Source organism: Panacibacter ginsenosidivorans, assembly GCF_007971225.1.
In the GTDB taxonomy this organism is placed as follows: Bacteria; Bacteroidota; Bacteroidia; order Chitinophagales; family Chitinophagaceae; genus Panacibacter; species Panacibacter ginsenosidivorans.
Genome location: NZ_CP042435.1, coordinates 922,742 through 980,412, shown reverse-complemented (window position 1 = coordinate 980,412; position 57,671 = coordinate 922,742). Strand labels below are relative to the sequence as shown.

61 protein-coding genes (2 of these 61 running past the window's edge) are annotated in these 57,671 nt (G+C 37.1%); 14 read left to right on the top strand and 47 right to left on the bottom strand.

What is annotated here, in order from left to right; genetic code table 11:
* Window positions 1-413, top strand: partial view of a BamJ family beta-barrel-assembly machinery protein gene (gene bamJ / locus FRZ67_RS04135; protein ID WP_147188322.1) — the 3' portion only. 22 nt of this gene lie to the left of the window's left edge; only the last 413 of its 435 coding nucleotides appear in the window; its start codon lies off the left edge, out of view; its stop codon occupies window positions 411-413.
* A 64-nt stretch (window positions 414-477) separates the two neighbouring features.
* Here the strand turns inward: bamJ and FRZ67_RS04130 are convergent, their stop codons facing one another.
* The 12 genes from FRZ67_RS04130 to FRZ67_RS04075 form a co-directional block, all read right to left on the bottom strand.
* Window positions 478-1,002: a DUF8685 domain-containing protein gene (locus FRZ67_RS04130; RefSeq protein WP_147188321.1), complete on the bottom strand. Its 525-nt coding sequence runs from the start codon at window positions 1,000-1,002 to the stop codon at window positions 478-480.
* A gap of 130 nt (window positions 1,003-1,132) precedes the next feature.
* On the bottom strand, window positions 1,133-3,061 hold the full coding sequence (locus FRZ67_RS04125) for an ABC-F family ATP-binding cassette domain-containing protein (protein WP_147188320.1): 1,929 nt from the start codon (window positions 3,059-3,061) through the stop codon (window positions 1,133-1,135).
* A gap of 277 nt (window positions 3,062-3,338) precedes the next feature.
* Window positions 3,339-4,682 (bottom strand): sulfatase-like hydrolase/transferase, encoded by a 1,344-nt coding sequence (locus FRZ67_RS04120; protein ID WP_147188319.1) that lies wholly within the window; start codon window positions 4,680-4,682, stop codon window positions 3,339-3,341.
* Window positions 4,683-5,390: 708 nt separating this feature from the next.
* A complete protein-coding gene (locus FRZ67_RS04115) occupies window positions 5,391-6,221 on the bottom strand; it encodes an MBL fold metallo-hydrolase (RefSeq protein ID WP_147188318.1) in 831 nt (276 codons plus the stop codon).
* Window positions 6,222-6,553: 332 nt separating this feature from the next.
* Entirely contained in the window at window positions 6,554-6,994 is a 441-nt protein-coding gene (locus FRZ67_RS04110) for a hypothetical protein (RefSeq protein WP_147188317.1), read from the bottom strand.
* Window positions 6,995-7,078: 84 nt separating this feature from the next.
* Window positions 7,079-7,843 (bottom strand): DUF2490 domain-containing protein, encoded by a 765-nt coding sequence (locus FRZ67_RS04105; protein WP_158638294.1) that lies wholly within the window; start codon window positions 7,841-7,843, stop codon window positions 7,079-7,081.
* A gap of 270 nt (window positions 7,844-8,113) precedes the next feature.
* The gene (locus FRZ67_RS04100) at window positions 8,114-9,256 is read right to left on the bottom strand and encodes a trans-sulfuration enzyme family protein (protein WP_147188315.1); all 1,143 of its coding nucleotides are present in this window, start codon (window positions 9,254-9,256) and stop codon (window positions 8,114-8,116) included.
* Window positions 9,257-9,399: 143 nt separating this feature from the next.
* The gene (locus FRZ67_RS04095; protein WP_147188314.1) at window positions 9,400-9,609 is read right to left on the bottom strand and encodes a hypothetical protein; all 210 of its coding nucleotides are present in this window, start codon (window positions 9,607-9,609) and stop codon (window positions 9,400-9,402) included.
* 44 nt (window positions 9,610-9,653) lie between these two features.
* Complete coding sequence (locus tag FRZ67_RS04090; RefSeq protein ID WP_147188313.1) at window positions 9,654-10,193, bottom strand: SRPBCC family protein; 540 nt, start codon at window positions 10,191-10,193, stop codon at window positions 9,654-9,656.
* A gap of 91 nt (window positions 10,194-10,284) precedes the next feature.
* Entirely contained in the window at window positions 10,285-10,854 is a 570-nt protein-coding gene (locus tag FRZ67_RS04085; protein ID WP_147188312.1) for a dihydrofolate reductase family protein, read from the bottom strand.
* A gap of 19 nt (window positions 10,855-10,873) precedes the next feature.
* Window positions 10,874-11,296 (bottom strand): VOC family protein, encoded by a 423-nt coding sequence (locus FRZ67_RS04080; protein WP_147188311.1) that lies wholly within the window; start codon window positions 11,294-11,296, stop codon window positions 10,874-10,876.
* A gap of 111 nt (window positions 11,297-11,407) precedes the next feature.
* A complete protein-coding gene (locus FRZ67_RS04075; protein ID WP_147188310.1) occupies window positions 11,408-12,325 on the bottom strand; it encodes a DinB family protein in 918 nt (305 codons plus the stop codon).
* Between the two features lie 235 nt (window positions 12,326-12,560).
* Between FRZ67_RS04075 and FRZ67_RS04070 the strand changes: the two genes are divergently transcribed.
* Window positions 12,561-13,547: a GlxA family transcriptional regulator gene (locus FRZ67_RS04070; protein ID WP_147188309.1), complete on the top strand. Its 987-nt coding sequence runs from the start codon at window positions 12,561-12,563 to the stop codon at window positions 13,545-13,547.
* A gap of 430 nt (window positions 13,548-13,977) precedes the next feature.
* Here FRZ67_RS04070 and FRZ67_RS04065 read toward each other — a convergent pair whose 3' ends face one another.
* The 3 genes from FRZ67_RS04065 to FRZ67_RS04055 all read right to left on the bottom strand — a co-directional run bounded on the left by FRZ67_RS04065 (window position 13,978) and on the right by FRZ67_RS04055 (window position 16,920).
* Window positions 13,978-14,808, bottom strand: a complete 831-nt coding sequence (locus tag FRZ67_RS04065) for an alpha/beta fold hydrolase (protein ID WP_147188308.1) — start codon at window positions 14,806-14,808, stop codon at window positions 13,978-13,980.
* A 255-nt stretch (window positions 14,809-15,063) separates the two neighbouring features.
* Window positions 15,064-15,939 (bottom strand): isocitrate lyase/PEP mutase family protein, encoded by an 876-nt coding sequence (locus FRZ67_RS04060; RefSeq protein ID WP_147188307.1) that lies wholly within the window; start codon window positions 15,937-15,939, stop codon window positions 15,064-15,066.
* Window positions 15,940-16,200: 261 nt separating this feature from the next.
* On the bottom strand, window positions 16,201-16,920 hold the full coding sequence (locus FRZ67_RS04055; protein WP_147188306.1) for a hypothetical protein: 720 nt from the start codon (window positions 16,918-16,920) through the stop codon (window positions 16,201-16,203).
* Between the two features lie 261 nt (window positions 16,921-17,181).
* On the opposite strand from FRZ67_RS04055, the gene FRZ67_RS04050 reads away from it, so the two are divergent.
* A complete protein-coding gene (locus FRZ67_RS04050) occupies window positions 17,182-18,891 on the top strand; it encodes a glycoside hydrolase family 13 protein (RefSeq protein WP_147188305.1) in 1,710 nt (569 codons plus the stop codon).
* 98 nt (window positions 18,892-18,989) lie between these two features.
* On the opposite strand, the gene FRZ67_RS04045 is transcribed toward FRZ67_RS04050, so the two are convergent.
* From FRZ67_RS04045 to FRZ67_RS03975, 15 genes are all read right to left on the bottom strand, one after another.
* Window positions 18,990-19,865 (bottom strand): alpha/beta hydrolase, encoded by an 876-nt coding sequence (locus tag FRZ67_RS04045; RefSeq protein ID WP_147188304.1) that lies wholly within the window; start codon window positions 19,863-19,865, stop codon window positions 18,990-18,992.
* A gap of 10 nt (window positions 19,866-19,875) precedes the next feature.
* Entirely contained in the window at window positions 19,876-20,400 is a 525-nt protein-coding gene (locus FRZ67_RS04040) for a DinB family protein (protein ID WP_147188303.1), read from the bottom strand.
* 69 nt (window positions 20,401-20,469) lie between these two features.
* On the bottom strand, window positions 20,470-20,928 hold the full coding sequence (locus FRZ67_RS04035; protein WP_147188302.1) for a DoxX family protein: 459 nt from the start codon (window positions 20,926-20,928) through the stop codon (window positions 20,470-20,472).
* Window positions 20,929-21,053: 125 nt separating this feature from the next.
* Window positions 21,054-21,413 (bottom strand): cupin domain-containing protein, encoded by a 360-nt coding sequence (locus tag FRZ67_RS04030; protein WP_147188301.1) that lies wholly within the window; start codon window positions 21,411-21,413, stop codon window positions 21,054-21,056.
* A gap of 95 nt (window positions 21,414-21,508) precedes the next feature.
* The gene (locus FRZ67_RS04025; protein WP_147188300.1) at window positions 21,509-22,240 is read right to left on the bottom strand and encodes a helix-turn-helix domain-containing protein; all 732 of its coding nucleotides are present in this window, start codon (window positions 22,238-22,240) and stop codon (window positions 21,509-21,511) included.
* A 226-nt stretch (window positions 22,241-22,466) separates the two neighbouring features.
* Window positions 22,467-22,826, bottom strand: coding sequence for a DUF4406 domain-containing protein (locus FRZ67_RS04020; protein WP_147188299.1), 360 nt, complete (start codon window positions 22,824-22,826; stop codon window positions 22,467-22,469).
* A gap of 62 nt (window positions 22,827-22,888) precedes the next feature.
* Window positions 22,889-23,467, bottom strand: coding sequence for a Crp/Fnr family transcriptional regulator (locus tag FRZ67_RS04015; protein ID WP_147188298.1), 579 nt, complete (start codon window positions 23,465-23,467; stop codon window positions 22,889-22,891).
* 111 nt (window positions 23,468-23,578) lie between these two features.
* Window positions 23,579-24,148 carry a YciE/YciF ferroxidase family protein gene (locus FRZ67_RS04010; RefSeq protein WP_147188297.1) on the bottom strand — a complete coding sequence of 190 codons (570 nt, stop codon included), beginning with the start codon at window positions 24,146-24,148 and terminating at the stop codon, window positions 23,579-23,581.
* Window positions 24,149-24,280: 132 nt separating this feature from the next.
* Window positions 24,281-24,775, bottom strand: a complete 495-nt coding sequence (locus FRZ67_RS04005; RefSeq protein WP_147188296.1) for a low affinity iron permease family protein — start codon at window positions 24,773-24,775, stop codon at window positions 24,281-24,283.
* A gap of 251 nt (window positions 24,776-25,026) precedes the next feature.
* Window positions 25,027-25,332: a GNAT family N-acetyltransferase gene (locus tag FRZ67_RS04000; RefSeq protein WP_147188295.1), complete on the bottom strand. Its 306-nt coding sequence runs from the start codon at window positions 25,330-25,332 to the stop codon at window positions 25,027-25,029.
* 239 nt (window positions 25,333-25,571) lie between these two features.
* On the bottom strand, window positions 25,572-26,528 hold the full coding sequence (locus FRZ67_RS03995; protein WP_147188294.1) for an endonuclease/exonuclease/phosphatase family protein: 957 nt from the start codon (window positions 26,526-26,528) through the stop codon (window positions 25,572-25,574).
* A 108-nt stretch (window positions 26,529-26,636) separates the two neighbouring features.
* The gene (locus tag FRZ67_RS03990) at window positions 26,637-27,521 is read right to left on the bottom strand and encodes an FG-GAP repeat domain-containing protein (protein WP_147188293.1); all 885 of its coding nucleotides are present in this window, start codon (window positions 27,519-27,521) and stop codon (window positions 26,637-26,639) included.
* A 41-nt stretch (window positions 27,522-27,562) separates the two neighbouring features.
* Window positions 27,563-27,808, bottom strand: a complete 246-nt coding sequence (locus FRZ67_RS03985; RefSeq protein ID WP_147188292.1) for a hypothetical protein — start codon at window positions 27,806-27,808, stop codon at window positions 27,563-27,565.
* A gap of 348 nt (window positions 27,809-28,156) precedes the next feature.
* Window positions 28,157-28,603 carry a cold-shock protein gene (locus FRZ67_RS03980; RefSeq protein WP_147188291.1) on the bottom strand — a complete coding sequence of 149 codons (447 nt, stop codon included), beginning with the start codon at window positions 28,601-28,603 and terminating at the stop codon, window positions 28,157-28,159.
* Window positions 28,604-28,989: 386 nt separating this feature from the next.
* On the bottom strand, window positions 28,990-30,744 hold the full coding sequence (locus tag FRZ67_RS03975) for a DUF885 domain-containing protein (RefSeq protein WP_147188290.1): 1,755 nt from the start codon (window positions 30,742-30,744) through the stop codon (window positions 28,990-28,992).
* A 381-nt stretch (window positions 30,745-31,125) separates the two neighbouring features.
* Here FRZ67_RS03975 and FRZ67_RS03970 point away from each other — a divergent pair, with 381 nt between their 5' ends.
* Both FRZ67_RS03970 and FRZ67_RS03965 read left to right on the top strand, forming a co-directional pair.
* Window positions 31,126-31,419, top strand: coding sequence for a hypothetical protein (locus tag FRZ67_RS03970; protein WP_147188289.1), 294 nt, complete (start codon window positions 31,126-31,128; stop codon window positions 31,417-31,419).
* A gap of 218 nt (window positions 31,420-31,637) precedes the next feature.
* Window positions 31,638-33,239, top strand: coding sequence for a DUF748 domain-containing protein (locus FRZ67_RS03965; RefSeq protein WP_147188288.1), 1,602 nt, complete (start codon window positions 31,638-31,640; stop codon window positions 33,237-33,239).
* Between the two features lie 58 nt (window positions 33,240-33,297).
* Here the strand turns inward: FRZ67_RS03965 and FRZ67_RS03960 are convergent, their stop codons facing one another.
* Both FRZ67_RS03960 and FRZ67_RS03955 read right to left on the bottom strand, forming a co-directional pair.
* Window positions 33,298-33,972 (bottom strand): DUF2306 domain-containing protein, encoded by a 675-nt coding sequence (locus FRZ67_RS03960; protein WP_147188287.1) that lies wholly within the window; start codon window positions 33,970-33,972, stop codon window positions 33,298-33,300.
* Window positions 33,973-34,314: 342 nt separating this feature from the next.
* Entirely contained in the window at window positions 34,315-34,503 is a 189-nt protein-coding gene (locus FRZ67_RS03955) for a hypothetical protein (protein WP_147188286.1), read from the bottom strand.
* A 344-nt stretch (window positions 34,504-34,847) separates the two neighbouring features.
* On the opposite strand from FRZ67_RS03955, the gene FRZ67_RS03950 reads away from it, so the two are divergent.
* The 4 genes from FRZ67_RS03950 (at window position 34,848) to FRZ67_RS03935 (ending at window position 39,684) form a co-directional block, all read left to right on the top strand.
* Entirely contained in the window at window positions 34,848-35,405 is a 558-nt protein-coding gene (locus tag FRZ67_RS03950; protein ID WP_147188285.1) for a LemA family protein, read from the top strand.
* Window positions 35,406-35,417: 12 nt separating this feature from the next.
* On the top strand, window positions 35,418-37,133 hold the full coding sequence (locus FRZ67_RS23335) for a DUF2207 domain-containing protein (RefSeq protein WP_158638293.1): 1,716 nt from the start codon (window positions 35,418-35,420) through the stop codon (window positions 37,131-37,133).
* A gap of 174 nt (window positions 37,134-37,307) precedes the next feature.
* Complete coding sequence (locus FRZ67_RS03940; RefSeq protein WP_147188284.1) at window positions 37,308-38,600, top strand: hypothetical protein; 1,293 nt, start codon at window positions 37,308-37,310, stop codon at window positions 38,598-38,600.
* A 199-nt stretch (window positions 38,601-38,799) separates the two neighbouring features.
* Window positions 38,800-39,684: a sugar phosphate isomerase/epimerase family protein gene (locus tag FRZ67_RS03935; RefSeq protein WP_147188283.1), complete on the top strand. Its 885-nt coding sequence runs from the start codon at window positions 38,800-38,802 to the stop codon at window positions 39,682-39,684.
* Between the two features lie 36 nt (window positions 39,685-39,720).
* Here the strand turns inward: FRZ67_RS03935 and FRZ67_RS03930 are convergent, their stop codons facing one another.
* The 10 genes from FRZ67_RS03930 to rbp form a co-directional block, all read right to left on the bottom strand.
* Complete coding sequence (locus FRZ67_RS03930) at window positions 39,721-40,035, bottom strand: iron-sulfur cluster assembly protein (RefSeq protein ID WP_225975506.1); 315 nt, start codon at window positions 40,033-40,035, stop codon at window positions 39,721-39,723.
* 1 nt (window position 40,036) lies between these two features.
* The gene (locus FRZ67_RS03925) at window positions 40,037-40,465 is read right to left on the bottom strand and encodes a SufE family protein (RefSeq protein WP_147188282.1); all 429 of its coding nucleotides are present in this window, start codon (window positions 40,463-40,465) and stop codon (window positions 40,037-40,039) included.
* 158 nt (window positions 40,466-40,623) lie between these two features.
* Complete coding sequence (locus FRZ67_RS03920; protein WP_147188281.1) at window positions 40,624-41,871, bottom strand: aminotransferase class V-fold PLP-dependent enzyme; 1,248 nt, start codon at window positions 41,869-41,871, stop codon at window positions 40,624-40,626.
* Window positions 41,872-41,946: 75 nt separating this feature from the next.
* Window positions 41,947-43,266 (bottom strand): Fe-S cluster assembly protein SufD, encoded by a 1,320-nt coding sequence (gene sufD / locus FRZ67_RS03915; protein ID WP_147188280.1) that lies wholly within the window; start codon window positions 43,264-43,266, stop codon window positions 41,947-41,949.
* A gap of 54 nt (window positions 43,267-43,320) precedes the next feature.
* Window positions 43,321-44,085, bottom strand: a complete 765-nt coding sequence (gene sufC, locus FRZ67_RS03910; protein ID WP_147188279.1) for a Fe-S cluster assembly ATPase SufC — start codon at window positions 44,083-44,085, stop codon at window positions 43,321-43,323.
* Window positions 44,086-44,301: 216 nt separating this feature from the next.
* On the bottom strand, window positions 44,302-45,747 hold the full coding sequence (gene sufB / locus FRZ67_RS03905) for a Fe-S cluster assembly protein SufB (protein ID WP_147188278.1): 1,446 nt from the start codon (window positions 45,745-45,747) through the stop codon (window positions 44,302-44,304).
* Between the two features lie 27 nt (window positions 45,748-45,774).
* A complete protein-coding gene (locus FRZ67_RS03900; protein ID WP_147188277.1) occupies window positions 45,775-46,101 on the bottom strand; it encodes a HesB/IscA family protein in 327 nt (108 codons plus the stop codon).
* A 222-nt stretch (window positions 46,102-46,323) separates the two neighbouring features.
* Window positions 46,324-47,091: a fatty acid desaturase gene (locus FRZ67_RS03895; RefSeq protein ID WP_147188276.1), complete on the bottom strand. Its 768-nt coding sequence runs from the start codon at window positions 47,089-47,091 to the stop codon at window positions 46,324-46,326.
* Between the two features lie 69 nt (window positions 47,092-47,160).
* Complete coding sequence (locus FRZ67_RS03890; protein WP_225975504.1) at window positions 47,161-47,442, bottom strand: short-chain dehydrogenase; 282 nt, start codon at window positions 47,440-47,442, stop codon at window positions 47,161-47,163.
* Between the two features lie 90 nt (window positions 47,443-47,532).
* Window positions 47,533-47,808: an RNA-binding regulator gene (rbp, locus tag FRZ67_RS03885; RefSeq protein WP_147188275.1), complete on the bottom strand. Its 276-nt coding sequence runs from the start codon at window positions 47,806-47,808 to the stop codon at window positions 47,533-47,535.
* A gap of 283 nt (window positions 47,809-48,091) precedes the next feature.
* On the opposite strand from rbp, the gene FRZ67_RS03880 reads away from it, so the two are divergent.
* Window positions 48,092-48,385, top strand: a complete 294-nt coding sequence (locus FRZ67_RS03880) for a hypothetical protein (RefSeq protein ID WP_147188274.1) — start codon at window positions 48,092-48,094, stop codon at window positions 48,383-48,385.
* Between the two features lie 89 nt (window positions 48,386-48,474).
* Here the strand turns inward: FRZ67_RS03880 and FRZ67_RS03875 are convergent, their stop codons facing one another.
* Together FRZ67_RS03875 and FRZ67_RS03870 are read right to left on the bottom strand one after the other, a co-directional pair.
* Window positions 48,475-49,794 carry a DUF885 domain-containing protein gene (locus tag FRZ67_RS03875; protein WP_147188273.1) on the bottom strand — a complete coding sequence of 440 codons (1,320 nt, stop codon included), beginning with the start codon at window positions 49,792-49,794 and terminating at the stop codon, window positions 48,475-48,477.
* Window positions 49,795-49,992: 198 nt separating this feature from the next.
* Window positions 49,993-50,517: a YdeI/OmpD-associated family protein gene (locus FRZ67_RS03870; RefSeq protein ID WP_147188272.1), complete on the bottom strand. Its 525-nt coding sequence runs from the start codon at window positions 50,515-50,517 to the stop codon at window positions 49,993-49,995.
* Window positions 50,518-50,538: 21 nt separating this feature from the next.
* On the opposite strand from FRZ67_RS03870, the gene FRZ67_RS03865 reads away from it, so the two are divergent.
* Window positions 50,539-51,537 (top strand): glycoside hydrolase family 53 protein, encoded by a 999-nt coding sequence (locus FRZ67_RS03865; RefSeq protein ID WP_158638292.1) that lies wholly within the window; start codon window positions 50,539-50,541, stop codon window positions 51,535-51,537.
* Window positions 51,538-51,702: 165 nt separating this feature from the next.
* On the top strand, window positions 51,703-52,428 hold the full coding sequence (locus FRZ67_RS03860) for a peptidase associated/transthyretin-like domain-containing protein (protein ID WP_147188270.1): 726 nt from the start codon (window positions 51,703-51,705) through the stop codon (window positions 52,426-52,428).
* A 43-nt stretch (window positions 52,429-52,471) separates the two neighbouring features.
* Here the strand turns inward: FRZ67_RS03860 and FRZ67_RS03855 are convergent, their stop codons facing one another.
* Entirely contained in the window at window positions 52,472-53,218 is a 747-nt protein-coding gene (locus FRZ67_RS03855; RefSeq protein ID WP_147188269.1) for a 3-keto-disaccharide hydrolase, read from the bottom strand.
* Between the two features lie 231 nt (window positions 53,219-53,449).
* Between FRZ67_RS03855 and FRZ67_RS03850 the strand changes: the two genes are divergently transcribed.
* Window positions 53,450-53,746: a hypothetical protein gene (locus FRZ67_RS03850; protein WP_147188268.1), complete on the top strand. Its 297-nt coding sequence runs from the start codon at window positions 53,450-53,452 to the stop codon at window positions 53,744-53,746.
* 107 nt (window positions 53,747-53,853) lie between these two features.
* On the opposite strand, the gene FRZ67_RS03845 is transcribed toward FRZ67_RS03850, so the two are convergent.
* Window positions 53,854-54,789 (bottom strand): hydrogen peroxide-inducible genes activator, encoded by a 936-nt coding sequence (locus FRZ67_RS03845; RefSeq protein ID WP_147188267.1) that lies wholly within the window; start codon window positions 54,787-54,789, stop codon window positions 53,854-53,856.
* A 320-nt stretch (window positions 54,790-55,109) separates the two neighbouring features.
* Entirely contained in the window at window positions 55,110-56,888 is a 1,779-nt protein-coding gene (locus FRZ67_RS03840) for a sensor histidine kinase (RefSeq protein WP_147188266.1), read from the bottom strand.
* 407 nt (window positions 56,889-57,295) lie between these two features.
* On the opposite strand from FRZ67_RS03840, the gene FRZ67_RS03835 reads away from it, so the two are divergent.
* Window positions 57,296-57,671, top strand: the beginning of a protein-coding gene (locus tag FRZ67_RS03835) for an acetyl-CoA hydrolase/transferase family protein (RefSeq protein ID WP_147188265.1). It continues 911 nt past the right edge of the window; the window shows 376 of its 1,287 coding nt (coding positions 1-376); the start codon lies at window positions 57,296-57,298; its stop codon lies beyond the right edge, outside the window.

Sequence of the window (57,671 nt, the reverse complement as noted above, 5' to 3'; positions counted from 1 at the left end):
ATAAAGCAAAAGAAGAAAAGTTTGAAGCAACAAAAAAAGAAGGTGCAGATTTTCTTGCAGCAAATGCAAAGGAAGAAGCTGTTGTTTCATTACCAAGCGGCTTACAATATAAAGTATTAACGATGGGTACAGGCGCAAAACCAACTGCAACGCAGAATGTAACCTGTCATTACGAAGGTTCACTCATCAACGGAACCATATTTGATTCTTCTGTAAAGCGTGGGCAGCCTGCAACATTTCCTTTGAATCGTGTTATCAGCGGATGGACAGAAGGTTTGCAGTTAATGCCTGTAGGAAGTAAATTTCGTTTCTTTATTCCGCCGCATCTTGGTTATGGTGATAGGCAGGCAGGTGCACATATTCAGCCTTACAGCACTTTGATATTTGATGTAGAGTTATTAGGGATCAGTTAAAGTTAAATGGTTGATAAGTTGATTGGTTAACTTGTTCAACTTGTTTTCTTGAATCTTGTTTCTTCTAACTGCTTTTTTCTCCTTCAAAATGATCTGTCTTGTATTTAAACAAAACATTGAAGGTTGTTAGCGAACCATAAATGCGTGTGATATACTGCTGAAGATTTATTTTGTCTTCATTGCTTAGTTTATCATGCGCATTTATTCTTTGTTCCATTACACGCAAACGATCACGCAGCATAACAATTTTATTAAAGAAGATATCAATAGGTATTTCTTTTTCTTTTAAACCGGAATCTCCGGGCCTTAGGATCATTGTTCCATCTTTCCATTTATCACCAAGTGATACAACTTCACTAACATCACTCCATTCACGTAGTATTTTTATCAATGCATCTTCCGCTTCGCTAAAGCTTACATTATATTCCGGTTCTACACGTTCTATTAATTCAAGTGCATGATCTTTACTGACTGTTTTAATACCGCCTTCTATAAAGCAGATATCATACACACGTTTGTGTACCTGTATTACTACACCTTTACCATAAGAAACATGGTTCACTCTTGAACCAACACCGAGAATATCCATAATGAAAATTTAAAAATCAAAAGTAAAAATTCAAAAAGCTGCCAGTTATATTTTGATTGATTTGTTGCAGTACAAGAGTGCGACGCAACGAGAGCTTCATGCTTATTCAACAGCCGGGCTCAAAATTTTATTACATCATTTCGCTCAGCTCAAGCCAGCGCATCTCTTTGTCAGCAAGTAATGTACTGATCTCTCCAATGCGTTTACTCAATAAATTCAATTGCTCAAATGGTGCATTTGGATTACCCAGTTGTTCTTCCAGTTGCTGCTTCTCTGTTTCAAGATCGGCAATTTCTTTTTCCAATAATTCAAACTCACGTTTCTCTTTAAAACCAACTTTCTTTTTTACCGCAGTTGTAGTTTGTGGGCTGTTAGCTGTGGATTGTTGACTAATTGTTGCATCAGGCAAAGATTCACCTTTACTTTTTTTCTCTTCCAAAGCCTGCCATTTATCTGCTTTCTTTTCATTCTCTTTTAGCCATATCCTGTATTGCGTATAGTTGCCCGGAAAATCTCTTACTTCTGCGTTGCCTTCAAATACAAACAAATGATCTACGAGCCTGTCCATAAAATAACGATCATGCGATACAATCAATATGCAACCCTGGTAATCATTCAGAAAATTTTCGAGCACACCAAGTGTTGGCAGATCAAGATCATTGGTAGGTTCATCAAGAATTAAAAAATTAGGATTTGTAAATAGTATCGTAAGCAATTGTAACCTTTTTTTTTCGCCGCCACTTAAAGAAGATAAATAAGTATATTGCTTTTCCGGTGGAAATAAAAATAGCTCCAGGAACTGTGCTGCACTTAGGCTTCCGCCTTTTGCCAATGGGAAACTTTCCGCAAAAGTTTTTACATATTCAATCACACGCATGTTGTCTTTGATCACTAAACCCTGTTGCGAAAAATTACCAAAGACAACTGTATCACCAATATTTACCTTGCCACTATCTGCAGGTTCCAAACCTTGCAATATGTTTAAGAATGTTGATTTACCAACACCATTTTTTCCAATGATACCAATGCGTTCGCCCTTGCTGAATGTATAATCAAAACCTTTTAATATGGGAGTATCGCCATAACTTTTATAGATCTTTTTCATTTCAGCGATCTTACCACCAAGCCTCGTCATCTTTACCTGCAATTGCATTTGCGAATCAACGATCTTTTGTTTTGCTTTAGCTTCTACTTCATAAAAATTATCCTGCCTGCTTTTGCTTTTTGTAGTTCTTGCTTTTGGTTGCTTACGCATCCATTCTAACTCTTTGCGATATTCATTTCTTGCTTTATCAATACTTGCCTGTTCACTTTCCAAACGCGCAGCTTTCTTCTCCAAATAATTTTCATAATCGCCAACATACACATACATATTGCTTCTTTCAAGTTCCCAAATCTCTTCACATACTGCATCAAGAAAATAACGATCGTGTGTAACCATTAACAGTGTTACATTTTCCTGGTTCAGAAAATGCTCCAGCCACTCGATCATTTCTACGTCCAGATGATTGGTAGGTTCATCCATCATCAGCAGTGTATGCTTATGGTCAAAACCAATATCAATAAGTGTTTTAGCTAGTGCCACACGTTTACGCTGACCACCGCTCAGGTCACTTACATTTTGCTGCAGGTGATGAATATTCAGCTTACTTAATATCTCCTTTACTTTTGCTTCAAAAATCCACGCATTCATTTCATCCATCACACCCATTGCTTCTATCATCGCTTCACTATCGCCTTCTTCAGTCGCCAGTTCGTACTTGCGTATAGCGCCCATTACCGGGTGTGCAATATGAAAAATATTTTCAAGTATGGTTTTATCTTCTTCAAACTGTGGGTCCTGTTCAAACAATGCAACGGTTACATCTTTATGTATCCAAAGTTTGCCGTCGTCTGGCGTTTCTTTACCAGTAAGTATGCGTAGCAATGTGCTTTTACCCACACCATTGCGTGCCACCAGCGCAATCTTATCCCCTTCATTTATGTGAAATGAAATATTATCAAACAACGGCGTAATACCATAACTCTTCGTCAGTCCTTCAGCAGAAACATAATGCATAGCCGCAAAGATAGGAGAGTGGCGGTTTATCGTTTATAGTTTATCGTTTTATATAGAACAGGAAATTTTTGTTGTGGGTTTTGGTGTAATGGCATCGCCTGTTGTGTCACTCACTTGTACGTTCCGAAAATTTAGCGACAGTAAGCTATATGAGATAAGAATTGTACATTTCTGACTAATTGAGAAATGATAAAGTATTGAATATGGACATAGGTGGTATGAATAAAATAAAAAAATTGGCAACAGTGCCTATCAGTTTTGAAAACAAGAAATTTTACTAATTTTTCATTGAACTCAAAATCTCCAGAAAGTTTGCTTTTTTCGTACTCAGATAAGGTGAGAAGGTTACAATTGGATGCATTTCCGTTGTATCACTCAAGGTAAAGAACATCTGGTTTTTTTTGTTTGGATCATCAGAGCTATCATAAAGCTTATACTGTTTATCCTCTATCCAACGCGCCCAATAAGAAGGGGATGTTACAGGCTGGGGATGAAATTCAGTAAAGCTCCAGGTTCTTGCTGAATAATTTGTCAATCCCTTTATTTGTGGCCAGAAAGATATTCCATCAAAAACCTGCCCGGCAGGTAACGGTTTATTAACTATGTCTGATAATGTTGCCATAATATCACTGAAATCTATAATTGATGAATCGACTTTAACAATGCTATTATTTTTCTTATACACTATAAATGGTACATGTGTACCCCATGAATAATTTGTAGTATTTTTCCCTCCGGAAATCCGTTGATCTCTCCAGTTAGATATTATGCCTTGAGGAGTACCGTTATCAGTAGTGAAAATAACATATGTATTTTCACTTATTCCCAGAGAATCAAGATGCGTCAATAACATTCCTATTTCTTTATCAAGATACTTTACCATTGAGGGAATATTCTTATAATTACTTGTTCGCGGCCCAGGTAGGGGTATAAGGTAATCAGGATCATCCGGCGTTGGCTGAAATGGCTCATGAATTAAATTAGGTGTCCATAAACAAAAAAAATTCCTGGCAGCAATTGAAGTACTATCAATAAAATCAAATAGATATTCTCTTAGAATATCTTCCCCATACTCATTGTTGGTATACGTATGCATTTCTGCATTCGAATACAATGTTGGATTTTTATAGTGATAACCTCTTCCCAAACCACTGCCGGGATCAAACGGATCCCAAACTATGTAATTGTCAAATCCTGAGTTTCTGATGGATATATCTCCTCCACCCAACTGCCATTTACCGGAAATACAGGTAGCGTATCCTGCAGATTTCATAAGATTGCCGATAGTGTAACCATTTGCGTTTAACTTCCCCCAGTCAACATAGTTTCTAAAATTATAATTACCTGTTAAGAATTCAACCCTCGATGGATTACATAGCGGGGTGCTTCTTGCTTCGCAGAATTGTATACCATTATGAGCAATGAAGTCAATATTGGGTGTTTGATAGGTTTGCCCACCAGTATAAGTGGGAACTTCATAACCTATGTCATCAGCAAGAATTAAAATGATATTTGGCTTTGTATCAGGAGCTGCTGGTTCCTGAGTAATTTTTAATTCCCGTTTACATGAAAAAGCAGCAGTAATAAATAACCATAAAAATAATTTATTTGGTGTTTTCATTTATAAAGAGTTTAGTATTCTAAAAAAGCTACTTATGCTAAAACAAAGCTTTTACATATTAAAAATTCTGGCAGCTAACTTAAAGTGTTTTTCCGGAGGTAAATATTTAGATATAGAATATTCTATAGCTTTATTTTAGGTTAAAGTATCAGTAATTACCGTTGCAAGATAACCTGTTATTTTAGATTAAATGGCACACAATTGTTGAAATAAATTACAGGTTGTCCTGTATTACGCATTTGCAGGCATATTGGGTTTGGGACGTAAGTTCAGCTGGCAAGCATATCCGTCTCCAAAGAGTGGTCAATAATAAATATTGGCTGTAGATACTGTCCTTTCTGTTTTTTAACAAAGAGGTAACTGATCAGTTTGACGTAACTCTATGCTTACAGTTTGCTGCAGTTGTAATTGTTTTCAAACATCACTTAACTGCAGCTTTTCATAAAAGAACAGGCATGCATATGAATCAACTGTAATGTTTTTTGATAACCATAGTAGATTGGTTAGCTGAGATTAAAAGTGGTATGTAGCTTCAAACAAAAAATATACTTATGTTTTGCAAGAGTCGAAATTTTATATGCCGGGATGTATAAACTGATTTCAGGAGACCTCAATTATTTTAAATATGTGCATAAAGAACAGAACGTACAAGTGAGTGACACAACAAGCGATGAAAATTGTTCTGGAGCCGGCAAGAAAATAATAAAGTTATCCAACCAACACTTCCATTCCTTCTTTTGCAAATATGGAGTTTGGAAAGAGTTTTTGACATTCATATTCCATAGAATCAAGGAAGTCATCATTGTGATCAGGGTCGTGATGGGTAATGATAAGCTTCTTAACATTGGCCTTAATGGCTACGGCTACAGCATGCTCGTATGAGCTATGCCCCCAGCCTCTGAATTTTTTGTACTCTTCTGCAGTATATTGCCCATCGTGAATAAGCAGATCTGCTCCCCGTGCAAGGTTTACAATATTTTGGTCTATTACTCCATCCATATGTTCCGCATCAGTACATACAGCAAGCGTTACAGCCTCATCTTCTACCCGAAAACCATAAGAGCCGCCAGGCGATAGATGATGTTGGGGTGCCGCAGTAACAATAGCGCCATAAAGTTGTTCTTTGTTACCATATGCAATAAACTCAAACTGAGCACCCATTGTTTCCAGACCAATCGGGAAATATTCTTTTTGCATTTGCATAGAAAATATTTCCTTAAGATTAGTGATCTTTTCGCGCCTGCCCATGGCCAGTATGCCAATTCTTTGGTCTTTGTTATAAGCCGGTGCAAAGAAAGGTAAGCCTTGTATATGATCCCAATGAAAATGGGAAAAGAAGATGTTGATTATATTTTGGGTTATTCCATTATTAATTATTTCTTTTCCCAGATTACGAATGCCGGTACCTGCATCTATAATAGCAATCCTGTGGGCATTTTCGCGATAGATTCTTATGCAGGTTGTATTTCCACCGTAGCGTTCGAACTCTCTGCCGCAAACCGGCAAAGAACCCCGCACTCCATAAAATTTGACTTTCATCTACTCAAAGTTTTATTAAATGTGTGGAAAAACATTGGCCAAATACTGTAAAAAGTAAACCAATAATTTTATTGGTTCCGCAATCTTTAGTTTCTCAAGATAAGAAATATTATATGATTTTTTTTGTGGCAGCGTTTTTATATAAGGTTTGTATAACGCAGCCTATTATTTTAATTGGCGCATAAAGAGTAAGGAACTATAAAAGAAGCTGGGAAAGTTATTTTTTTAGGTACCGGCTTTTATTTTGCATGGCATCATCGTTGCGTCGCAATCACTTTGTCTTCAAATCAATGGGCATCTTTAGCCTTTTTAATTTGCTTAAATTACTTTCTTTATTTATCTGCTATATCCAGGGCCTTTACCATTATTTCAAGATCGTTTATTCCACGGATGCCGCTAAAACCTACTGATAATTTTATTCCATTTTTTAAAGTCAATGGCTGTCCGCCTTCCCATCCAATAAGGTCAGGCACCTCAATACCACATTCTTCAATTTCGTTGTTAAAAAATTTCTTTTCATACTCTCCGGTTCTAAGCCCTGTTATCCATACCTGGCTGGCTTTTGTCCATGCTACACGGTATGATTCACGTGCCCTTATTTTATTAGTTCCGTATAGTTTACCATATACATTTCCCTCTTCATCGATAATGCACGCAGCACAGCTTCCATGTGCAATACGCTCGTCTTCCTTATTCTGCATATAATGAGGAATGAGTTTCCCTGCTTCAATAAGTATATTTTGTATGAGCTGAATTAATTCTTGTGATGGCATAGCAATAGTTTTTGATAAATGCAATATACACGTCTTTTAAAAAAATAGTTGGTTTAAAAATGCAGGAATAAAAATCGGCACGCTCTATTTATATAGCCTGATTTTATGAAATACAGAGAGTCTGTATATATTAGCATTATAATATTGGTTTCCCGAACTTCTTTCCTGGAACGCATTCATATAGCCTAGTTCAACTGATACATTATTAACAGGCTGATAATTTAATGATACAAAAATGCGGTTCTGGTCAAACATATTGTTTATAATATGCCTGCCTGCATTTATAATAATTTCATCTCCTGCCTTTATACTAAACGAGCGGGTATTGTCTTTTGATTTAAACAAGTTATAATCAACATTAAACTGGTAACGAAAGCGGAAACTGAAATTATAGCCATCAGTTAATTTATCATTTTCAGTTTTTCTTACATACCGCTCTTCTATCCTGTACCTGTGGTTTAAAGCAATCTTATTGATCTTCTGTTTATAATTGAATTCCTCGAATGGCCTTAGTTCAGGAACTGATAGTGTGTTTGTAGAAGCAGGATCAAAACTCCTGGTAAGAAAATAAGCAAAACCCAAACCGGCATCCCAATGCTCACCTAATGTATGGTTTATTTTTGACCATACTAAAGCCTGTGCCTGGTGTCCGTTATCAAGATAGGTTCGTTCACTTAGCTGGGTAGTAATAAAAGACCTTGCTGATAATTCAAGCGTGTTCAGGTAATTATACCATGCCACGGGGCGTGTAGTTATTTTTTTTGCAGTTGTTTGAGCATTGGAGTTAAGATAGCCGGTTACAGTAAAAATTGCTGCCAGCGCTAATCTTGCTTTCAGATTGAATTTCACTTCAATTATTTCTTCAAATATAAGTTGGTCTTTATAAAACAGGAATTATTTGGTCGCCGGAATATTTGGGTAAAAGTGTTCAATATTATATGAAACAAGCTTTGATATTACAGGGCATCGCCTGTTGTGTCACTCACTTGTACGTTCTGAACTTTGATCACCAAATTAAAAAGTAAGCCCCGAAGTCTTGAATTTTATTCTTCAGTACAAGTGTGCGACGCAAGCGGAGCTTAATAGCAGTAATGCAGCCCGGCTAAAAAATAAATCCCACTATATTGTTTTTTCTATGGCTGTTTTAAGATCCTTGATAAGGTCGTCTGCATCTTCAATGCCAACAGACATTCTTAATAAGTTATCATTAATGCCAATGCCCATTCGTTCTTCCCTTGTTAAATAACGGTGAGAGGTAAAGACCGGCGAACAGATAAGACTTTCCACGCCACCAAGACTTAATGCAGGGCTTATCAACTGCAGGTTGCGTTGAAACCTGGTAACGCCATCGAGGTCTGTGTTTAATTCAAAAGAAACCATACCACCAAAACCTTTCATTTGCCTTGCCGCTACAGCATGTTGCGGATGTGTAGTTAAACCGGGATAATATACCTGCTTAATTGCTTTATGTTCTTTTAAATAGTTTGCGATGATGGCTGCATTTTCATTTTGTTTTTTTATGCGTAACGCTAAAGTTTTAAGGCTTCTTTCTGCCTGGTAACATTCATAAGGCGTTAATGAGCCACCATACATTTTTGCAGTGTTATAAATAATGTCTTTATGATCGTTGTTATTGGAAACAAGTGCACCATATGGAAGGTCATTGTGACCGCCAAGATATTTAGTGCCGCTATGTACAGAAATGTCAATACCATACATTAATGGTAACTGGTTGACAGGAGAGGCGAAAGTGTTATCAATAATGGTAATGATATTATTGGCTTTAGCAATAGCTGCAACTGCTTCAAGATCTACAATGCTTAGTAATGGATTGGATGGTGTTTCTATATAAATGATCCTGGTGTTTTGCTGCAGCAATAACTTAAAACTATCAGTGTTGTTATCAGCAAAACTGCACCGGATGCCTCTTTTAGGCAATTCTTCATTAGCAAATTTCAAGGTACCACCATAAAGATCTTTTGAGAAAATAATATGATCGTTATGTGAAAGAAAGGATAAGATGGCTGTGCTTATCGCAGCCATGCCTGAACTGAATACCATTCCCCATTTACCTTGCTCAAGCCTGCAGATAATTTCTCCAAGACGTTGCTGGTTACTGGTAGAATAGAAGCCGGGGTATTGTAATGATTTGTGGTCCAAATAATCATAAGCAACCGCAGGATGAATGCTTGCCGTAACGGCGCCATTATAATTTTCTTCTTCTCTTAGCGGATGAACGCAGATGGTTTCAAAATTTTCCATCTGCAAAATTAAGGGATCGCTGTAAAAGGAAATGTATTTACAATGATAGCATTTGATACATTGATATGATGAGTTATAGCAAAGCGTACAAGTGTGCGACGCAACGAAAGTTTAATGCTTATTTTGAAGGTTGGTTCATAAGATTATTCCAACACATTACACATAAAACCACGTTCTTTTAAAACAGTGACAACATTGCAGGAAACAAAATTTCTTCCTTCTATGCGTAATACCTTATCGCAATCATCAAGGTCGAAATTTATTTTATTCCCCGGAAATGCCTGCTGTAAAAGGCTTATGAGTTCATCAGCCTGTTCAGATGCCTGAACATTTGTTTTAAAAACTTCTACCATAGAAATACCATTCGGTTAGCAACTAAGTCTCAGTGAGAAACATGTTAATTCGATTCGCAAAGTGTTTTCAATTTTCCAAGCCCGGTATTGTATTTGTCGCCGATCATCTTATCCATATTCATAAACAATTGCATAGTATTCATTGGATAAGCATATTTACCATCAAGACTCCAGGTGACTTTTGTACTGCTTCCTGCATCTGAAAGATTTATGTATGAATCAGCTTCGCCATCGAAAGGCTTTATAAAATGTATATGTGTGTCAAAGCTGTTTGGCTTTTCAGTTTTTGATATTGTTTGCACACCCATGCCTACATCGCTATTACCTTCCCATTTATAAGCCGCACCAATCGTGCCATCCTGACCTTCATAAGTAATTTTTACATTGGGGTCTGCCTCAATCCATGGGCTCCATGAATGCAGACCATGCAGTGTACTTGTGTTGTCCCATACTTTTTCGCGTGGGGCATTGATCGTTATATCCCTTTCAACATGATATGTTTTTGGCAACACCAGGCCTGCTATCAATACAAATACAATAACTAGTAAAAGAATGACACCAATGATCTTAAGAATTTTTTTCATACCGGTTGTTTTGGTTATTTAATTTCTCCTGACAAGATGATGTTAAGGTAAGAAAATATTTCTTGTTATACTATCCATATATACAGGCTGGTTACTGCTTTAATCTGTAATGTAAACCAATAACACCGCAACCGAATTTTTTTGAAGTAATAAGTTCTAAAGCAGTCCTGCTTTGTATCTTAGCAAATAATGGAATTCCCTGTCCCAATAAAACGGGATTCACAAAAAGCCAATATTCATCAATCAGGTTATGCTCCATTAAAGTATGCGAAGCTGATGGGCTGCCAAAGATCATTATGTTCTTTCCGGGTCGTTGTTTTGTTTTATTTATTTCATCTGGAATATTATTGCCAATAAATGTTGTTTTATTAGCCTGTTTGTTTTGCATTGTTTTTGAGATCACGATCTTTTCAACACCATTATACCAGTTGGAATGTTCAATATCATGTTTTGTTGCATTATGTTTATCTGCTGCTGTTGGCCAATAGTTGTCCATCATTTCGTAAGTTACACGCCCGTATAATGCTGTATCTGCTTTGTCTGTAAATGTGCCAACAAGGTCAAACATCTCATCATCAAGCTTTATCCAATCCATTTCTCCATTTGGTCCTGCCACAAAGCCATCAAGCGTTGTGTGCAGGCAAATAATTATTTTTCTCATTTTCTTCTTAAAATTTTTTTTACTGGCGTTTTTGATAATTGATCATCCATTTTATACCAAACTTATCGGTAAGTGAGCCGTAGTAAGCTCCCCAAAACATATCCTGCAATTCCATTTCAATTTTACCGCCTGCAGATAAACCATTGAATAACCGTGTAGCTTCTTCTCTGCTATCAGGACCAATACAGATATAAAAATTATTGCCTGTTGTTAATGAGAAGCCCATTTGTTCAGGCGCATCAGTTCCCATCAAAATATTATCTTTTCCTATGGGTAAAGAAACATGCATGACCATGTTAGCTACACCGGGCGGTAGTTTATCTGCATCAGGTGTATCTTTAAAACGCTGCAGCATGGTAAACTCTCCACCAAATACTGACTTATAAAAATTAAATGCTTCTTCTGTATTACCTGCAAAATTCAGGTATGGATTAATGTTCATATAGTTTTGTTTTATAGTTAGAGAATTTATTTGCCGGCTTTTGTGCTTCCTGGCAGCGCCTGTTGTGTCACTCACTTCAACACCATTGTAGTAATCAGCTTATTTAGCGTTTCAATTTTGCAAATAATGTTTACTATTTAGTTCACTAAATATATTTTTCAATTGTCTTGTATGTCTTTGTGTATGAAAGAGTACAAAATACAGTAATTCAAGTTTTGTTATTTCACCAAAAGCCGGATGCCTAATGGCTTCAGAAAGATTGGCGCTTTTACTGGTTTGTCTCAATTGCTCAATGGATCTTTCCAGTTCTGAAAATACTTTAGCTTTTTCATATGGCCCTGCCGCTGGTAAAATAAATTCAGGTGATTTGAATTTAATTGTATAATCAAGAAAAGTATTTTTCAATTCCTGCACTCTTGCATCTGTATCTCTTGTTATTTTTTCTCCGTCAAGCTTCATGGCTTTTGCAATGCCATTGTTAGATTTAGTTATATGCACAATAACCTGTGCTGCTGACCAGCTTCCCTCGTGCGGAATTTCATTGATCTGTTCTTCATCAAATTCTTGGATCACTTTTAATAATGCATCAGTTGTGCTGATAAAATCTTCCAGGCTTTCAATAGAACGTTTTACTGCTACCATGCAAAGCATTTCTTTATCATTTTTATAGATCTCGATAGCAGGCGTTTGGTTGTCTGCTCTTTCATCTTTCATGATCTCGGTAAAAACATCCTTAATGCAATTTGTTTTGCTCATCCAGTCATACACAGGAACGGATAGATAATCTCCTTTTTCTACGGTGTATTTAGTGCATTCGTATTTTTCTGCTTCGCCTTCTTTTTTTTGTTCGGCTGCGGCAATATAGGTTATGTTGTTTTCTATGCACCAGCTAATACCATAATAAGACCGGTGATCATCCTTTGGCAATATTTTTATTAACGCATCAAACGCTTCTCCAATACCATCTGGAAAACTGTTTACTTCATTACCAAAGACAGTTATGTTGTGGGGTATATGATAAATTTCCATAATTATTTATTTAGTATTACAAACCTACTTTCAATAGCTGAATAGAAAAGGGTGCAAATGCGCCAATCTAAGGTGTTGATTGCGACAATGAGTTCTTTTATATTTGTGTAACAAAATGCGGTTGTTTATTGCTGAATAATGTACAAGCTGTACAAGGGTGCGACGCAACGATGTTTGATGGCAGCATTATTGCCTGGTTCATAAAAATATAATCTCTGTTTAAATTATACAACATATGAAACACGTTTCAATACTTATTCCACACGGACATACCAGCATGGTAAACATTGAAGGCACACACCAGATAATGAACGAGGTTAATTCCATACAGGCACGCATGGGTAAACCACCATTGTTCAAAGTGCAACTGGTGGGCATTGCAAAAGAGATAAGCCAGCGCAATGGTTTGTTTAGTATAAGTCCTGATGTGTTGATAGATGATGTGAAAAAAACTGATCTTATTATTGTGCCTGCGATTTATGGAAGCCTTGAAGACATCATGAAAAACAACGCAGCATTTGTTCCATGGCTATTGGAGCAATATAAAAAAGGTGCAGAAGTTGCGAGCCTTTGTATTGCTTCTTTTTTTCTTGCTGCCACAGGCTTGCTAAATGGTAAACAATGTTCTACGCATTGGGTGGCTGCAAATGATTTCAGAAATTTATTTCCCGACGTAAATCTTGTGGACGATAAGATAATGACAGAAGATGATGGCATATACACAAGCGGCGGTGCTTATTCTTTTTTAAATCTTATGTTGTACATCATAGAAAAATATGCGGGCCGCGATGTGGCAGTGATGATAGCCAAAACTTTTATGATAGATATTGACCGCAATAGCCAGTCGCCATTTATTATGTTCCAGGGACAAAAAACCCACGAAGATGAACCCATAAAAAAAGCGCAGGAATTTATTGAAAGTAATTATGATGAAAAGATTACGGTAGATCAGCTGGCTTCTATGCTGGCGCTTGGCAGAAGAAATATGGAGCGCCGGTTTAAGAAGGCCACTGCCAATACTGTTACTGAATATATTCAGCGTGTAAAAGTAGAAGCTGCAAAAAAGAATCTTGAAGTGGGCAGGAAAAATATCAATGAAGTAATGTATGAAGTTGGCTATTCTGATACAAAGGCTTTCAGAACAATCTTTAAACGTATTACCGGTCTGTCGCCTGTAGAATACCGAAGCAAGTATAATAAAGAAGCAGTGATGATGGCGTAAAGCTGAACGTTATTGATAGTCTTTACTTATTGCTTTGTGTGTAAGCAAAGACGTGGCAATATTATTATAGAAGAAAAATTTTTTTTGAGTCAGGCGATAGTTTTTTATGGCATCGCCTGTTGTGTCACTCACTTGTACGTTCTGAAATATGAGTTGATGCTGCATTATGTGTGGCCCGCATTTTAAATTCCGGCATTAATGTTATTAATGGGTAATGAATTTTCGCAGCAAAACTTGTCGCATATGCTTACAGCTAATAAAACAGGTATTGCCAATGTTTAGTAACTCCCAACTTCTTTATAAAGGCTGAAGCTGAAGGTTTAAAGCCAGATAGTAACCCCTCTGACCGGACTGATTCAAATAAAATTTCAAATGTTGATGTTTATTTCGTTACTCTAAACATTAGCAATACCATAGCAGTTGATATTTTTTAATCCGCAGGGCTTTTTATGAATGCTAAAATATCAGCATTGATTGTTGCAGCTTCTGTCGTTGGCATTCCATGCGGAAAGCCAGGATAAGTAATCAATTTTCCATTCTTTAAAAGTTGAGCAGCCTTTAACGCTGTAGTGCGGTATGGAACTATCTGATCGTCTTCACCATGCAGCACCAGTACAGGTACATCAACACTTTTAAGGTCTTGTGTAAAGTCTGTTTCTGAAAATACTTTTATACAATCATAATGAGCCTTTATTCCGCCCATCATTCCCTGGCGCCACCAATTATCCTGAATTCCTTTTTTGATATTTGCTCCTGTTCTGTTATATCCGAAAAATGGAAATGTAATGTCTTGATAAAATTGTTGCCTGTTAGTTGCAGTATTTAAACGGATATCATCAAACACCGCTAAAGGCACACCATCAGGGTTATTTTCATCTTTGATCATGTAAGGTGTTACGGCACTTATTAGTACCACTTTTGCTACGCGGCCTTTGCCATACTTTGCGGCATAACGGATGGCTTCTCCGCCACCGGTTGAGTGCCCGATGTGAATAGCATTTTTTAAATTTAAAAAAGTAGTTAGTTCTGCTACATCTGCTGCATAGGTATCCATATCATTACCTGTGGCGGTTTGGGTAGAACGTCCATGCCCCCTGCGGTCGTGAGCAATAACCCTAAACCCCTGATTTACGAAATACATCATTTGTGCATCCCAGTCATCGCTGGATAATGGCCAGCCATGATGGAAAAAAAGTGTTTGCCCTGTTCCCCAATCTTTGTAATAGATTTCGGTACCGTCTTTTACTGTGATCCTGCTCATGTTTTTAATTTTAAATTTGATAAAATTTATTTGAAAATTGAATGCCTCTATTTAAGGTGTAAACGTAGAAATCATACTATTTTCTCATGGTACTGCATCAAACCGGTTATAAAGTCACTTATGCCTGAGTTGCTATATTAATATGCAATGTGTTTGTAAAAAAAACGAAAACGGACATACTGCAAAACATCCTGAATGCTTGTGAATAAAAACGACAGATAATTATAAAATTTGGTTGTGTAACAATGACCTTTGTTAGCGGCTGTTATTCAATCCTATTGCCATTTTATAGGCCATTGCAGCGTCTGGAAGCGGTGTTAGATTATCTAATAAAATATTGTAAGTTCCTTTTTCTGATAGTTCGTCAGCAACTCTTTTAATTAAAGCTAAAGTAGCTTTCATCAAACCGGAACCCAGGCTTAAACGGGCAACACCTAAATCCTGCAGTTCACGTACAGATAGAGGTGATCCTGCCCCAATCGTAGGGTTTGCAAGAATGTTAATGGGGGCATTAATTTCTTTAACCAATGTTGAAATCGTCTCTTTATCCGACACAGGTTGTACAAATATGCAGTCGGCACCGGCTTCCCGGTATTTATTACCACGCTTTATTGATTCAGATAATTTCTCCTGCGGTGTACCTGGCAAAACATAAAATGAATCCGTTCTTGCATTAATTACTAAATGAAACCCCAGTGAATCTGATAATGCACGGATGGCTGATATTCTTTCACAAAATTCCATCTCGTCAATTAGTACCGGGTTTAAATCAATACTATCTTCAATGTTTATTCCAACAATTCCTGTTGCAATTATCTTTTGAACCGAATCAATTATCTCATTTAAATTATTTCCATATCCGGCTTCTATATCCACCGTTACCGGAACATGTACCGCATTTACTATCCGTGTAATAACTTCAATCATTTCCGGCAATTGTATTACCTGGCAGTCGGGATAACCTAAAGAGGCGGCTATTCCCATACTGGTTGTTGCGATTGCTCTATAGCCACATGCTTCTATTAATTTAGAACTTCCCGGGTCCCACGAGTTTAACAGAACCAGCATTTCTTTGTCCTGATGAAATTTCAGGAACAGTTCGGCTTTTTCTTTTTGAATATTTGAAACCATAATATGGCTGCTTATTGATGTTTAATATACTGTATCTGACTTCTCATTAAATAACCACCAAAGTTCATCGGCTTTCTGCTGTGCTGGAATTCTGTGTTCGGTCAGCTTGGAAAAGGAGCCGATTGGAAAAGCAAAGTACAAAATATATTCTACTGTTCATCTGCGTTCCGTCGCCGATTATGTAGCTGATAAGAGATTTGATTTGTTGATGATGTTTTTTACGTCAGTCAGCATAGCAGAAAACTGCTGTTGGCGGTAGTTTTAATCCACTTGCTCTAATCCAAATGTGTCAATCGGTGGAGCATAATTGTAACCAAATTCCTTTTGCCTTTCCAGTAGCGCCTTCTTACTTATTGGTGTCAACCCACTTTCTTTTATTAAGTCGGTAATCTTATCCAAGTCAGCAATAACAGCGTCGGTATTAGTAAAGGGGTAATAGTTCAAATGTCTAAGGAAAAATGCAGGAGCAAACCGTGATAAAATTTTTTTGCTTGTCCAGAAAGTTTCTTTGTACTTGCTGTTTAAGCTATTCAAAAGTTCTTCGTTTATAGTACCCTTTTCAAAGTTGTTGACCAGAGGTTCAAAATAGCCTACGATGACAATATCACCGAAACTGAAAAACCCTTTTGACAGCTTGTTCCAATCGTAATAAATTCTAAAAGCCGTTTGGTTTCTTTCTCCTATAAGCCCCGTGTAGTCCTTTTGTTCTTCCACTTCAAAACCTATAGCCAGCAGATGTTGAAAAAGTTTTGATGAAATAATTTTTCTATGTTTTTTCTTGCCTACTTGGTCAAGAACATAAACAATCGGTGTCACTAAGATTGTTATGCCTGCAGCATACACAAAGGCTTTATCTAATCCTTTTGTTCCAATAAGTCCTAACAGAAAAGTGATGATGAAGCAAACAAGACCTGCAATGAAATAAGGGTTACCGTCAATTCTGTAGGTTTTGTCACCTGTCTTTTTAATTTGAAGTAGCATCTTTAAAAATTACCGCCAGCATTTATATTGCTGAAATAAATCTATAAAAAATTTTTCGTTATCAATATAAATTTATTTCGCAAATGCAATTGTCCGCTTTCGGTTTTAAATATTCATAAACGTTTAATTCGCTTTATGCTGCTTAACGATCTTTTGTAAAAGAGCGCGACGCAACCGGTGCTTAATAGCAGTAATGCAGCCAGGCTCATAAAAAAATACGCAGCACAATAGTTATATTTGATTTGAATAAACTGCTGCTATATGAAACTGCTTCGATACCTGACTGTACTATTCTTTTTATTATTCTTCCTTGCATCAAATGCCCAAAGTGGCAATGACCCTAAATGGTGGAAAGAAGCGATCGTTTATCAAATTTATCCACGCAGTTTTAAAGACAGTGATGGTGATGGGGTAGGAGATTTGAAAGGAATTATTTCCAAACTTGATTATATTAAAAGTCTTGGTGTTGATGTGATATGGCTGAATCCTGTTTATCAATCGCCTAATGATGATAATGGTTATGATGTAAGTGATTACCGCAACATCATGAACGATTTTGGAACCATGGAAGATTTTGATGCGTTGCTGAAAGGCATGCATGACCGCGGCATTAAGCTGGTGATGGATCTTGTGGTAAACCATAGCAGTGATGAACATGAGTGGTTTAAACAAAGCCGCAGTTCAAGAGAGAGTCCTTATAGAAATTATTATCACTGGTGGAATGCGGAAAGAGGAAAGCCGGCGTATCGTTATAGTTTGTTTGATATAAATCATGATGCATGGAAATATGATTCTCTTACGAATGCATATTACCTGCATTATTTTAGCCGCAAGCAACCTGATCTAAACTGGGAGAATCCAAAGCTGCGGCAGGAAGTGTATGACATTATGAAATTCTGGGCTGATAAAGGTATTGATGGGTTCAGGCTTGATGCATTTGGCTTTGCGGCGAAGGATACCACTTTTCCTGCTTTTCCTGAAGGGTATGAAAGGAATTTTATGCAATACTATTCCATGCAGGGTAACCTGCACGGCTATATAAAAGAAATGTATAACCAGGTATTCAGCAACTATGATGTGATGAGTGTAGCAGAAGGTGCAGGTAATTCTTTTGAAGATGCACATAATCTTGTAGATGCAGATCGCAAAGAACTGAATATGGCTTATGCTTTTGAAGGTGTTGATATTGCAAAGCCGGATGGCTATAGTCTTTTACATTTTAAGGAAGTGTTCAGTCGCTGGGATAGTGCATTTGCCGCAAATGGATGGTTGTCTGTTTTTCTTGCCAATCACGACCAGGCAAGAATGGTAAGCAGGTTTGGAAATGATGCGCCGCAGTTCAGGGATGTTTCTTCCAAGATGCTTACAACGTTTATCATGACGATGCGTGGCACGCCTTATTATTATAATGGTGATGAACTGGGAATGACAAATGCAGGCTTTACTAAAATTGAAGATTACAGGGATATGCCTACGCTGAATGAATATCAACATCAAAAAGATATTGGTGGCGATATGCAAAAATTTATGAAAGAAATACAATTCAGTTGCAGGGATAATGGCCGCACACCTTTTCAATGGAACAGCAATAAGAATGCGGGTTTTACAACGGGCATGCCATGGATAAACGTAAATGCTAATTATAAAATTATCAATGAAGCAGCGGAAGAAAAAGATCCTAATTCTGTGCTTAATTATTTTCGTAAGGTTGTGCAGTTGCGCAAGACAAATAAAACACTGGTGTATGGCAAATACACTTTGCTTGATAAGGATAACCCAAACATATATGCATACACAAGAGAAATGAATGGCAATAAAATATTGGTGCTGCTTAATTTCTCAAAAGATGTTGCAACTGCTGAAACAGGCATTGATCTCTCTAAGGCAAAACTGTTGATCAGCAATTATGCAAAGCCTTCTATGAATGAAACATTGCAGTCTTATGAAGCAGTGATCTGGCAGGTACAATAATTTTTTTGTTGATGAACTCTTGTTCTTCGTGGCATCTTCGTTGTGTCACTCACTTGTACGGTCATCACTTTTATAAGCAAATGAATCTTTGTTATTTCTTATTTATTTAAAGGGTATAAAAGTCTTAGCGCATTAAATACGGCCTGGTGTGTAATTGTTGCGTGATCTTCCTGTGGCAGATAATCAAAATAAACGGTAACGCTTTTGCTTTGTGTTTTCTTAATTTTCTCCGCTAATAAATTTGCATCAACTTCCATAACATGTGGTGTAACGCCGGGTCCAAGGCCTTCTTTGCCTACACCAATATAAATGTCTGTTTTCTCTTTAAAAGTATTTTGAAGTATTTCAGATTGTATGTTTAGCAAAGAACCATTATCCCACCAAAGGCTGGGACTTATTATAATATACTTGTTGAATAGCCGTGGTTTTTTGAGCAGTATTTCTGTTGCCAACAAACCGCCTAAAGATTGACCAATAATTGTTTTTGAAGTATTTGTGTTGAATGTTTTGTCAATATATGGTTGCAATTCTTTTTCAATAAAATTGATAAACTTTTCTGATTGGCCGGTTGTAGGATATTTTTTAAAATCTTCTGTAATGGTTGTTGGGTAAGTAAAATCTCTTTTCCTGTCTACATTCGCAATGCCCACCACTATTGATTTTGGCACCCTGTTTATCCAGGGAAAGTTGTTAAACTGGTACAGGCCCGTGATATGAATAAAATCTTCATCTGCTGAACCATCAAGTAAATAAACTACAGGATATCTAGCGGTATCTGCCCGATCGTAACCTTCAGGAAGATATATATTCAAAATTCTTTTTTCAGATAATTCAGCAGATTGTATTTCGTGAATTTCTCCCAGAATAAACGGTTTTACTTTTTTCTGTTCTGCATTTTTATTTGTTTGGCCAAATAATATTGTTGTGCAAACAGTAAGTGCCAAAACTGTTGTTAGTCTTATTGCTTTATTCATGTATACACTATTAAGATTGCAGAATTTTTAAATAAGCTATCCATGGCCCCACATCCTGCTTATATTGTTTTGCCATCACTCTTGATATCTGCGCTATATGATTCAGATCATGCACAACCCATGTTGAAATCAACTGTGCCAGTGTAACTTCTCCAAATGCAGGATGAATGCCTTTTTGTTCCAGATATTTATTTGTAAGTTTTTTTGAACGAAGCAGTTCAATATTCTTTTGGCGCAATAGTATAAACTCATTCAAAAGTTCCTGCAATGGTTTTCCTTTGTTTTCTTCAAATTGTGCAAAGCGGTCAAACGATTCAAATGTCTTATCGGGTTTATCAGAAAGAATAATTTCTGCTCTTGGCATCCAGTCAGTCTTTTCTCCATAAATAAGATGACCTATAACATCGTACACGCTCCATGTTTCTTCTCCTTCGGTGTTCGAGGTCCAATCATCTGAAATGTTTTGCAACATCGTTTGAAGAACTAATGGTGTGCGTTCCAGGATTTCTATTGATTTCTCTAAAGAAAAATTCATTGAATGCTTTTGTGTGATTCAAAGTTAGAAAAATAGTATAAGCATAATTGTATTATCAATAAAATGATATCAGGTGATCGTGCGGGTATTAATGCCAATCCGTAATTTTCTTTTTACAAGCCACATATCTATACTCCAGCGACAGGAAGGAAATGTTGCTAATGCAAAACATGCGGCAGAATCTGTAAAAACACTATAATCAAGTGGTGATTTAACGCCATAAGAGTAAGCCATCGATAACGCAAAACTTAGTGTTAAGCAAGCTGCACCTAAGCTTGCTATTTTTAGTTTAAAACCTGTTATCAGCATCAAAGCAAATAAAATTTCTAAAACTGTTGAAGCAATAGCACACAAAGAAATCATTGAATATGGCATAAATGAGAGTACTTCTGCAGTGTAAGAAAGAAAGCCATTCCAGCCCGATGATTGTTTGCCCCATAAATTTAAACGGGAAGCCACAGCTGATAAAAAAGTAACCGCCATTGCTATGCGCAATAACAGTATACTTATATCCTGGTATTTTTTCATTGAATTTTGTTGATAATGATTGTAGTGAATAATAAATTTTGCTAACGCGCTGCAAGTGGAACAGAAAGTACAAGCGTGCGACGCAAGAAAAGTATAATGCTTATACTGCTGCCGGGCTCATTATTTTATTTTTCTAATATCTCTACTTCCTGTGGAACAATGAATAGAAGTTCACAACCTGTACTTGTTGTTACTGCATGTTTAAAACCTGGCGGCGTGTATAAGTAATCACCTGCATGTAGCAACGTGTCATTCACCAAACAAGTTCCCTGCATAACAAATATTTCTTCACCGCCTGGATGGTTGTGATATGGATATTTTGCACCTGCATCAAACTTTAAAAGAATACTTGGCGGTCTTTGCTGCTGCTCATCAAAACGCAGGATCTTTACATAGATACCTGACGTATTTACACCTTCTTCCCTTAAAGGGTTCCATTCCATATTGCCTGTACTGGCAATGTAATGCTGCATGTTTGTGTTCATAACGTTTGTTGTTTTATACTTTGATTATTGTATAACAAAGGTATTTTCAACATGCAGCTATAACCATAGACGATCTTTAGAAAAGCATGTAAGATTTATAAAGCGTAGTTGCTTTGATATGTTTTCGGGGCAATGCGTGTATGTTTTTTAAAGAAGTTGGAAAAATAAAACGGGTCATTAAAACCAAGTTTGTAAGCAACTTCTTTTACAGAAAGATTTTCATAAGTAAGCAGGCGCTTTGCTTCAGATGCAATAAGGCCGTAAATAATATTCTGCGCTGTTTTGCCTGCATGCAGTTTGGCCAATTCATTTAGTTTAAGTTCAGTGGTGCCAAGCATTTTTGCAAAGGTTGAAAGTGGGTAATTGTGCTCAAAATTTGATCTTACAGCTTCCAGAAATTTCAGGAACAGCGCATCTGGTTTCCATATCTCATCACCACGCGCAACCTTTGCCCTGTTAATAGTTACCAATATTAATTCTATACGTGAATGCACAGAAATAAGATATTGGTAAGGTTTATTTAAAAGTTCTTCAGTGATGTTTTGCAATTGAGTTTCCATTATATTTTTATCAACCGCAATAATTTCATTCATTGCAAAATGGCAAAACAAACCATTGTGAAAAATTAGCTCAATGTCTTTATCATCTTTGCAAAAAAAGTCTAATGTAAATTCAAGTACAACTCCTTTTGCTTTTGCCGTCTTGCTGATGGAGTGTATTTGTCCCGATGTTATAGTAATGACTTCTCCGGCATGTATGGTAAATTCTTTTTCATCAACACGCATGCTTATTTTTCCTGAGGTGCAATAAAGTAAAACGTACCTCATGATACGCCTGGCTTTATTTAATGCATCGGCATTTTCTATGGTGGTTATGGTTATCAACGGCGCTAATATAGTAAAGTCTTTTGTACCAAACGGCTTATAGTCCCGTGGATAATAGAATGCAATTTTTTATGTAACCGGCATCTGATGCAATGATTAGACCTTCGTTGCGTCGCACACTTGTACGTTTTCAATATATCTCAGCAGTAAAAAACACCTGTTGAATATTTTATGCTGTAACATTTGGTATATCTTCCAAATGGTAATATACGGTCAACCCTCTTTCTTTCGCAATTCTTACATCTTCATCTGCACCTTTTGAAGCACCTTCAAGACGCAGTACTGCATCGCATTTCAGGAGTAAACGATGCGCTACAGGGTACAAAATTTCTTCGTAAACTGCATCACCCGGCTTTTGGGAACCTGCAAGTTTTAATAAGGGTAAGGCCACCCATTCACCGATCATTGGAATGTGCCCCATACGAAACAATGGAAGTGCGGCAGCTTCTAACCTGTCAAGATTCTGTTGCATTAATTGGGGATCATCATTTGTGCCGCTGCGATAAGGGCCTGCAATAAGTATCAGCATATATTTTCTTTTTGCAAAGGAAGCAAATGAAATATTGTAAAGGCTTAATGTAGTTTAAGAAATCACTTTTTTTTATTTGCCCTCACCATGCTCAGAAATTCTGGTGTTATACCTAAATAAGAAGCTATTTGTTTTAGTGTAACCTGTTTTGCTACGTGCGGGTATTTCTCTAAAAAAATATTGTATCGTTCTTCCGCAGTAAGTGAAAGATTTTGAATGATCCTTAACTGCTCTCTTATATAAGCATTCTGCATGATGATACGAAAGAATCTTTCAAACCTGGGAACCTTCATGTATAGCTTATCGAGGTCACTTTTTTGTAATTGTAAGATGTTGCTGTTTTCAACTGCTTCTATCTGCAGCATGGCTGGTTTATGATTGATGAAGCAATACATATCTGTAATCCACCAATCTTCCACCGCAAACATGATAGTGGATTCTTTCCCATCTTTACAATTATAGTAAGCTCTTAATATTCCCGTATTAACAAAATTGATATGCCTGCACAGTTGCCCTTCTTTTAGAATAAGCTCTTTTTTAGTAACCTGCCGTTCTTTAAGCAATGAGGTGAAGTAATCTTTTTCTGCTTCATCCAGTGAAATATGTTTTGAAACATTCTGTAACAACAGCTCATACGGCATACGTTAATTTTAGATAAAGTTAAATAGTATGATGGTTTGCAATTGGTCTTAAAATAAAAAACCATTTATGCATGCATAGATGGTTTTTTTCTTAAGCAAAATTCACACTAATTATTGCTCCCTGTTTGCGGCATAGTTCACATTATTTTCTGCAATATCTGTAAGCAACTGGTCTGCTTCTTTTTCTTCACTCAAAGTCTGCTCCAGAATTTCTGCTACATCATTATGGCCCATTGTAAGTGCAAGCTGGTGAAGGCCACCATAAGTGGCGATTTCATAGTGCTCTACTTTTTGTGCCGCCAATATTAAACCTACATCTCTTGTTGAAGTGCCTTCTTCGGTATCTTCAATAATACTTTCTCCTTCCTTAACAATCCCTTCCATTGCGTCACACTTTTTTGCTACTGCTTTTTCTCCAAGCAATTCAAATGCCTGTTCCAATCGGCTTACATGCCCTTCAGTGGCTTTAAGATGATCTGCAAAAGCGTTGGCAAGTTCTTCAGAAGTTGCGGCCTTCTGCATTTTAGGGATTGCTTTTGTAAGGTGTTTTTCAGCCCAGTAAATGTCTTTTAATTCATCAAGAAAAAACTGATGAAGTACAGGGCTCATTTCAGGTGTTGTCTTCGCTGTGTTGCCTGTTGATTTTTTTGCAGGCGTTTTTTTTGAAGTGCTCTTTTCCATGGTTAAACGTTTTTTTATATTGGGGCAATTTCATGCCATAGAATTATGTACTGAAATTAAAATGGCATAGCGGGTATCTGGTAAAGTATTGAGGAACTAATTACTCACAGCAGTAAAAACTACCCACTATTTTCAGGTTTTATTTTTATCAACTTTATCTTTTATATCTTCTTCTACCGCCACTTTAATTTCATGCATATTCCCGGCTTCTTCAATGGAATGTGAAACCTGTAAAGATTCTTCATTCTTTGTTTTTTCTTTAAGATTGCAATAGTAATCGTGAATTGTTTTAAGTTCATCTTCAGTCATATTTTCCACATCAACAAGCCGGTTACTGGCAAATTCATGTGCTGCGATAAGTTCGTTTAGTTTTAGCTGTACAGCCATAGATTCTTTGTTCTGTGATTTTTGTATCAGAAAAACCATCAGGAAAGTGATGATGGTGGTGCCTGTGTTAATAACCAGTTGCCAGTTTTCAGAATAATGAAATACAGGGCCAAGCATTGCCCACAATACTATAAGTCCAAACGCAATGCAGATAGCTGCTGTGCTGCCGGTTGCTTTTGTTACTTCAGCTGAAAGTTTCTCGATAAAACTATGTTTCGTTATTTTATTTTTATCAGCCATATTTTATGATTAATTATATATGTTGAATTATGAATTGTCCCGTTTGTAATCATTCAATTCTTGTACCAGTAATGTTAAAACAGGTTGATATATTACCCGCATTAAATATGAAGATGGGATGGGAGCAAATAATCAGGCGTTTAAGCTGCATAACGAAAGGAACGTACAAGAGTGCGACGCAACAAAGAGCTATAGTAGTAATGCAGCCGGGTTCGTAATATTTATATAGTTGAATGACTGTTCAACCTGGTTTAGAATGTTTTATTATTTCGCCTTTTTATTTTAGTGAAATTAATTAACCTTCGTTTTGTAAAGCCTGATAGTTCATAGATCTTTATAGCTCTTTCATTTGTTGCTGCAACATGTAGAAAAGGGGTAATGCCTGCGGATAAATTTTTATTGGCTACATGCGCAACGAGTTGTTGTGCATACTTGCGGCCAGTATATTCTGGATGTGTAACAACTGCACTAACTTCTGTTAAGCCATGCATACGCATACGTTCTCCCGTTATAGAAACCAGTTGACCATTCTGGTAAATGGGTTTCTGATAATGCATGCCAGACGGGGTTATCCGGTTTGTAATAATTGTCGAACATTTATTACTTGTTTAAAAGGCAAAATAAATTTATTGTTGATGCAATCAGTGTGGCGTGAAGAAATTTTACCAGCTTTAGTTTTTCATAGCATCGCCGCTTGTGTCACTCACTTGTACTGTTTGAATAATACCGAGCATTTACTTTTTACAATATAAAAAACTCAGTACTATTAAAATTGGTTTGTATAGTGCTTTCAATATTACTGCATATCAAGTTCAATCCACATGGGCCGGTGATCAGAAATGTAATACTTAATATATCCCTTGAAAGAAGTTTTTCGTGTAGCATAAATATCTGCAAACACTGCATTATCAAAAGGGAAAATGCCATCGCTTTTAATTCGCGTTTTAGTGCCTGGAAGAAAAGCTATCTGATCGTACTGCTGATCGTTACTGATGTTTGAGTATACCAATGAAGTATGAGCAGGCAATTGCAGGCCACGTTTTACCAGTGCTTTATAAATAATATCATCCTTATCAATTTTTGGAAGATTAAAATCGCCCATTGCAAAAACATCTTTTATACCGTTATAGGTGTATTTACTTTTCGCCCTAAGATCTGCCCATCGTGCAACCGCATATGCTTCAAGACATCTGCGCCCCAGTTTCTTAGGCGTTTCATCACCATAATACAGGTGAACGGTCATCAATGTAAACTGAAAATTCCCGGCAGCAAAACTTACCATGAAAGGGCTTCTGTCAAAGCCAGCAAAAGTGGCTGGCACGCCTGTTATTTTAATATCTCCGTAATCGCTTGGTGGTATAGCATACTCAGCTACTTCTTCCAATACTTTTACTTTATTGCTGTCATAAATAAAAGCAAGACGCTCATTATTTCCTGCCGCATCAGAAAAGATGAATTTATATTTCCTGCCTGCAAAAGCAACTATTTTTTTAAAATGTTCATAATTCTCTTTTGTTTCCTGCACAGCAATTATATCAAACCAGGATATGATTTCAGCAATTATCTGTAAGTGTGCATCTTCTCTGTCCTGTTCTCCCAGGTTTGCAATATTCCACGTGGCTATACGAAGTGTTTTACTTGTGGCTGCCGGAATTTTTAGCGCAGCATCAGATTTCATGTAAGTGCGCAAAGCACTTATTTCTTTAGATACATTTACGGTGTAAGCAAATGAAGGTTTGGGAAATGATGGCATGGCTTTGAGTTGTGTAGTTGATAATAAAATTCGTACCGATATTTTTCGTTACAGTCAAACTACAAAAAATATTGTTAGCCTGCAAGTGTAAAAAAACATTACTTATTATTATTTTATCTGTTCAAAAAAGAACACACCTTTTTTGTTGGAAACAACGATATCAATTAGCTGATCATTATTAATGTCCTTAACTACGAAACTATTTCCTATGCCAGAATTATCATCAATCTCATGAGGTATCCATTGTGGATTTTTGCCTGGCTTAAATTCAAACCAATATAAAACGCCTGGCTCAAAAGCGCCGGGATCGCCATTATTATGTGCACGATAACGTTTGCCTGTTACAAGATCAGGCTGCCCATCTGCGTTCATATCAACCATGGCAAGCGAATGAGACTGGGAAAACAGTATACTTATCTCATGCGTTTCCCATGTTACATTTCCCCGGGCATCTATCTTTTGTTCATGCCACCAAACACCGTAGTTGTGTGTAGAAGAACTGATGATATCATTATCTCCATCTTCGTCCACATCTAGTACAAACATATTAGCGCAATCTTCACCAAGATCAGCAGGATGAAATCTCCAGTCTGCATCTGTAACATTTAAAGGAGATTCCCACCAGCCGCTTTTAATGATCACATCATTCCTTCCATCTTTATTTACATCACCCCAACCAAGACCATGTGTGTACCGGTTGGTTGCTATAAACTTGTCATGACTTATTACAAAACGCTGCCACACCGTATCTTTTTTTTCAACAGGCGATTTTAGCCATATCACTTCTTTCGCCAATGTATCATTACAAATAATATCATTTCTGCCATCTTTATCAACATCAACAAATGCAGGGTTCTCAATACCTGCATATGGCAGTATCATGTGCCTTTGCCATAGCCCTTTTTTATTTTTGTTATTTTCATACCAGACACAAACACCACCGGGCACATCGAATCTTATCAGGTCAGCCCATCCATCATTATTTACGTCCATGCAGAAATTTAAAAAAGTTGTACTGTATTCAGGCACAGGGTTCAGCGTGTCGGCATGTAAGACGTGAGGGGTCCAATGAGGTGCTTCATACCAATAATTTCCGGCAAGTATGTCAGTTTTCCCATCATTATTTCACCGGTTGCTGCACCTTCAGAAACAAATATTTTACTGATGCTATGTTTCTTAAAACTTACCGGACCCGATTTTCTGATGGTATCCTGAGCATTGGCTGCATACATAATATGGAATAAAAGAATGATGCAGCTTAAAGAAAAAAATTTATTCATGCGCAAGCTTTTATCTGTGATAATAATGCTAAATAATTTTCCTGAACGCCGATACTCAATGTACAAATTGTTTCAGCAAATACTGCAGGTAACTTTATAACAATGCGAAAGGTTTTTCTATTCCCGGCTTCAGCCCGCTATTTAGCATCGTTGTGTCACTCACTTGTACGTTCATAACAATAATGAACTGCTAACGAAATTATATGATATTTTGGGTGGGCCGGAAAAGCTGTTTGTATAATATGCTTTAGCTGCAGTATTATAAAACAAAACAGCGTTCCTTGCAGGTAACGCTGTGTGGGCGGAAATCTCTTTTATATTTACTCGGTTTTTTAAATGTCTCCGGGTCTATTTCACCAGTTTTATATTTATTGCATTGGCACCTTTGGGGCCCATCTCTACTTCAAACGTTACTTTATTATTTTCTCTGATTTCTTCCGTCAAAGAATTGATGTGTACAAAAACGCTTTCATTCGAATCAGCGTCTTTTATAAAGCCATATCCCTTTGCATCGTTAAAAAAAGTAACTGTTCCTTTTCTTATGAGATCCTCAGGGTTAACTGGCTGGTGTTTCGGTACACCAATCTCAATGTCCTCGGCTTTTACCGTTATTTTTTTGCGTGGATCCGGTGGTTGGGAAGTAAGATTGCCATTTTCATCCAGGTAGGCAATCATGCTTTCAAGGTTGTTGCCATCCCTTGAATTATCTTTTCTTTCCTGTTTCTTTTCCGCTTTTTCTTTTTTCTGTTGTTGTTTTTTCTTTATTCTTTCTTTCTTGTTCCATGTTTCTGCCATAGTGTATTACTGTTTTGTTTGAAATAATATTTGTTCAATTAAAGGAAAGTAGTGGTGGAGAGACGTTTATCTGAGGAAAAGTTGCTACTGTTTTCGGCAGATTCCGGTAAAGGTACGGAAATTTTCTGCCATTGCGGCGAAAACCCTGAATCCTGTAGCGCGTATATAACATAGAAAGCCACATAGCGGCAAAGACTAATCGGTAAGATTGTGAAAATTTGAAATGCAGGCCTATAGTTCTGAAAAGCCTGAATATCTGTATCGGTATCTAATAGTTCAGCGAAGAATAAAATGTAAAAGAGTGCGACGCAAGGAACGATGCCATCCATACTAAAGCTGGCATCAAAATAAATTCCTTCTTACTGATGGTAATTTTAAAGATGCATTTACAAAATTTCGTTCCACTTGCTTTTGTCCTTTAATAATATTTCTCTTAACATGATAACCGGGGGCATACCATTATCCATCATTGCATCATGGAATTTTTGTAACGAAAAATTGCTGCCTTCCTGTTGTTGATAATCCTTTCTTAGTTTTTGTATTTCTAACTTTCCTACTGTATAAAATAAATAACCGGGATCAAAGCTGCCACGTAATGATTCCTGGTAAGATGGCTTTTCGCCCTGGTACCAGTTGTCCATAAAAAATTTTGTACCCTCTTCAATTGTTGCGCCCTGACAATGTATTTTAACAGAGTTACATAAACGGCAGATGCGCAACAATGCATCGCCGCTCATCGCAAGCCGATGCTTTGCGGCAGTAACACTGTCTGTGCCGCCAAAGCCTTCATCCACCATCATCTTTTCACAGTAATGAGCCCAGCCCTCTACGTATGCATAACTGCCAAATATCTTTTCGATTTTTGTTGCATTGGAAGCGTTCAAATGCAGGCCCTGCATATAATGCCCGGGATAAGCTTCATGAATGGTTACATTATCTGTAGTGTAATAATCAAACTGGTGCAACCAATCTTCTTTTTGTTTTGCATTCCATGATGCATTAACAGGTGTAACGTAATAATAAGATTCAGTTGCTTTCTTTTCAAAAGGCCCTGCAACATCCATTGAAGCAGTACTTGTTGCTCTTGCATATTGCGGCGTTTCTTTTACACCAACACGTACTTCGGAAGGTATGCTGCATATTTTATGATCTATTAAAAATTGCCTGATACTTTCCAGGTGTTCTTTAACTACAGGTATAAGACTGTCTGCTGTTGGATGATCGTTCTGTAGGTCGTGATAAACATCCACAGGCTTTTTATTGGGATTAATGATCTTTGCAGCGGCATTAAATTCAGCCTGTTCTTTTTTTAACTCCTGCATACCAATTGCCAAAATTTGTTCAGGCTCCATAGTAATACCTTCACTATACAGCAACATTTTTTTATAATTCTCTTTGCCAATGGCGTAATGATTCGTTGCCTTTGGTAGTTTTTCTTTGGTAAGCCATTGCACAAAATTATCATAAGCTTTTATGGCAGTATCATTTACTTTTTTAAATACAGCTATCAGCGTATCATTCTTCACATCTTTCAATGCAGTAAGCAGATCGCCTTTTAAAAAACCTGCATTACCTTCTGCAATTTGTATGGCTGTTTCAATGAATGGTTTTGGTAATGAATCTTCCAGGTTGGTTTTGGCAGCGGCAAATAATGCAGGTATTACTCTCTCCGTTGAAATAATATATTTCAGACGCTCTTCCAGCGGTGCAAAGTCACGCTTAACGTAAGTATTCACATCAATTGCACCTGCATATGTCATTGGATTGTGCGTGTATATATGTTCATCTTCTATATTCAATATCTCGCTCTTAATGGCGTTACGGAGAATACGGAAGTCCATAAAATTCTGATTGCTTAAGCCTGTGGTATCAATGGAATTAAGCTGCGAATCAAAACCTTTGAGTCGGCTCAATTCCGCATCCAGTGCGGCTTTGCTGTAATCAGGCACTTTGCCATCGTAACCTTCATGAAATCCAAGCGAAACTGCATAAAGTGGTCTTGCAGCAAAGTAGCCGTCCAGGTAATCATTTGCAAGTTTTTGAAAGGCAGCATCTGTATCAGCTTTTGCACCTGGTTGTGTATTGCTGTTACATCCAATAATCGCTGCAAATAAAATAACTGCACTTATAAATTGTTTCATCAGTTAAAATTTTTGGAAGTGTTGAAGATAAGCGTTTTTCAATACAGCAAAGATCCTGTTTGATGAGTGTCGGTAAGGTATTACACAACTGGCATTTTGTACCTATCTGTATTGCTGATATCATCTTCTGTTGCGTCGCACACTTGTTGGTTCATAACAATAATGAACAAATCGAAATGAATATACCCTGGCCAATTGCCATTAATCAGTGATATTATTTTCACATCCTGTATTTTATCCTGCGCTGCCTGTCATCTATTTTCCCTTGGAAAAGAAATATTAATTCAAATGATTCATTTGCCAATTTACAGGCTTTCAGCCTTGTTTGATTGTTTAGCTCTAACCTCAGCATTTCATACTATTCATTATAAAAAAATAGCAATGAAAAAAAATAATTTACGAAAGCTTATTTGTTTGCCCCTGTTGTTGCTGTTCTCAGGGTGCCTTGGAAGGGAAATGTCGAAACAAAATAAATTTAAAAAAGAAAATAATCTCCATCAGTCAAAAGGATTGCAATTAACCCAAACACGTCTCGGTCTTGATGGCCTTATAAATCACCGCAATGCAACAGTTGAAATTATTGATAAAAAGGATAAGGATAGTCAGTGCTCATTGTTCATTTGCATTCTTGTGTACAAGGGTGCGACGCAACAGGCGATGCCACAAGTACAATAGATGGGCTCAAAATTATAGTATCGCACTTGCTGTATTTTTAAAAAGAATGTTTAACAAACTATGACTTAAGTATTCCTGTATTGGGCAATATTTTCTTCACCAGGTGGGGATGATAGGGTTTTTAACTTTTAAGTCGCTGACCTGCATGGCTTAAATCTTCGGCATTTCAATTGCAACCTGTTACCAGGACGAAATGGTAACAGGTCATATACTTCCTCATGCACACTAAAAAGAAAAAAATATGGATTAGATGGATGATCAGTTTAACTGCTCTATTGCTTTTGCTGGTAGTTGGTAATATGATTTTAAAAAGCATACTAAAAAAAAGACTGTATGATTTAACGAAACAATTTCAGCCGGTGGCAAATGCGGGTTATAGTGATGTGCATATAAGTTTACTTTCCGGCTCTATAGATATAGATAGTCTTTCTATCAAATACCATCCTGATACAGCACATAAAAAACATACACATGATTTGTATTTCCCGGTATTGCATATTGGCGGTATAAATTACTTTAAACTTATTTCGGGTAAAAACTTCAGTGCATCTTTATTACAGCTAAAAAATGGCCGTATAAAATTAGACCCTTACCTCTATGATAAAAAGGATTCAGTTAGTTCCCGGATATTTTCTGCAATTAAACTGCCTTTCGAAAATCTGTTCTTTGACAAAGTAGAATTATTAAATACAACAGTACAAGAACTAAACGATGATAAGCAGGAAGATTTATTGAACGGAGAGATAATTTTAGAGGATCTGTACGTTGCCCATCTGGGTGCTGATTTTTCAGCAGACAGTATTCATTTTTCAAATGTTCAATGTGCGCTGACTGATGTAAATTATGCATTGCCCGGCTATCATACTGTTCATATAAAAAAGATAGCTTTAAACAGTAAAGATTCTACGCTGCTGATTGATTCGGTAAACCTTATACCAGACCTTGGTAAATTTCAACTCGGGCAAAAGCTGCATCACCAGGCAGATCATATACGTGCCACAGTTTCATCTGTAAAAGTTGACGGACTTGATGTAATGAAACTACGTAAGAAAAAATTTATCGCTGCAAATTTAAACATTAACCAAAGCGTTGTTTATGTTTTCCGCGACAGGCGTCTGCCACGGCTAATGAAACAGCAGCCAACATCTGCTGATTACCTGAAAATGATTCCTGCAGATGTTTACATCAGTCATTTTAAACTTACAGATGCCACAGTAACTTCAGAAGAATTTCCAAAGAAGGGTAATCAAACCGGGTTTATAAAAATTGCCCATATCAGTATCAGTATGCAGCCATTTTTTAACAGGCAGGATAAAAATAACAAGTCTGTTCTTACTGCAAGTGTAAAAGGCAGTATCATGAATGCGGGAAATATACATGCCAGTATCGATCTTGATTTGCCAACAGGCAATGAAGATATAAAAGGCGCTATTGAAGATTTACATCTTACCGCGCTTAACCCATCCGCAGAGAACCTGGGACAATTTCATATTGAAAGTGGGGTGCTTGATCATTTATCGTTCAACTTTTCTGCTAACAGCAAAAAAGCAAAGGGAGAAATTATCGGCGCATATCATGACCTTGTAATAGATAAATTGAAAAATAACGGTAAGGAAAATAAGACCGCATGGTTACCCACTTTTGCGTTGCACAATTTTATTATTCCAAAAACTAAAGATGCCTCAACGCCTGTAAAAAAAAGAACAGGTAAAATAGATTATGACCGCGACCCAACAAGGCTGGTAACCTTCTTTTATATAAAAGCTTTACTGGACGGTATTCGAGATAGCTTCAGTCTTGGCTTTCTGCTGCCGGAATAAAAGCGCAGGAAGTTTTAGCCCTGTGTCATTCGCACAGGTTGCGTTTTGGCTGAGAACATTAGACTGCTTTTACAACATTCTGCTGTTGTTTTTTTGAAAGAGCCGCATAACCTCTGCGTATTTTTATTGCCTGCAAAACTACTTCTGTAATAAGCAATGGAAATGCCCAGCATGCCCATGACATTACATCGCTGGTAGCATTTGGGTCGATATGAAAATCGTCGATCAGTGTATTATTAAACAGCCTGAAACTGGCAAATGCGGTAGTAACAACAAAACTTCTTACCATCCATTCGCGGTGTTGCGCAAAGTTTCTGTGCCGTATGCTCCAGTAAGCCATACCTGATGTAAGCAGCCAGGCGATGGCAAGCCCCATAAGGCCTGTTCCAAAGTTTATTCCCTTTTCTGTAATGATCACTTTATCGATAGACAGATACAACGAAGCAGATGCGGCAATTAGAATACTGATAAGATAGATCTTTCCAATTGTATGATGTGTTTTTACATATTTTTTTCTAATGGCAGGTATAAACTGCAACGGGCCCAGTAACAGGGCTATCATTCCAAACACAACATGCGCAAGAAGGAAAGGAGCATACGAGGGCCAGAAACCACCGTCGCTATAATGTGTTTTGTCGTAACTGAAATAATTAAAAACATTGTTGTAGATAAAATAAAATGAAACGGACAAAACAATTGCCCATCCAAGATAGCCGATAATTTTCGTGGTCATATTATAGGGGTTTTAGAAACGTACGGAACGGGGAAATTGCCGGGGTTAAACCAGAGCCTTTCTGTTGATTGCTGAAATAAATTTAATAATAAAAAGCAATTATCGAAAGAATAAAATTTATGGGGCGGGCTGTATGTTCTTCGTGGCATCACCTGTTGTGTCACTCACTTGTACGTTTATATCTTTATGCCGCAAAGCAAATATTAACCTGAGGTTTCCGCAGTATCACTCGTATAGGTTTGTGCTTTGGCCGAGGACGCTGCGGTATCGTTGATATGAATTTTAAATATTACTCTTAATCCAAAGCGTTCCTTACAGGGAATGTTGTGGAGACGGAAACCATTATATTTCAAGTTTCTCTAAAACTAAAAGCAATTCTAAAAACTTATTCCACGAAGCCTGCCATTCTTTTTTTGCTTCACTTATTTTCTCATGCTGTTCTTCGCTTAGCTCAGTTTTTGATTGCAGCATTTCGTCTACCTTTTCTAATTTGGCTTTATTCAGTTCTTCTAATTTTTCTTTATTTTCCATAACGGTTTAATTGAAGTGATAAAATAGGTGCAACAATCGCAGTACAAATTTATTGCATTGAATGATGATAGCAGCATTTGATATTACTCATAACTCAAAGCGCTCCTTGCAGGTAACATTGTGGGAATGAAAGAAGTAAACTGTTCCATCGCTTCTCATTATTGTACTAAGGTTTATTCATCTAAAACATTAACCGAATGTACAAGTGTGCGACGCAACAGCCGACGCCATAAAATACTTCAGCTTGTCCCATAAAAATTCTTCTTCTTATTAAAATCATTACATTGCAATAACGAACGCTTAACGATTTTGCAACCAATTCTTTTACCAATAAATATTTTACTATGGCACTCTGGATCATTCTCGGCATAATTGTTTTATTGCTCTTATGGTTTGTGGGCATGTACAATGGTTTTGTAAAAGCAAGGATCAAGATCGACAATAGCTGGAGCGATATTAATGTGTTCCTGAAAAAACGTTTTGATCTTATTCCCAACCTGGTGAACACCGTAAAAGGTTATGCGGCACACGAAAGCCAGACACTTGAAAAAGTAGTGCAGGCGCGTAATGCAGCAGTAGCAGTACCTGCAGGAGATGTACAGGCTGCTGCACAGGCCAACCAAAACCTTAGTGGTGCTTTGCGTGGTTTACTGGCTATCGCAGAAAATTATCCTGACCTGAAAGCAAACCAGAATTTTCTTGAACTGCAAACAGCATTGCAAAATATAGAAGGCGATCTTGGTAATGCACGCCGGTACTACAATGCAACCGTAAGAGATTATAATACATCTATTCAACAATTTCCGGGTGTGATATTGGCAAACATGACCGGTTTTAAGCCAAGAGAATTCTTTGAACTGGAAGACAAACAGGAAGCAAAAAATGTAGAAGTAAAATTTTAAAAGAGCATTTGCGTGAAAAAAATAGTTGTATCCCTTTTTATTTTATTTGCCCTCGCCAACATTGCAACAGCACAGGAATACTTTACCATCAGGCAATATGATGTTACAGTACATGTAAATAAGGATGCATCGCTTGATGTGGATGAAACTATCAATGTTCATTTCACAGAAGCGAGGCATGGCATTATCCGCGCCATCCCTTTCAGATATAAATTACAATCGTTGCCTGAGGGTGCAGAAAAAGCAGACAGGCAACTGGAGTCTGGCCGCTACTCACATACGATCATAGAGAATGTAAAAGTTGATGGATGGGATTATGAAGTAAGTACAGATGGTGATTATAAATCTATCAAGATCGGTTCTGCAGATAAGGTGGTTGATGGCGATCAGCAGTATGTAATTCATTACCGCATGCTGAATGCTATAAACTTTTTTAAAGATCATGCGGAATTATATTTCAACATCATTGGCGACAAATGGGAAACAACAATAGACTCTGTAAACTTCACCGTATCGTTATATGATACGCTACCCGGCACGCCGGATTATTTTGTGGCAACAGGTGCAACAGGTTCGCAGCGGAATAATACGGTATCAAACTGGACAGATAATAAAATATTAACGGGACATACCACTACGGTACTTGTTTATCATGAAGGATTAACAGTTGGCATTGGATTACCCAAAGATTTTCTAACAGAACAGGATTACAGCTTGCTTGGCATTGCGTGGATGATACTGCCCCTGGGTGTTTTCATTGGTATGTTTTTGATCTGGAAGAAATGGGGTAAAGATGAAAAGCCAACAGTGCAAACAGAGTTTTATCCGCCTGAAAATGTAAGCCCAAGTATTTCAGGTTATGTAATTGATGATACACTGAACAGGAGAGACCTTACAGCATTGGTACCCTACTGGGGTGCAGGCGGGTATTTAAAAATAGAAGAAACAGAAAAAAGTTCATTGCTTGGTTTAATAAAAGATAAAGAATACACTTTTATAAAACTGAAAGAATTACCTGCAACTGCAAAAGATTTTGAACAAACATTATTCAATGGAATTTTTGCGTCAGGCGATAATGTAAAACTAAGTTCATTAAAAAATGTGTTGTACAAATCAATGAACACAGCAAAAAGCCAGGTAGAAGCTGAAATAAAAAGAGATGAGTATTATGTAAAAGGTTCTGCAACAACGGGCTGTTTATTTATGGTGTTTAGCCTTGCATTTATAGTATATGGTGGTGCTGTATTGTTCGGCGCATTGGAAGGTTATGCATGGACAGGTGTTGCATTTTTATCAAGCGGTATTATTATAATGTTTTTCGGCATATTCATGCGAAAGAAAACGAGAAAAGGTACAGATCTGTATCAAAAACTACTCGGCTTTAAAGAATTTTTGAAAGCTGTGGAGAAAGATCGGTTGAAAGAATTTCTAAAGCAGGATGAGCATTATTTTGACAAGATATTACCTTATGCCATTGTGTTTGGTATTGCAGATACATGGAAAGATAAACTGGAAGGTCTTGATATTCCACCGCCAAACTGGTATGTGGGTAATTATACAACATTCAACACAGTCATGTTCATGAGTAGTTTAAATAATTCTATGAACCAAATGTCAAGTACATTTTATAGCTCACCCGGCAGCAGCGGCAGCAGTGGTGGCAGTTTCAGCGGGGGAGGAGGATTTAGTGGCGGCGGATTTGGTGGCGGTGGAGGAAGCAGTTGGTGATTGTTATGTACACAGCTTTTGAATTACTATAAGGCTTTCGTTGCGTCGCACACTTGTGCAGTAAATTCTTTATGCAGCGAAATTCATATATGCAATTCTTCTAACCACCCAACTATAAAGTATAAACAATATTATTGATGCAACCGTAACTTCATTTTCTTCATATCAAATGCTATGTATAAAATAATTTTTCCTGTTCTAATGTTATGGCTTATTTCCTGCGGGGAAAAGTCTTCAGTAAATGATGCTGCAAAACTAAATGCACTGGCTGAACAATATGTACGGCTTGGTTTAACTATCGGTCAGTATGATGCGGATTTTGTAGATGCCTATTATGGCCCGGATTCTTTAAAGCCAACAGCAGCGCCGGATGCCGCTTTTCCTAAAGATAGTTTGCTTGCCGCTGTTGATACATTGCGTAATGCTTTAAACAGTTTTTCAAATAATGATACACTCTCCAAACGTGCTGCATGGATACAGGCGCAGTTAAAAGCATTTGAAAGAAGGATAAAAATATTTGCAGGTGAGGCTTCAACTTTCGATGAAGAATCGAAAGACCTGTATGGTGTGTCTGCGCCTTTATATGATTCGTTGCATTACAAACAGATCGTTGCAAGGCTGGATAGTCTGCTGAGGGGCAAAGGAAGTATCAATGACAGGTTTCAGCAACTGGCCAATCATTTTATTATTCCGAAAGATAAGCTGGATACAGTTTTCAAAACAGCTATAGCTGAATGCAGGAAACGTACCATGCAACATTATACATTGCCGGCTGAAGAAAATTTTTCTTTGGAATATGTAAACAATAAACCATGGGGTGGCTACAACTGGTACAAAGGGAATTACAGGAGTGTGATACAAATCAATACAGACCTTCAGATCTTTATTGATCGTGCAATTGATGTAGGTAGTCATGAAAGTTACCCGGGGCATCATGTATATAATATGTTATTGGAGAAAAATTTATACAGGGATAAAGGCTGGGTAGAGATATCATTGTATCCATTGTTTAGCCCGCAGTCTTTGATTGCAGAAGGTAGCGCTAATTATGGTATAGCGGTTGCATTTCCAGGCGATGAGAAAGTGACGTTTGCAAAAAATGTTTTGTTGCCACTGGCAGGCCTTGATACAACAGGCATTGATCTTTATTTTAAGGCACTGGAGTTAAAAGATGAATTGAACTATGCACGGAATGAAGTTGGCAGAGGTTTATTGAATAACTCTATGACTGAAGCGCAAGCTATTCAATGGTTGGAAGATTATTGTTTGATGAATGATGAGACTGCAAAGAAATCGATTGATTTTATCCGTAAGAACAGGAGTTATATTATCAACTACAATTACGGAAAAGATCTTGTAGGGCAATATATTACTGCTAAAGGTGGCGATGCTTCTGCTGAAAAGAAATGGGAAGTATTTGGTGAACTTCTGAGTAATGAAGTGATGACAACAGACCTGGTTAAATAATAAACTTACTTGTCTTGTTGTTCTGTGACGAATAAGGTACAACATGTGCAAGAGTGCGACGCAAGAGCCGATGCCATAAGATATTGGTGCCGGGCTAAAAAATAAATTATCCCTGTTGATTGCAATGAAAGTAAATGTTAGTACTTTGATCTGTGTTAGCTTTTGCCAGTAAAAGTTCTTTAACGATTAAACTTAGCATATGACAACGAGACGTTCCTTTCTGAAGACAACAGGTGTTGCATCAGCCAGTCTTCTTATACGACCTTCCTTTTTTGAATATAAGACTTCTTACATCGGACTACAATTATATACGGTAAGGGATGCAATGGAGAAAGATCCGGCAGGAACACTTGCTAAAGTTGCACAAATTGGTTACAATTCAATAGAAGCAGCCACATACACAGGATCGCAGTTGTTTTATGGTATGGATGCCAAAACTTTTGCTGATACGCTTAAGCAAAATAACCTGATAATTCCCAGCGCGCATTACAGATTGGGTGAGGAGAAAGCAAATGGCGCAGATACAAAAGGTACCATGCTGCATGAGTGGGACAAAGCCGTAGATGATGCTGCAGCTGTTGGAATAAAGCACATGGTGTGCGCCTGGTTATCTGAACAGGAGCGTGGCAACATTGATCATTACAAACAATTGGCTGCTACGTTAAATAAATCTGCCGAAGTCTGCAAAAAAGCCGGTATTCAATTATGCTACCATAATCATGATTTTGAATTTGCTGCGCAGGATGGTCAACTGCCATACGATATAATATTGAATAATACAGACAAGGATCTTGTAAAAATGGAAATAGATCTTTACTGGATAACAAAAGCAAAACATGATCCTATTGAAATGTTTAAACAACATCCGGGAAGGTTTCCTTTATGGCATGTAAAAGATATGGACAAAACACCCGAGCAGGCATTTACAGAAGTAGGAAACGGAACAATTGATTTCAAAAAAATATTTGAAAATGCCAAGACTGCGGGATTGAAATACTTTTTTGTAGAGCAGGATAAATGCCCGGGATCTCCTTTTGATAGTATTACTACCAGCTATAATTACATAAAGAAAAATCTTGTGTAGCGGAAAAGTTTATTCGTCACTAATGTTCTGAAAAAATTATAAGAAGCCAAGCTCCAGTTTGGCTTCTTCTGTCATCATATCCCTGTTCCATGGCGGATCGAATGTGAGCATTACATTTACATCACTCACGCCTTCTACGTTACGCACTTTACTATCTACATCCATTATAATTTCACCGGCCACAGGGCAGCCAGGTGCGGTTAATGTCATTTTGATATTTACATAACCCGTATCACTTATATCAATTGAGTACACCAAACCAAGATCATAAATATTGGCCGGTAATTCAGGATCATAAACTGTTTGCAACGCTTCTATGATCTTTATTTCCATGTTTATTTTATCAATCATATCAATTTGCGTTTTCTTTGGTTTGCAATGCAAGCGCATACATTTTCATTTGCTTTATCATTGAAAGCAAACCGTTTGAACGTGTAACAGAAAGATGTTCTTTCAAACCAATCTGGTCAACAAAATAAAGATCAGCATTTACAATTTCATTTGGTGTGTGATTCGATAATACACGAACTACCATGCTCACCAAACCTTTTGTAATAATAGCATCACTGTCTGCAGTGAAAACAATATTGCCATCTTTGTAATCCGCATGCAGCCACACTCTTGACTGGCAACCCTTGATTAAATTATCATCTGTTTTATATTGTTCATCAATCAGTGGCAACTCTTTTCCCATTTGAATAATATTCTCGTACTTCTCCATCCAATCGCCAAACAATGAAAACTCTTCTATTAGCTCGTCTTGTATTTCGTTAATCGTCATATTGTGGTTTGTAAATTTTGTACTTGGCTGAAGTACTACTATTAAGCTTTGTTGTGTCACTCACTTCAAGGGTTTGTTCCATTTTGAACTATAAGTACAAGAGTGCGACGCAACAGCCGATGATATAAGAAACTAATGTTGGGTAAAAAAATATTTTCTTAACTCAACATCTTTACTGCTCTTTTAACGCCCTCAACCAACACATCAATTTCTTCTTTTGTATTATAAAAAGCAAAGGAAGCTCTTACTGTGCCGGGAATACAAAATATATCCATTAAAGGTTGCGTGCAATGATGCCCTGTGCGAACAGCGATGCCAAGCTTATCAAGTATCACGCCCACATCATAAGGATGAATATTTGCAATATTGAATGAAACAACGCTTGCTTTATTATCGGCTGTGCCAATAAATTTTATACCATCAATGGCTGATAATTTTTCAGTTGCATATTCAACCAGTTCATGTTCGTACTGTTGAATATTTTCAAGACCAATTTCATTTATATAATCAACTGCAGTGCCTAAACAAATAGATGCTTCAATATTTGGAGTGCCTGCTTCGAATTTAAAAGGAAGATCGTTGTAGGTTGTTTTCTCAAACGTTACAGTCTTGATCATCTCACCACCTCCCTGGTAAGGCGGCATTGCATTCAACCATTTTTCTTTGCCATATAAAATACCAATGCCTGTTGGTCCATACATTTTATGACCAGAGAATGCAAGGAAGTCAACATCCAGTTCCTGCACATCAAGCGGAATATGTTGCACAGCCTGCGCTGCATCTAACATAACGGGAATATTATATTGATGCGCTGCTTCTATAATTTCTCTTACAGGATTTACAGTGCCCAACGAATTAGAAACATAGTTAACAGAAACAAGCTTTACTTTTTCACTTAGCATTTCTTTGAATGCTTCCATTATTAGTTCTCCCTTTTCATTGATTGGGATTACTTTTAATGTGGCATTCTTTTCTTCGCAAAGAATTTGCCAGGGAACAATATTGGAATGATGTTCGAGAGAAGAGATAATAATTATATCACCTTCTTTTACAAACTGCTTTCCAAAACTATGTGCAACAAGGTTAATGCTTTCAGTAGTGCCTCTTGTATAAATTACTTCGTAATCATGAGCAGCATTGATAAAATCAGCGATCTTCTTTCTCGACGCTTCAAATGCATCAGTTGCTTTTTGGCTTAATGTGTGTACACCACGGTGTACGTTGCTATTGAGATCTGTGTAATAATGTTCAATGGCTTTTATAACGCTCCATGGCTTTTGGGAGGTGGCTGCGTTATCAAAATATACAAGTGGTTTGCCATTTACAGTTGAAGATAAAATAGGAAAATCTTTTCTTATTCTTTGTATATCCAATGCTTCTTGCACTAATGTTGTTGCTTCTTTCATAAAACTGTTTTTGTCACCAGTTTTATGTTGTGTGTTACCGGCAACTGGTAACCGGCAACTCAACTCGCCACTTTGCTATTTTAATCCTTCTTCTATCAAATGATTGATATGCGCCTGAACGGCAGGCAAAGGAATTTTTTCGGTTACATCATAGGCAAATGCATGTATCAATAGAGCTTTTGCTTTCTCATCACCAATACCTCTTGCTTTTAAATAAAACAATGCATCTTCATTGAACTGACCGATTGTAGAACCATGACTGCATTTAACATCGTCAGCATAAATTTCCAGCTGTGGTTTTGAATCGACCACTGCTTTTTTGCTGAGCATTAAATTATTGTTCTTCTGAAAGGCATTTGTCTTTTGCGCATCTTCTCTTACAAATATCTTACCGTTAAAAACCGCGGTGGCTTCATCTTTCATTACGCCTTTGTATAATTCATTGCTTAAGCAATGTGGCTTTTGATGATCGACGATGGTATGATTATCTACTAATTGCTGGCCGCCTGCAAGATATATACCATACAGATGGCTTTCTATGTTTTCACCGTTCAGTACAATGTTTAAATTGTTGCGCAGCAAACTTGTTCCGGGAAAGGATGCTTTGTAATTATTATATAAACTGGATGCCTGCTGAACAACTTCTGTATGATGTACATATTTTGTTTGCTCATTGCCTGTTTGAATATAATAATGTTGTACCTGGGCTTGTTTATCAACAACGATCTCTGATACATTATTTACAAAAACATTTCCTTTTTTATTGGCACTTACAAAACTTTCCACAATACTTATTTCGGCCTGTAAGCCTATCACAAATAAATGTCTCGGCTGTAGAAATAAATTATTATCGGCAGATATCAAATGAATAATGTGTATTGGTTTGTCTGCAACTGTTTTATTCTTTACCTCAATGAATAAGCCATTACTAAACAAAGCCGTGTTTAACGCGGTAAAATGATTTTTTTCCATTGCAATATGCTTTCCAAAATGCGCCTGGAAAGCAGGCCTGTTCATTGCAGCGGCAAGGGCAGAAATATAAATGCCTTCTGTAGGAATAGTGTCAGAAAGTTCCGGGTGATATTGTCCGTTTACCAATACGACCTTGTAACAATCCAGCATTGGAATGTTTGCCTTAATAATAGCTTTTTCATCAATTGCCAGTACATCATCTTCAGGTTCTGTTATGAATTCATCTTTCAAAAAAGGAGTGAGGTTAACGTATTTCCAGTCCTCTACTTTTGTGTTGGGAAAACCAAGCTGTTTAAAATACGCAAAACCTGTATGCCTTAAGCCCTGCAAGGATGCAGATTCAGAAGAAGCGGATAAAATAGAACGTAATTCAAAATCAGCGATAAACTGATCGTATAAAGAAGTAGTGATTTGTTTGATCATGATGTTGTGAATGGTGAACGGTCAATGGTGAATACACAGAAAACAATATTTCACCTATGCCAATTCAGTTTCTTTGGATGTTTCTTTCAACCAGTCGTAACCTTTTTCCTCCAGTTCCAATGCTAATTCTTTGCCACCTGTTTTTACAATCTGACCATTGTATAAAACATGCACATAATCCGGAACAATATATTCCAGTAAACGCTGGTAATGCGTAATGATCAGGAATGCATTTTTATCTGAACGCAGTTTATTTACACCTTTAGAAACGATCCTTAAAGCATCAATATCCAGGCCTGAATCTGTTTCATCAAGAATAGCAAGCTTGGGTTCAAGCATAGCCAGTTGAAATATCTCATTTCTTTTTTTCTCACCGCCTGAAAACCCTTCATTTAAAGAACGGTTGGCAAGTGCAGCGTCAAACTCAACAAGTTTTTGTTTCTCTTTTACAGTCTTCAAAAACTCCTTTGCTTCCAAAGGAGGCAGACCCCGGTACGTTCTTATCTCGCTCATTGCCGTTCTAAGGAAATTAATATTTGAAACACCGGGAATTTCTACGGGGTATTGAAATGCTAAAAACACACCTTCCCTTGCACGATCTTCAGGAGAAAGTTCTAAAAGATTTTTTCCCTCAAACCAGGCTTCACCGCCTGTTACTTCATAATTTTCATTGCCTGCCAAAACAGAAGCCAATGTACTTTTACCAGAACCATTAGGCCCCATTATGGCATGCACTTCGCCTGCTTTTATTTCCAGGTTTAAACCTTTTAAAATTTCTTTGCCTTCTACAGATGCCCTTAGATTTTTAATACTTAACATGTCGTTCCTTTAAAAATTTATTTGCTGGTTATATGTTCTTATATGTCACAAACTTTAGCTCTTTTGTCATCGCCTGTTGTGTCACTCACTTCAAGGCCTTGTTCAATGTTGAACTGAAAGTACAAGAGTGCGACGCAACAAAAGCTTAATATTTATTCTAAAGCCAAGTACATAAAAACTCTCTTACGTTTTGACTTTTGATTTTTTACTTTTTAATTAACCCACACTTCCTTCAAGCGATATTGCCAATAGTTTTTGCGCTTCCACAGCAAACTCCATCGGTAATTGATTCAGTACTTCTTTTGCATAGCCGTTCACGATCAATGCAACTGCTTTCTCCGTATCAATACCACGCTGGTTAAGATAGAATATCTGGTCTTCACCAATCTTTGAAGTGGTAGCTTCATGTTCAACAATTGACGAACTGTTTTTCGATTCGATGTATGGAAATGTATGCGCACCGCAGCGATCACCGATCAATAAAGAATCGCATTGCGTAAAGTTTCGTGCATTTGTTGCACCGCTGCCCACCTGCACCAAACCTCTGTAACTATTTTGGCCATTGCCTGCAGAAATACCTTTAGAAATAATCCTGCTACGAGTGTTCTTGCCAATATGGTACATTTTTGTTCCAGTATCTGCTATCTGCTTATTTTTTGTCAGCGCCACTGAGTAAAATTCGCCAACAGAATTATCACCGCGTAAAATACAGCTTGGATATTTCCAGGTAATAGCGGAACCTGTTTCTACCTGTGTCCACGAAATTTTTGAGTTTACACCTTTGCAGATGCCACGTTTTGTAACAAAATTGTAGATGCCACCTTTACCATCTTTGTCGCCCGGATACCAGTTTTGCACTGTTGAATATTTTATCTCGGCATTATCTAATGCAATTAATTCAACAACTGCTGCATGTAATTGATTTTCATCACGCATCGGTGCAGTGCAACCTTCGAGATAGCTAACATAACTTCCTTCATCGGCAATGATCAATGTACGTTCAAACTGACCGGTATTCTGTGCATTGATACGGAAGTAAGTGGAAAGCTCCATCGGGCAACGAACGCCTTTGGGAATGTAAGCAAATGAACCATCTGATACTACCGCTGCGTTAAGCGCAGAGAAAATATTATCGGTATATGGAACAACCGTCCCTAAATATTTTTTTACAAGATCGGGATGTTTTTGAACAGCTTCGCTGAATGAGCAGAAGATTACGCCCATCTCCTGTAACTTCTCCCTGAAAGTTGTTGCTACAGAAACGCTGTCAAATACCACATCAACAGCCACACCTGCCAGGGCTTTTTGCTCATTAATGGGGATGCCGAGTTTTTCAAATGTTGCGATCAGTTCAGGATCAACCTCATCAAGGCTATTGTATTTTGTTTTCTTAACCGGGGCTGCATAATAAGAAATATTCTGAAAATCAATGGCCGGCATTTCAAAATTCTGCCAGTGCGGCATTTCACATTCCTGAAAATGCTTTAAACCTTTCAGGCGCCATTCCAACAACCATTCCGGCTCATTTTTTTTTGCAGAAATAAACCGTACCGTTTCTTCATTTAATCCTTTGGGAGCGATATCCATCTCAATATCCGTTACGAACCCATATTCGTAAGGTTCGCTGGTAAGCCGCTCTAAAATGTCATTATTATTGCTCATTATTCTTTTTTCGTTTCGTTGGCAAAATTACACTGCAAAACTTTCTCCGCAACCACATGTACGTGATGCATTTGGGTTGTTGAAAACCAAACCCTTGCCATTTAACCCCCCCGTATAATCGAGTTCCGTACCGTAGAGATACAGCAAGCTTTTCATATCTACCACTACTTTGATGCCCTTGTCTTCAAAAACCTCATCTCCGTTTTTGGTTTGATTATCAAAATCCAACTCATACTCCAGGCCTGAACATCCGCCTGCCTTTACACCTACACGTACAAAATAGGATGCATCTTTATTTTGCTCCGTTAATAACCGGTTAATATATGCTTTTGCATTATCAGAAACTGTGATCATAACGCATTCTTTAATTTCAATCATTTATACAATTGGTAAAAGTACAAAAATATGGCAGGAGTGTTGTTTCACGCATTTTCGATATAAGCAAAAAATACTGTTTTGAGGGAAAATACCCTCAAATAAATAATTAACAACGTTAATCTCTTGCCCGGTACAAAAAAAGCAGCTTCTTTAAAAGCTGCTTTTTTTCAATTTTTTAAATTATAAGTCAAAATAAGTTTACGTGTGGTTTTCTTTGCTATGGTCATTTACAGGTAATGGGATGAGTTGAATAATACGCATCCTGTTCAATGCACGCATAAGAAGGTAAGTCATATCAAATTCAAACCACTTACGTGCAAAATTGGCATTATCTTTTGCGTGATGATGATTATTTTGAAACAATTCGCCCATTAAAATCACACCCCAGGGAGTCGAGTTTCTGGAATGATCGCCATTTTGATAGTTTTGATACCCATATTTATGGCCACACCAATTAACAATAGCTCCTTGTATAGGGCCCATTAAGAAATGAATGGGCAATAATAAGAAGTACCAATAACTGGGAGCGAAATAAATATAAAAGGTGGTATAACCAGCCATGAAAAACAACCTTGTAATAGTGCTATTACCTATCTTATCCAGGCTATCCCACTTTGGTAAATATGCTTTGGTGAACTTCTCTTCAGGAACATTTTTACCTTTAACAAAATTGCTGAACACTCTTGCCGTATGAATCATCATACGCCATATATCCTTAAAGAAATGAGGTGAGTGTGGATCTTTTTCTGTATCGCTGTATTCATGATGCATCCTGTGTAAAACACCATATGCCCTTGGAACTAAATAAGAAGATCCAAGCACAATCCAGGTTAAGAAATAAAATATTTTTTCCCAGGTCTTACTTGTTGTATACATCTTATGAGAAGCGTACCTGTGTAAAAAGAATGAATGAAAAAACAAAGAAAGAAACCAATGACATAAAAAGAACAAAACAATAGCTATCATGACTAAATTGAAAGTTTATAGAAAAATACTTCTAAAAAGGCAGCGAAAGTAATAAAGTATTTTTATTAATCACGCAATTGATAACAGTTCCTTTAAACCAATAACAGAGAGTTTTGTAAACTCTGAACCGTTGTAGATCTTAGCCATGTCCATATCACCATTTTTTTGCCAATTCTGCATGTTGCTGTGTATAACAATGCGCCAGAAGTTTTTAGATTTCAGATCTTCATAATCCCCTGCCTGTACTAAAAAACCAAACATGGGGTTTCTTTTTTTAAAATCAATTCTTACGCAGTTACCGGTTGCTACTTTTTGGGTTTCGCAGAATTTTGTGATCATATCATTATTCATCGATAATAAATTTGTGTTTAAATAAATGAAGTGTAGTTATAAAATATGCAAGCACTAAATTGATATCACTGTGTGTATGCACCAGGAGTTTTACCACCTGCTTTTGCTGCCGTAGCTGCTGTTGTCTCTAACCTTTGCCACGGATACAGATAACAGCCTTCCCTGTATGTCTTTATTATTAAGCATTTTTATTGCTTCCTGGCCTTCTTCTTCTTTAGACATTTCAATAAAGCCAAAACCACGGGAACGATTGGTAACTTTGTCAAAAATTATTTTTACAGAAGTTACTTCACCAAACTTTGAAAACATTGTCTTCAGGTCTTCATCTGTAGTATGAAAACTGAGATTAGAAACATAAATGTTCATAGCACTAAAATTTAAGATCAAATAAATTAATATTGATTGAAACAGGGTTAGCAAAGCGTAGTGAAGAGGAAAATGTTTACAAGGAAAGGAAGTGTAAAAAAATGCTTCTTGCAATTACAATGTGCTGACAGAGCTAAAATCAGATCGGTGAAGGTAATCTTTTTCGTGGTAACACTTCTTATTATATTTTCCTTTAACAAAACATTCGTTAGGTTATTTCATGAGCAAATATCGCTGCAAAAATATTTAGACTATCTTACGCCTTTACCAACATGAATATCTTATGGGTGTTTACAACAAGAGCGATCTTTTGTTTAATGATTATACATGGAATGAACCTGCGGAGCATGTAAAATTGCAGGGTGTGCCAGACAGAAATATGTTTATGCGCTATGAAGGCAATGAAATACTTTATATGATAAACTATGCATGTGAAATGATGGGCTGTAAATCTAAAACTGAAGCGGGCCGCATGGAAATATTATTACATGAAAAACTTCCTTTGGAAGTTAAAAGTCAGAACAGCGTTTACAGCTGGTTGCAGAAAGAATATAACATGGTGCCAAAAGAGCAGTAATATTTGTTCATTGTGCTGTGTAAATCTTCATTTGCTGAGTAAAGAACAAAGCGTACAAGTGAGTGACACAACCAGGGTTGAATAATAATTCAACTGCCTGCAACATCACCTGTACTTTTTTTAAATACATTTTGTTTTACCATAAAAAACGGCAGAGAGCCATGATTCAGCAGCCTGTCATGAAAGTCTTTAATGTTAAAAGCATTTCCTTGTTTGTCCTGTAACTCTTTCTTCCATTTTAGTATCAGCATAGAGCCATATTTGTAGGTAATAACCTGTGCAGGCCAGCGTTTTATTCGATTGATCTCACGCATTGCGATATCATCCTGGTTGGGTATATATTGTTTCCATGTTGCCAATGCTTTCTCATCATTCCATCCATAATAATTCAAACCAATATCTATAATGACACGAACGGAGCGCACAAGATCCCATTCCCAATGACCCAGTTCATCATAATCAGTTTCATAAACGCCCAGCTCTGTGCCAAGTGTTTCTGTGTAAGCAGCCCAGCCTTCCGCAAAACCTGAGTAGTGAAATAATTGCTGCACTTTGGATTGAGATAAATGATCTGCAATATTTATTTGATAGTGATGGCCGGGAACGGCTTCATGTATAAAGAGCCAATCAACCTGGCGTTTGTTATAAGGCTTGTCAAAAAAATTATAATAAAATGTATCGTCGTTGTAATAACCCGGTGTTTGTGCCAGTGCATTGTTGCTGCCACGATCAATTTTTACATTGCGTACCTGCTGCACATTGAACAGCAGATAAAGATTTTGCTGAACAATATTCTTTACATGCTCAAATGATTGTTGCAATTGCTGCGGACTGTTTATAAAAAAATCACTGTCATTAAGATGTGCATAGAATTGTTCGGTTGTTAAACCTTTTTTTATTCTTATGTCTTCTATATGTTGTTTTACCCGATCTATTTCTGCAATACCATTAAAATAAATATCATCGGGGTTTACATCAGCACCGAGCCATCTTTTCAGAAAATAAACATACCATTCATTGCCATGGGGGATGCTGTATAAATTATTTACAGGTATGACAGCAGGCTTTTCATCGCACCATCTTTTTTCGAGGGCCAGTCTTTGCAGGTTCATTGTTGTCTCGAATTTCATCAGGTCAAGATCAAATTTTTCTGAATCAGTTAACCAGTATGTTTCAAAAATGTCCAGTTTATTTTTTGCATCTTCAAAGAAATTTAGTTGCTGTTGAATTTTGTTGAGTGGCAGTATATGCTGCAGGTTATCTGCATAACTTAATTCGAGTTCAGGAATAGCAAGGGTTGTGTATCCTTTTACAAAGCTGTCGCGAAAATCATCGAATGCTTTTGTAGACTGAGCTTCGGTGCAACTGACACAAAAAAATATACATGCCGCTATAAATATTTCTTTCATCCGTAAGCAATTTGAAGTAAGTTCTAATATACTGCAATTAACAACAAAGAAATGATCACAGCTACTGAAGCATGAGAATGAATTACTGAAACATGATATTGAGATACATTATGAGCCGGGCTTGAGTACAGGCATTAAGCTTTTCTTGCGTCGCACTCTTGTACTGTATATTTTATTGCAACTAACCAGCTATGAGTGCTAAACTCCTTTTAGCAAATCATTGTCTTTCTTAATTGCGCGTACCATCATACCAAAATCGAATTTCTTTGAGAGGGCATTTACAGCCTGTGCAATACGCTTTGTTTTTGTTTGCTCTGTTTTAGCCTCGTTAATCCAGCGGGTAAAATATAGTTGATGTGATTTTGCTAAAGAAAAATAATGTTCGTGTGCTGCAGGTTCATCTTTTAGGCATTCAACAAATTCTTGTGGGGGTTGTATTTCTTTTTTATCAACCTCCAGTTTTACATTAAGCATAGCACCTTCTTTTTTATGAATGCCTTTGCGAATAACTGCGTTTAATGGCATTACAAAATCCCCTGCGCCCATTGGCATTAAAGCAATGCCTGCAATCGAATAGTCATCCAGCCTGCCTTTAACACGAAATGATTTCTTATTGCCGGGTATTAGTTGCTGTGCAATATCAGCAGGAATGATAATATGTGTCCATCCTGTTTTTTCTCCCTGTTCGCTGAACTTTCGTATGGTAGTTGTAAATTGAACCATATTCTAAAATTACAGCGTTATATGAATTATCAAAAAGCTTTCCTGCCTGTGGTAATGCTTTTAATAAGCAGCATATTGTTAGCACAAAAAGATAAGTATGAAAAAATAATGGGTGCAGATATTTCTTTCCTGCCCGAACTTGAAGACAAAGGCATTCATTTTTCTGTGGATGGAACAGAAGGCGATGCAATTGATATTTTAAAACAACATGGGTTTAATTATATAAGGCTGCGCATATTTAATGATCCCGGTTCAGACAGTGGTTATAGCCCCGGTAAAGATTACTGCGGACTCGAGCAAACGAAGATGATGGCTAAAAGAATTAAAGCAGCAGGTTTAAAATTCTTACTTGATTTTCATTACAGCGATACATGGGCCGATCCTGGCAAACAATTCAAACCCGCTGCATGGGAAGATCTTGATTTTGGTCAGCTTATAACAGCAGTTCGTGGCTATACAAAAGATGTTTTAACTGAACTAAAAAAGCAAGGCACATTGCCGGATATGGTACAGGTGGGCAACGAGATCAACCATGGAATGATATGGCCGGATGGCAAAGCAGATAACATGGATAACCTTGCTGCATTATTTAAAGCAGGAGCAGCAGGCGTAAAAGATGTTGATGCATCAATACCTATTATGTTGCATATTGCCTGTGGCGGGCAGAATAAAGAATCTGTTTCTTTTATTGATAACATGCTGGAGCGTGATGTGAAGTTTGATGTAATAGGGGAGTCGTACTATCCGCAATGGCACGGAACATTAGACAGCCTGCAGTATAATTTGAATGATCTTTCCAAACATTATAAACAGGATATTATAGTGGTAGAATATACTTACAAAAAAAACGAAGTGAATGATATTGCTTTTAATATTCCGGATGGAAAAATGAAAGGCACTTTTATATGGGAACCATTGAATACCTGGGAATTTATTTTTGATAAGGACGGTAAAGCAAATGAGTTATTAAACCTTTATCCTGGAATTGCAAAGAAGTACAATATAAAATTATTGAAATAAACAGTTGTACCTTACTGCCTAATAAATTGAACGTACAAGCGTGCGACGCAACAAAAGTTTAATAGCTGTAATGCAGCCGGCTCCATAGAATAGACCAATGGCTGGTTGTTAACAAATAATACTCATTTGCATTGCTAAATTGCTAACAATAAATACCAGGCGCACATGAAAAATACTACACACCGTTTACTATTATTGTTTGTATTGATAATACTTTCAATAACTGGTTATACGCAAAAGAAAACCATTACCGGGTTTATTACAGATAGTTCCACAAATGCACCAATGGCCAATGTGCAGGTAAGTAATCTTACAACTAATAAAAAAACTGTTACAGACAGCAAAGGAAAATTTTCATTGCAGGTTAATATTGATGATGTACTTTTTTTTACAAAAGATAATTATCACTTCCAAATGCTGCACTACAGTTTGTTAATGGAACAAACACTATATGTACGTATGAGTGTATTAGCGCATGAGCTACCTGGTGTTACTGTACAGGCGAGCTACAGTAAATACCAGGGCGACAGTATTAAAAGGCGGGACGATTTTAACAGAGATCTTGTAAGCCCTCAATATAAAACCATTCAGAATAATCCTTCCGGCGCAGGAGCCGTGGTTAATCTCGATCATTTTACAAAGCGTGAAAAGTCGAAACGCCAGGCAGAAAAACTTTTTGAACAAAATGAAAAGGATGCATACGTACGATACCGTTTTTCACCTGAATTAGTAAGTGCTTATACAGGATTACATGGAGATAGTTTGAACCACTTTATTAATCTTTACTGGCCGGATTATAAATGGCTGAGGCAGCACACATCTGATGAGGATGTATTTTATTACATCAACGATAAACTGAAAGATTATTATAAAAGAAAAGATGAGAAGTAATTGCTGCTACCTCTCATCTTTTTATTAATGGTTTTGCAAAAACCTAATTCAGTATTCTGATCTTGATATTCTTAAAACAAACACCACTATTTTCTACACCACTATGAGAAGCCTGGAATGCTATGAAGCCTGATTTTGCAAGGCCATAACCGGGTGCATCTTTCCATTTGCCTGCCATTTTATTTTTCTTCCATTCATCGGTCCATAATTCATATTCCACTACTTTTTGCCCGTTAAGCCAATGCTCTACATGGCCTTTGTTTACAATGATCACCGTATGGTTCCATTCTCCCGGGGCTTTAATAGCACGAACCATAGGCACATTCATGGCATAGTTTGCACCTGTCTTTTGCCAGTTCTCTATTTTTTCAGGAAAGCCATCATCATCTATTAATTGATATTCGGGCCCGCTTTCGTAAGGATGATCATAGTCCTCTGTTACATGGTACATAATGCCGCTATTGCCTTGCGGTGAAAGTTTCCAGTCAACCTGCAGCTCAAAACTTTCATACTTGCCTGTTGTTATAAGATCGGGGTTTTTATTGCCTTCCGGTTTGGTGCTGCAAATAGCGCCATCTACTACTTTCCAGGATGACCCCGTTTCATTCTTATATATTCTAAAATCATCCAGCGACTTACCGTTGAACAACAACTTCCAGCCATCTTTTTTTTCCTGTTTGCTTAACTGGTTATCTGATGCAGAGTCTCTAACATGACGAGGTGTTGCAATTGCGTTTGCTGTTAGTAAAACAAAGGCAATACAAAAAATTGCCGGGGAATATTTTTTCATACGAGCTTTTTAGTGGGGTTGAAGATAAGAAATAATTTTTTTGAACTTATCTGTATTGCTGCTATTGCACTTCGTTGTGTCACTCACTTGTACTGTATCGCTTTACGGAGCAATGACTGGTTTACTTTTTATTTATTCAGTATCAGACAAAATATTTTTTTCTGTCGTGGCAAAAATCATGAGAAAATTTATCTTTACTTCACGCAGTTAATTTCCAAAACCAACACAACAATGAAAAAGTTTGCCACAATTCTTCTTTTATTTATTGCCGTTGCCTGTAACAGGAACCAGGGCCCGGAGGATATACAGGCAAAACTAAAGTCTACCTTGCTTGATTATATGTATTCAAGGGTTAATTATGATTCTACCAAAGTGAAATATTACGTAATAGGAGATGTGATCTATTATGACGACCCTCAATATTACATTTGCGATTTTAAAGTGAACATGAAGATCATAGGCGTTAAAGACACAGTTGGTATTAAACGTCTTTATATTACGCATGACTTTAAAGTGATCTCCAGGTAGAACCGGTAAGCTTTTATTTGTTCAGCAAAAACCAGAAGTACAAGTGTGCGACGCAACAATGCTAAATGCTTATTCAAAAGCTTAGTACATAAAATATTTTATATAACTCAAACTGGTATTACCGATACTTTTTTATTCTTCCGTAATTTATCAGGCACAGCAGCCAGAATTTCTTTCTTTAATAATTCAATGAGTTTGCGTTTTACAAAATCACGGTGGGTAACAATGCTTACTTCTCTTACCGGTGCAGGGGATTTAAAATAACGCAAATGATTCTGCTGGTGCACAGTCATATCAAGCGTGGCAAGTTCGGGAAGGATAGTAATGCCATCGTTAAGATCAACCATTCTTCTCAGCGTTTCAAAACTGCCTGCTTCATATTCAAAATGGCTGCCTTCTTTACTTATCCTGCGCAATTCGCACAATTGTATTATCTGCGAACGAAAACAATGTCCTTCCTGCAATAGCCATAATTTCTCGGGATCAATATCTTTGGGTAGCACGTAGGTCTTTTTATATGCTGCATTATTTTTGGAAACATAGGCCAGCATTTCTTCATAAAATAATACATCTTCTTTAATACCTTTTTCTGTTAAAGGTGTAACCAAAACACCTGCATCAATGCGCCCTTCACGCAATCTTGAAATAATAATATCGGTAGTAAGCTCATTCACTACCAGTTTTACATTAGGGTATTTTTTTGTGAATGCAGGAATGAATAATGGCAGCAGATATGGCGCCAGTGTTGGTATTACACCAATTTTTAATTCGCCATTCACCACGCCTTTTTTTGACGCCAGCATATCTGTAAGGTTATCTCTTTCTGCAAGAATTTTTCTTGCGTGGTCAATAATATCCAATCCTGGTTCAGTTGGCAGTACAGGTTGTTTGCTCCTGTCGAAAATTTTTATACCCAGTTCTTCCTCCAGTTTATGGATTTGCATGCTAAGTGTAGGCTGGGTTACAAAGCAATGAGCTGCTGCATCTGCAAAATGGCGAAAGGTATCTACCGCTACAATGTATTCAAGTTGTGTAAAGGTCATTGGTTATTGATAACTTTTATCTATGAAAGTATAAAGTTAATTGATTTGGCTAATGGGTTGAATAATTGAACTTCTGCTATTCTTCCATGCAGAAGTACCTAATGACAATGGGAGCAAGAGTGTGGTGTAAATGCAAGAGATGCCGAGCCTAAAGAACATGTGGTTAAAGGACATGCATTAGTGTGGTAAGGAATCTTCGGGTTAAATAAAATCATTTTCTTATTTTAAATGTGCAATGCACTTAGCTTAAGTAATGCTATAAAGCTTTTGTTGTGTCACTCACTTGTACGTTCTGTTCTTTATGCAGCAAGAACTTCATTTTACTGAAGCTGGCCATTAAATGTTACAGTAAACTCAGTGCCTTTGCCTTCCTCACTTTGCACATTTATACTGCCACCCATCAGGTCAACGTATCTTTTCACAATATGCAGACCTAAACCGGTACCTTCAATATTGCCCGTATTTGAAGCCCTGAAAAAACGCTCAAACAAATGCTCCTGGTCTGCTGGTGAAATGCCAATGCCGGTGTCTTTAATAGCGAGTACGATTGTATATTCAGAAACAGATATGTCTACTTTAATAAGTGTATTGACAGGTGAATATTTAACAGCATTGGAAATAAAATTCGTAAGAATATGATCCATAAAAGCGGGATCTGAATAGACAATTTCATCGCCGGTATGGTTGTGATCTATAATTTGACCGGCTTTTAGCGTTGCTGTGAACTTTGAACATACCTGGGTGGTAAGTTCCCTGATATTAAAATTCTTTTTTTGAGGCTCTATTTTTCCTTCTTCAATTTTTTGAATGGACAAAAACTCCTGCAATAAAGAAACCATATTTGCCACAGAAGCTTTTATGCGCTGAATATGTTTATTACGCTTATCCTGGGTTTCTGTGGTTGTATAAAATTCAAGAAGGGAAACGGAAGAAAGAATGGTACTTAAAGGTGTTCGAAATTCATGAGAAGCCATGGAAACAAAATTCGATTTCATTTCATTTAATTCTTTTTCTTTTTGCAAAGTTTGAGCTGCTTCATCTTCAGCTTTTTTATGTAAAGTGAAGTCTCTTGTAACTTTTGTAAAGCCCTGCACATTGCCATCTTCGTCGTAAATAGTGTTGATCAAAATATCTGCCCAAAAACGGGAACCATTTTTGCGGACACGCCATCTTTCTGTTTCATAACTTCCCTTTTGCACTGCCATTTGCAGGTTTTGTTCCGGCTCGCCTTGTTCAATAGCTTCAGGTGTATAGAAAATTGAAATGTTTTTGCCGATTACTTCTTCATTTTTATATCCTTTTATTTGTGAAGCGCCTTCATACCAGTTAATTATATAGCCATCTTTGTCTGTCATAAAAATAGCAAGGTCTTTTAAACTGTTTAACAGTAACCGAAAACGGCTTTCGCTGGCTGCAATTTTTTTTTCTGCTTTCTGTTTTTTCTGGAAATGATAGATAATTAATAAAAATGAGGCCGCAAGTAATGAGAACGTTAAGATGCCTAATAGAATAAAGATCCAGCGTGTGGTAATAATACTTTTGTCATTTGCCTCTTGTTTTACCTCTAATAAACGGCTCTCTTCTACACGTATTGCTTCAACCTGTTTATCAATCGCATTATGAAAAATATTTTGCTTTTTTACTGTTTCTATAAGTTTTTCAATGGTACCATTCCCAGCACTTTTTGACTGTATTAATTCATCATTGAATTTTATGAGACTATCAAGTTGCATTTGCAAATCACGGGTACGTGCATACTGAGAAGGATTATCTTCGCTTAACCTTTCAAGTGCTGCGGTGCTGGCATATAATGAATCTCTGATATTATTATAGATATGTATGGTATTAACATCCCCTGTAAGATTATAATTCCTAATCTCCCATTGCATATCTTTTACAAGCGATGATACCTGAACTGCTTCATCAATTACATCCTGTGTGTGCTTTATCCAATAGGAAGTACTATTAAATACATCATTATTACGATAAAATGAAATACCAACTACAGTAAGGCATATGAATATCCCTATAAAGAAAAATAATAAAATCTTTCTGAACGGAAATGACCGAATGAAAATTTTTGGGGATTTGTTCTTCATTCTCTTCGGTTGTTTTTTGATAAATTAAAGCCCGGGAGCGTAAGACTGGTGTAAATTCAGCACAGGGCTCAGTGCATACGGGTTATTTATACAAAGTAAGTAACTTTTTTTAAAAATGCCGGATTTTATTGATGCCCGTAGTAAATAAAAGAATCGCAAAAATTATTTGAAGTTGAAGCGGTTCAGCGAAACTAATATAAACATATTTATTATCCACGCAGACTGAAAGTAAAATATATACGTTAATAAAAGCCGCATACAGATTTAGCTGTACAGGAGTGCGACGCAACTTAAGCATCATTCTTGTTCAGAGAGCCTGGTTCATAAGCAACAAACAAAAGATCAACCTGACTCAAATCATAGATTTACTTTATAGGCACGTATACTTTTGTAAAAATAGCCGGCAAATGAAATCAACTGTTGAATATGTTAGTCCCGAAAAAGCATTGTCTTTTATTGAAAGCAATAACCGTGTGTTTATACAAGGCAGTGCACATACGCCAAGTTTTCTTTTAAAACATCTTGCACAGGAGGCTCATCGTTTACAAAACGTAGAAGTGGTTTCTATAACAGTGTATGGGGATATACATATTAACAAACCTGAATTGATTGATCATTTTCATGTGAACTCTTTGTTTGTTTCTGCTTCAGTGCGGCAATCTGTAAAAGAAGGGTATGCGGACTACGTGCCGGTGTTTTTGAGCGAAATACCGGAATTATTCAAACAAAAAATATTACCGATTGATGTGGCCATTGTGCATGTTTCTGTTCCTGATGAACATG

Excerpts from the sequence above, each read along its gene's own strand:
- FRZ67_RS04085 (WP_147188312.1), bottom strand. The coding sequence starts at position 10,854 with ATGAGAAAAATAATTATTTGCCTGCACACAACGCTTGATGGCTTTGTG.
- sufC (WP_147188279.1), bottom strand. The coding sequence starts at position 44,085 with ATGTTAAGTATTAAAAATCTAAGGGCATCTGTAGAAGGCAAAGAAATT.
- FRZ67_RS04120 (WP_147188319.1), bottom strand. The coding sequence starts at position 4,682 with ATGAAAACACCAAATAAATTATTTTTATGGTTATTTATTACTGCTGCT.
- FRZ67_RS03900 (WP_147188277.1), bottom strand. The coding sequence starts at position 46,101 with ATGATCACAGTTTCTGATAATGCAAAAGCATATATTAACCGGTTATTA.
- FRZ67_RS03925 (WP_147188282.1), bottom strand. The coding sequence starts at position 40,465 with ATGACGATTAACGAAATACAAGACGAGCTAATAGAAGAGTTTTCATTG.
- FRZ67_RS04000 (WP_147188295.1), bottom strand. The coding sequence starts at position 25,332 with ATGCATTATCAGAAACCCATTTACCAGAATGGTCAACTGGTTTCTATA.
- FRZ67_RS04115 (WP_147188318.1), bottom strand. The coding sequence starts at position 6,221 with ATGAAAGTCAAATTTTATGGAGTGCGGGGTTCTTTGCCGGTTTGCGGC.
- FRZ67_RS04070 (WP_147188309.1), top strand. The coding sequence starts at position 12,561 with ATGAAACACGTTTCAATACTTATTCCACACGGACATACCAGCATGGTA.
- FRZ67_RS03895 (WP_147188276.1), bottom strand. The coding sequence starts at position 47,091 with ATGATAGCTATTGTTTTGTTCTTTTTATGTCATTGGTTTCTTTCTTTG.
- FRZ67_RS03870 (WP_147188272.1), bottom strand. The coding sequence starts at position 50,517 with ATGGTTCAATTTACAACTACCATACGAAAGTTCAGCGAACAGGGAGAA.
- FRZ67_RS04110 (WP_147188317.1), bottom strand. The coding sequence starts at position 6,994 with ATGCCATCACAAGAATTAATTCAGCTCATACAAAATATACTTATTGAA.
- rbp (WP_147188275.1), bottom strand. The coding sequence starts at position 47,808 with ATGAACATTTATGTTTCTAATCTCAGTTTTCATACTACAGATGAAGAC.
- FRZ67_RS04130 (WP_147188321.1), bottom strand. The coding sequence starts at position 1,002 with ATGGATATTCTCGGTGTTGGTTCAAGAGTGAACCATGTTTCTTATGGT.
- FRZ67_RS04030 (WP_147188301.1), bottom strand. The coding sequence starts at position 21,413 with ATGAACACAAACATGCAGCATTACATTGCCAGTACAGGCAATATGGAA.
- FRZ67_RS04080 (WP_147188311.1), bottom strand. The coding sequence starts at position 11,296 with ATGAACATTAATCCATACCTGAATTTTGCAGGTAATACAGAAGAAGCA.
- FRZ67_RS04060 (WP_147188307.1), bottom strand. The coding sequence starts at position 15,939 with ATGGTTTCAAATATTCAAAAAGAAAAAGCCGAACTGTTCCTGAAATTT.
- FRZ67_RS04095 (WP_147188314.1), bottom strand. The coding sequence starts at position 9,609 with ATGGTAGAAGTTTTTAAAACAAATGTTCAGGCATCTGAACAGGCTGAT.
- FRZ67_RS03860 (WP_147188270.1), top strand. The coding sequence starts at position 51,703 with ATGAAAAATACTACACACCGTTTACTATTATTGTTTGTATTGATAATA.
- FRZ67_RS03975 (WP_147188290.1), bottom strand. The coding sequence starts at position 30,744 with ATGAAACAATTTATAAGTGCAGTTATTTTATTTGCAGCGATTATTGGA.
- FRZ67_RS03940 (WP_147188284.1), top strand. The coding sequence starts at position 37,308 with ATGTATAAAATAATTTTTCCTGTTCTAATGTTATGGCTTATTTCCTGC.
- FRZ67_RS03875 (WP_147188273.1), bottom strand. The coding sequence starts at position 49,794 with ATGAAAGAAATATTTATAGCGGCATGTATATTTTTTTGTGTCAGTTGC.
- FRZ67_RS03995 (WP_147188294.1), bottom strand. The coding sequence starts at position 26,528 with ATGCCATCATTTCCCAAACCTTCATTTGCTTACACCGTAAATGTATCT.
- FRZ67_RS04010 (WP_147188297.1), bottom strand. The coding sequence starts at position 24,148 with ATGGAAAAGAGCACTTCAAAAAAAACGCCTGCAAAAAAATCAACAGGC.
- FRZ67_RS04125 (WP_147188320.1), bottom strand. The coding sequence starts at position 3,061 with ATGCATTATGTTTCTGCTGAAGGACTGACGAAGAGTTATGGTATTACG.
- FRZ67_RS03840 (WP_147188266.1), bottom strand. The coding sequence starts at position 56,888 with ATGAAGAACAAATCCCCAAAAATTTTCATTCGGTCATTTCCGTTCAGA.
- FRZ67_RS03930 (WP_225975506.1), bottom strand. The coding sequence starts at position 40,035 with ATGATTGATAAAATAAACATGGAAATAAAGATCATAGAAGCGTTGCAA.
- FRZ67_RS04045 (WP_147188304.1), bottom strand. The coding sequence starts at position 19,865 with ATGAATAAAGCAATAAGACTAACAACAGTTTTGGCACTTACTGTTTGC.
- FRZ67_RS03855 (WP_147188269.1), bottom strand. The coding sequence starts at position 53,218 with ATGAAAAAATATTCCCCGGCAATTTTTTGTATTGCCTTTGTTTTACTA.
- FRZ67_RS03850 (WP_147188268.1), top strand. The coding sequence starts at position 53,450 with ATGAAAAAGTTTGCCACAATTCTTCTTTTATTTATTGCCGTTGCCTGT.
- sufB (WP_147188278.1), bottom strand. The coding sequence starts at position 45,747 with ATGAGCAATAATAATGACATTTTAGAGCGGCTTACCAGCGAACCTTAC.
- FRZ67_RS04005 (WP_147188296.1), bottom strand. The coding sequence starts at position 24,775 with ATGGCTGATAAAAATAAAATAACGAAACATAGTTTTATCGAGAAACTT.
- FRZ67_RS04040 (WP_147188303.1), bottom strand. The coding sequence starts at position 20,400 with ATGAATTTTTCTTTAGAGAAATCAATAGAAATCCTGGAACGCACACCA.
- FRZ67_RS03970 (WP_147188289.1), top strand. The coding sequence starts at position 31,126 with ATGAAAAAAAATAATTTACGAAAGCTTATTTGTTTGCCCCTGTTGTTG.
- FRZ67_RS03845 (WP_147188267.1), bottom strand. The coding sequence starts at position 54,789 with ATGACCTTTACACAACTTGAATACATTGTAGCGGTAGATACCTTTCGC.
- FRZ67_RS03955 (WP_147188286.1), bottom strand. The coding sequence starts at position 34,503 with ATGGAAAATAAAGAAAAATTAGAAGAACTGAATAAAGCCAAATTAGAA.
- FRZ67_RS04065 (WP_147188308.1), bottom strand. The coding sequence starts at position 14,808 with ATGAGCAGGATCACAGTAAAAGACGGTACCGAAATCTATTACAAAGAT.
- FRZ67_RS04100 (WP_147188315.1), bottom strand. The coding sequence starts at position 9,256 with ATGGAAAATTTTGAAACCATCTGCGTTCATCCGCTAAGAGAAGAAGAA.
- FRZ67_RS03920 (WP_147188281.1), bottom strand. The coding sequence starts at position 41,871 with ATGAAAGAAGCAACAACATTAGTGCAAGAAGCATTGGATATACAAAGA.
- FRZ67_RS03980 (WP_147188291.1), bottom strand. The coding sequence starts at position 28,603 with ATGGCAGAAACATGGAACAAGAAAGAAAGAATAAAGAAAAAACAACAA.
- FRZ67_RS04050 (WP_147188305.1), top strand. The coding sequence starts at position 17,182 with ATGAAACTGCTTCGATACCTGACTGTACTATTCTTTTTATTATTCTTC.
- FRZ67_RS04015 (WP_147188298.1), bottom strand. The coding sequence starts at position 23,467 with ATGCCGTATGAGCTGTTGTTACAGAATGTTTCAAAACATATTTCACTG.
- FRZ67_RS04035 (WP_147188302.1), bottom strand. The coding sequence starts at position 20,928 with ATGAAAAAATACCAGGATATAAGTATACTGTTATTGCGCATAGCAATG.
- FRZ67_RS03960 (WP_147188287.1), bottom strand. The coding sequence starts at position 33,972 with ATGACCACGAAAATTATCGGCTATCTTGGATGGGCAATTGTTTTGTCC.
- FRZ67_RS04020 (WP_147188299.1), bottom strand. The coding sequence starts at position 22,826 with ATGCTGATACTTATTGCAGGCCCTTATCGCAGCGGCACAAATGATGAT.
- FRZ67_RS03990 (WP_147188293.1), bottom strand. The coding sequence starts at position 27,521 with ATGGACGTAAATAATGATGGATGGGCTGACCTGATAAGATTCGATGTG.
- FRZ67_RS04090 (WP_147188313.1), bottom strand. The coding sequence starts at position 10,193 with ATGAAAAAAATTCTTAAGATCATTGGTGTCATTCTTTTACTAGTTATT.
- FRZ67_RS03950 (WP_147188285.1), top strand. The coding sequence starts at position 34,848 with ATGGCACTCTGGATCATTCTCGGCATAATTGTTTTATTGCTCTTATGG.
- FRZ67_RS03985 (WP_147188292.1), bottom strand. The coding sequence starts at position 27,808 with ATGAATAAATTTTTTTCTTTAAGCTGCATCATTCTTTTATTCCATATT.
- FRZ67_RS03865 (WP_158638292.1), top strand. The coding sequence starts at position 50,539 with ATGAATTATCAAAAAGCTTTCCTGCCTGTGGTAATGCTTTTAATAAGC.
- FRZ67_RS03965 (WP_147188288.1), top strand. The coding sequence starts at position 31,638 with ATGCACACTAAAAAGAAAAAAATATGGATTAGATGGATGATCAGTTTA.
- sufD (WP_147188280.1), bottom strand. The coding sequence starts at position 43,266 with ATGATCAAACAAATCACTACTTCTTTATACGATCAGTTTATCGCTGAT.
- FRZ67_RS04055 (WP_147188306.1), bottom strand. The coding sequence starts at position 16,920 with ATGCTACTTCAAATTAAAAAGACAGGTGACAAAACCTACAGAATTGAC.
- FRZ67_RS03935 (WP_147188283.1), top strand. The coding sequence starts at position 38,800 with ATGACAACGAGACGTTCCTTTCTGAAGACAACAGGTGTTGCATCAGCC.
- FRZ67_RS04075 (WP_147188310.1), bottom strand. The coding sequence starts at position 12,325 with ATGGAAATTTATCATATACCCCACAACATAACTGTCTTTGGTAATGAA.
- FRZ67_RS03880 (WP_147188274.1), top strand. The coding sequence starts at position 48,092 with ATGGGTGTTTACAACAAGAGCGATCTTTTGTTTAATGATTATACATGG.
- FRZ67_RS04025 (WP_147188300.1), bottom strand. The coding sequence starts at position 22,240 with ATGAGGTACGTTTTACTTTATTGCACCTCAGGAAAAATAAGCATGCGT.
- FRZ67_RS03890 (WP_225975504.1), bottom strand. The coding sequence starts at position 47,442 with ATGAATAATGATATGATCACAAAATTCTGCGAAACCCAAAAAGTAGCA.